At 41.7% G+C, this 57,671-nt stretch carries 47 protein-coding genes and 1 other RNA gene (2 of these 48 only partly in view); 33 read left to right on the forward strand and 15 right to left on the reverse strand.

Annotated features, from left to right (window positions below; genetic code table 11):
- On the forward strand, nt 1-523 hold the final stretch of the coding sequence (gene htpG / locus EAG18_RS11155; RefSeq protein WP_125252456.1) for a molecular chaperone HtpG. 1,391 nt of this gene lie to the left of the window's left edge; only the last 523 of its 1,914 coding nucleotides appear in the window; its start codon lies off the left edge, out of view; its stop codon occupies nt 521-523.
- A gap of 105 nt (nt 524-628) precedes the next feature.
- Here htpG and tpx read toward each other — a convergent pair whose 3' ends face one another.
- Nucleotides 629-1,210: a thiol peroxidase gene (gene tpx, locus EAG18_RS11160; RefSeq protein ID WP_125252457.1), complete on the reverse strand. Its 582-nt coding sequence runs from the start codon at nt 1,208-1,210 to the stop codon at nt 629-631.
- 202 nt (nt 1,211-1,412) lie between these two features.
- Between tpx and EAG18_RS11165 the strand changes: the two genes are divergently transcribed.
- Nucleotides 1,413-2,417, forward strand: a complete 1,005-nt coding sequence (locus EAG18_RS11165) for a response regulator (RefSeq protein WP_125252458.1) — start codon at nt 1,413-1,415, stop codon at nt 2,415-2,417.
- 2 nt (nt 2,418-2,419) lie between these two features.
- Nucleotides 2,420-3,397: a diguanylate cyclase gene (locus EAG18_RS11170; RefSeq protein WP_125252459.1), complete on the forward strand. Its 978-nt coding sequence runs from the start codon at nt 2,420-2,422 to the stop codon at nt 3,395-3,397.
- A 310-nt stretch (nt 3,398-3,707) separates the two neighbouring features.
- On the opposite strand, the gene EAG18_RS11175 is transcribed toward EAG18_RS11170, so the two are convergent.
- The 4 genes from EAG18_RS11175 to EAG18_RS11190 all read right to left on the reverse strand — a co-directional run bounded on the left by EAG18_RS11175 (nt 3,708) and on the right by EAG18_RS11190 (nt 9,228).
- Nucleotides 3,708-5,210: a SpoVR family protein gene (locus EAG18_RS11175; RefSeq protein ID WP_125252460.1), complete on the reverse strand. Its 1,503-nt coding sequence runs from the start codon at nt 5,208-5,210 to the stop codon at nt 3,708-3,710.
- A gap of 17 nt (nt 5,211-5,227) precedes the next feature.
- Nucleotides 5,228-6,511, reverse strand: a complete 1,284-nt coding sequence (locus tag EAG18_RS11180) for a YeaH/YhbH family protein (RefSeq protein ID WP_125252461.1) — start codon at nt 6,509-6,511, stop codon at nt 5,228-5,230.
- A gap of 26 nt (nt 6,512-6,537) precedes the next feature.
- Entirely contained in the window at nt 6,538-8,460 is a 1,923-nt protein-coding gene (locus EAG18_RS11185; protein WP_125252462.1) for a PrkA family serine protein kinase, read from the reverse strand.
- Nucleotides 8,461-8,646: 186 nt separating this feature from the next.
- Complete coding sequence (locus tag EAG18_RS11190; protein WP_125252463.1) at nt 8,647-9,228, reverse strand: Fe-Mn family superoxide dismutase; 582 nt, start codon at nt 9,226-9,228, stop codon at nt 8,647-8,649.
- Nucleotides 9,229-9,604: 376 nt separating this feature from the next.
- On the opposite strand from EAG18_RS11190, the gene EAG18_RS11195 reads away from it, so the two are divergent.
- The 4 genes from EAG18_RS11195 (at nt 9,605) to EAG18_RS11210 (ending at nt 17,697) form a co-directional block, all read left to right on the forward strand.
- Nucleotides 9,605-9,949 (forward strand): Grx4 family monothiol glutaredoxin, encoded by a 345-nt coding sequence (locus tag EAG18_RS11195; protein WP_125252464.1) that lies wholly within the window; start codon nt 9,605-9,607, stop codon nt 9,947-9,949.
- 547 nt (nt 9,950-10,496) lie between these two features.
- Nucleotides 10,497-14,954, forward strand: coding sequence for a glutamate synthase large subunit (gene gltB / locus EAG18_RS11200; RefSeq protein ID WP_125252465.1), 4,458 nt, complete (start codon nt 10,497-10,499; stop codon nt 14,952-14,954).
- Nucleotides 14,955-14,963: 9 nt separating this feature from the next.
- Nucleotides 14,964-16,379: an FAD-dependent oxidoreductase gene (locus EAG18_RS11205; protein WP_125252466.1), complete on the forward strand. Its 1,416-nt coding sequence runs from the start codon at nt 14,964-14,966 to the stop codon at nt 16,377-16,379.
- 568 nt (nt 16,380-16,947) lie between these two features.
- Nucleotides 16,948-17,697, forward strand: coding sequence for an MBL fold metallo-hydrolase (locus tag EAG18_RS11210; protein ID WP_125252467.1), 750 nt, complete (start codon nt 16,948-16,950; stop codon nt 17,695-17,697).
- A gap of 81 nt (nt 17,698-17,778) precedes the next feature.
- Here the strand turns inward: EAG18_RS11210 and recN are convergent, their stop codons facing one another.
- From recN to nadK, 3 genes are all read right to left on the reverse strand, one after another.
- Nucleotides 17,779-19,455 (reverse strand): DNA repair protein RecN, encoded by a 1,677-nt coding sequence (gene recN, locus EAG18_RS11215; RefSeq protein WP_125252468.1) that lies wholly within the window; start codon nt 19,453-19,455, stop codon nt 17,779-17,781.
- Between the two features lie 108 nt (nt 19,456-19,563).
- Nucleotides 19,564-20,151: a hypothetical protein gene (locus EAG18_RS11220; protein WP_125252469.1), complete on the reverse strand. Its 588-nt coding sequence runs from the start codon at nt 20,149-20,151 to the stop codon at nt 19,564-19,566.
- Nucleotides 20,152-20,212: 61 nt separating this feature from the next.
- The gene (gene nadK / locus EAG18_RS11225; RefSeq protein WP_125252470.1) at nt 20,213-21,097 is read right to left on the reverse strand and encodes an NAD(+) kinase; all 885 of its coding nucleotides are present in this window, start codon (nt 21,095-21,097) and stop codon (nt 20,213-20,215) included.
- Nucleotides 21,098-21,187: 90 nt separating this feature from the next.
- Here nadK and EAG18_RS11230 point away from each other — a divergent pair, with 90 nt between their 5' ends.
- Together EAG18_RS11230 and grpE are read left to right on the forward strand one after the other, a co-directional pair.
- A complete protein-coding gene (locus EAG18_RS11230; protein ID WP_176032324.1) occupies nt 21,188-22,123 on the forward strand; it encodes an HrcA family transcriptional regulator in 936 nt (311 codons plus the stop codon).
- A 65-nt stretch (nt 22,124-22,188) separates the two neighbouring features.
- Complete coding sequence (gene grpE / locus EAG18_RS11235) at nt 22,189-22,797, forward strand: nucleotide exchange factor GrpE (protein WP_125252472.1); 609 nt, start codon at nt 22,189-22,191, stop codon at nt 22,795-22,797.
- A gap of 326 nt (nt 22,798-23,123) precedes the next feature.
- Here grpE and EAG18_RS11240 read toward each other — a convergent pair whose 3' ends face one another.
- The 3 genes from EAG18_RS11240 to EAG18_RS11250 form a co-directional block, all read right to left on the reverse strand.
- Entirely contained in the window at nt 23,124-24,137 is a 1,014-nt protein-coding gene (locus EAG18_RS11240; protein ID WP_125252516.1) for a tetratricopeptide repeat protein, read from the reverse strand.
- A gap of 176 nt (nt 24,138-24,313) precedes the next feature.
- Nucleotides 24,314-25,084 (reverse strand): transporter substrate-binding domain-containing protein, encoded by a 771-nt coding sequence (locus EAG18_RS11245; protein ID WP_125252473.1) that lies wholly within the window; start codon nt 25,082-25,084, stop codon nt 24,314-24,316.
- A 120-nt stretch (nt 25,085-25,204) separates the two neighbouring features.
- Nucleotides 25,205-27,889 (reverse strand): CHASE domain-containing protein, encoded by a 2,685-nt coding sequence (locus tag EAG18_RS11250; RefSeq protein WP_275557275.1) that lies wholly within the window; start codon nt 27,887-27,889, stop codon nt 25,205-25,207.
- Between the two features lie 355 nt (nt 27,890-28,244).
- On the opposite strand from EAG18_RS11250, the gene EAG18_RS11255 reads away from it, so the two are divergent.
- From EAG18_RS11255 to EAG18_RS11270, 4 genes are all read left to right on the forward strand, one after another.
- Nucleotides 28,245-29,471, forward strand: a complete 1,227-nt coding sequence (locus EAG18_RS11255; protein WP_125252474.1) for a hypothetical protein — start codon at nt 28,245-28,247, stop codon at nt 29,469-29,471.
- On the forward strand, nt 29,455-31,437 hold the full coding sequence (locus EAG18_RS11260; RefSeq protein ID WP_125252475.1) for a hypothetical protein: 1,983 nt from the start codon (nt 29,455-29,457) through the stop codon (nt 31,435-31,437). Before EAG18_RS11255 ends, EAG18_RS11260 begins: the two co-directional genes overlap by 17 nt.
- Nucleotides 31,427-33,967, forward strand: coding sequence for an SNF2-related protein (locus EAG18_RS11265; protein ID WP_125252476.1), 2,541 nt, complete (start codon nt 31,427-31,429; stop codon nt 33,965-33,967). Before EAG18_RS11260 ends, EAG18_RS11265 begins: the two co-directional genes overlap by 11 nt.
- Nucleotides 33,968-34,475: 508 nt before the next feature.
- Complete coding sequence (locus tag EAG18_RS11270; RefSeq protein WP_125252477.1) at nt 34,476-36,308, forward strand: phytase; 1,833 nt, start codon at nt 34,476-34,478, stop codon at nt 36,306-36,308.
- Nucleotides 36,309-36,413: 105 nt separating this feature from the next.
- Here EAG18_RS11270 and EAG18_RS11275 read toward each other — a convergent pair whose 3' ends face one another.
- On the reverse strand, nt 36,414-36,743 hold the full coding sequence (locus EAG18_RS11275; protein WP_125252478.1) for a metalloregulator ArsR/SmtB family transcription factor: 330 nt from the start codon (nt 36,741-36,743) through the stop codon (nt 36,414-36,416).
- 161 nt (nt 36,744-36,904) lie between these two features.
- Here EAG18_RS11275 and EAG18_RS11280 point away from each other — a divergent pair, with 161 nt between their 5' ends.
- The 7 genes from EAG18_RS11280 to EAG18_RS11310 all read left to right on the forward strand — a co-directional run bounded on the left by EAG18_RS11280 (nt 36,905) and on the right by EAG18_RS11310 (nt 44,519).
- Nucleotides 36,905-37,828 carry a permease gene (locus tag EAG18_RS11280; RefSeq protein WP_125252479.1) on the forward strand — a complete coding sequence of 308 codons (924 nt, stop codon included), beginning with the start codon at nt 36,905-36,907 and terminating at the stop codon, nt 37,826-37,828.
- Nucleotides 37,829-37,849: 21 nt separating this feature from the next.
- Complete coding sequence (locus EAG18_RS11285; protein ID WP_125252480.1) at nt 37,850-39,106, forward strand: NAD(P)-binding domain-containing protein; 1,257 nt, start codon at nt 37,850-37,852, stop codon at nt 39,104-39,106.
- 337 nt (nt 39,107-39,443) lie between these two features.
- Nucleotides 39,444-40,898: a tyrosinase family protein gene (locus tag EAG18_RS11290; RefSeq protein WP_185745587.1), complete on the forward strand. Its 1,455-nt coding sequence runs from the start codon at nt 39,444-39,446 to the stop codon at nt 40,896-40,898.
- A gap of 6 nt (nt 40,899-40,904) precedes the next feature.
- The gene (locus tag EAG18_RS11295) at nt 40,905-41,654 is read left to right on the forward strand and encodes a DUF2182 domain-containing protein (RefSeq protein ID WP_125252482.1); all 750 of its coding nucleotides are present in this window, start codon (nt 40,905-40,907) and stop codon (nt 41,652-41,654) included.
- Nucleotides 41,655-42,164: 510 nt separating this feature from the next.
- Complete coding sequence (locus EAG18_RS11300) at nt 42,165-43,088, forward strand: hypothetical protein (RefSeq protein WP_125252483.1); 924 nt, start codon at nt 42,165-42,167, stop codon at nt 43,086-43,088.
- Nucleotides 43,089-43,104: 16 nt separating this feature from the next.
- Nucleotides 43,105-44,124: a hypothetical protein gene (locus EAG18_RS11305; RefSeq protein ID WP_125252484.1), complete on the forward strand. Its 1,020-nt coding sequence runs from the start codon at nt 43,105-43,107 to the stop codon at nt 44,122-44,124.
- Between the two features lie 8 nt (nt 44,125-44,132).
- On the forward strand, nt 44,133-44,519 hold the full coding sequence (locus tag EAG18_RS11310) for a hypothetical protein (protein WP_125252485.1): 387 nt from the start codon (nt 44,133-44,135) through the stop codon (nt 44,517-44,519).
- Nucleotides 44,520-44,533: 14 nt separating this feature from the next.
- Here the strand turns inward: EAG18_RS11310 and EAG18_RS11315 are convergent, their stop codons facing one another.
- Complete coding sequence (locus EAG18_RS11315; RefSeq protein ID WP_125252486.1) at nt 44,534-45,523, reverse strand: tyrosine-type recombinase/integrase; 990 nt, start codon at nt 45,521-45,523, stop codon at nt 44,534-44,536.
- A 319-nt stretch (nt 45,524-45,842) separates the two neighbouring features.
- On the opposite strand from EAG18_RS11315, the gene EAG18_RS11320 reads away from it, so the two are divergent.
- A complete protein-coding gene (locus EAG18_RS11320; protein WP_125252487.1) occupies nt 45,843-46,070 on the forward strand; it encodes a hypothetical protein in 228 nt (75 codons plus the stop codon).
- A gap of 237 nt (nt 46,071-46,307) precedes the next feature.
- Here the strand turns inward: EAG18_RS11320 and EAG18_RS11325 are convergent, their stop codons facing one another.
- Nucleotides 46,308-46,721 carry a hypothetical protein gene (locus EAG18_RS11325; protein WP_125252488.1) on the reverse strand — a complete coding sequence of 138 codons (414 nt, stop codon included), beginning with the start codon at nt 46,719-46,721 and terminating at the stop codon, nt 46,308-46,310.
- A gap of 60 nt (nt 46,722-46,781) precedes the next feature.
- On the opposite strand from EAG18_RS11325, the gene EAG18_RS11330 reads away from it, so the two are divergent.
- From EAG18_RS11330 to EAG18_RS11375, 11 genes are all read left to right on the forward strand, one after another.
- Nucleotides 46,782-47,024 carry a DNA-binding protein gene (locus EAG18_RS11330; RefSeq protein WP_125252489.1) on the forward strand — a complete coding sequence of 81 codons (243 nt, stop codon included), beginning with the start codon at nt 46,782-46,784 and terminating at the stop codon, nt 47,022-47,024.
- Nucleotides 47,025-47,032: 8 nt separating this feature from the next.
- Nucleotides 47,033-49,060: a replication endonuclease gene (locus EAG18_RS11335; protein ID WP_125252490.1), complete on the forward strand. Its 2,028-nt coding sequence runs from the start codon at nt 47,033-47,035 to the stop codon at nt 49,058-49,060.
- Nucleotides 49,061-49,158: 98 nt separating this feature from the next.
- Nucleotides 49,159-49,476 carry a hypothetical protein gene (locus EAG18_RS11340; RefSeq protein ID WP_125252491.1) on the forward strand — a complete coding sequence of 106 codons (318 nt, stop codon included), beginning with the start codon at nt 49,159-49,161 and terminating at the stop codon, nt 49,474-49,476.
- 18 nt (nt 49,477-49,494) lie between these two features.
- Nucleotides 49,495-49,614 carry a tail virion protein G7P-2 gene (locus EAG18_RS22365; protein WP_275557277.1) on the forward strand — a complete coding sequence of 40 codons (120 nt, stop codon included), beginning with the start codon at nt 49,495-49,497 and terminating at the stop codon, nt 49,612-49,614.
- Nucleotides 49,615-49,711: 97 nt separating this feature from the next.
- Complete coding sequence (locus EAG18_RS11345; RefSeq protein WP_185745589.1) at nt 49,712-49,948, forward strand: major coat protein; 237 nt, start codon at nt 49,712-49,714, stop codon at nt 49,946-49,948.
- 63 nt (nt 49,949-50,011) lie between these two features.
- The gene (locus EAG18_RS11350; RefSeq protein WP_125252493.1) at nt 50,012-51,481 is read left to right on the forward strand and encodes a hypothetical protein; all 1,470 of its coding nucleotides are present in this window, start codon (nt 50,012-50,014) and stop codon (nt 51,479-51,481) included.
- 2 nt (nt 51,482-51,483) lie between these two features.
- Nucleotides 51,484-51,855, forward strand: a complete 372-nt coding sequence (locus EAG18_RS11355) for a DUF5455 family protein (RefSeq protein WP_125252494.1) — start codon at nt 51,484-51,486, stop codon at nt 51,853-51,855.
- Nucleotide 51,856: 1 nt separating this feature from the next.
- A complete protein-coding gene (locus tag EAG18_RS11360) occupies nt 51,857-52,933 on the forward strand; it encodes a zonular occludens toxin domain-containing protein (protein WP_125252495.1) in 1,077 nt (358 codons plus the stop codon).
- A complete protein-coding gene (locus EAG18_RS11365) occupies nt 52,914-54,152 on the forward strand; it encodes a type II secretory pathway protein (RefSeq protein WP_185745590.1) in 1,239 nt (412 codons plus the stop codon). Before EAG18_RS11360 ends, EAG18_RS11365 begins: the two co-directional genes overlap by 20 nt.
- Before the next feature lie 133 nt (nt 54,153-54,285).
- Nucleotides 54,286-54,612 carry a hypothetical protein gene (locus EAG18_RS11370; protein WP_125252497.1) on the forward strand — a complete coding sequence of 109 codons (327 nt, stop codon included), beginning with the start codon at nt 54,286-54,288 and terminating at the stop codon, nt 54,610-54,612.
- A 63-nt stretch (nt 54,613-54,675) separates the two neighbouring features.
- The gene (locus EAG18_RS11375) at nt 54,676-55,485 is read left to right on the forward strand and encodes a toll/interleukin-1 receptor domain-containing protein (RefSeq protein WP_125252498.1); all 810 of its coding nucleotides are present in this window, start codon (nt 54,676-54,678) and stop codon (nt 55,483-55,485) included.
- A gap of 543 nt (nt 55,486-56,028) precedes the next feature.
- On the opposite strand, the gene ssrA is transcribed toward EAG18_RS11375, so the two are convergent.
- Nucleotides 56,029-56,385: a transfer-messenger RNA gene (ssrA, locus tag EAG18_RS11380) on the reverse strand.
- Between the two features lie 330 nt (nt 56,386-56,715).
- Between ssrA and EAG18_RS11385 the strand changes: the two genes are divergently transcribed.
- Nucleotides 56,716-57,671 carry the 5' portion of a hypothetical protein gene (locus EAG18_RS11385; protein WP_125252499.1) on the forward strand. 85 nt of this gene lie beyond the right edge of the window, so 956 of the gene's 1,041 nt are visible here — the first part of the coding sequence; its start codon is at nt 56,716-56,718; its stop codon lies off the right edge, out of view.

Here is a 57,671-nt window from a genome sequence, read left to right on the forward strand (position 1 = left end):
TGAAGTGTTGTTATTGAGCGACCGTGTTGATGAGTGGATGATGAGCCACTTGACTGAGTTTGACGAGAAGCAACTTCAATCAATTACTCGTGGTGACTTAGACCTTGGTGATATGGATGATGAAGAAACTAAGAAGGCACATGAGGAAAGTGAAAAAGAAGTTGAAGGTCTAGTTGAACGTGTGAAAACCGTACTTGGTGATAAGGTAAAAGAAGTTCGCTTCACGCATCGTCTAACAGACTCTCCAGCTTGTGTGGTAGCTGATGACAACGACATGAGCTCGCAAATGCAAAAGCTAATGGAGCAAGTGGGCCAAGCTGTTCCTGAGTCTAAGCCTGTATTTGAGCTTAACCCAGAACACCAATTAGTTAAGCACTTAAATAATGAGCAAGACGAAGACAAGTTTGGTCAGTGGGCTGAAGTACTGCTAGACCAAGCTATGTTAGCTGAACGTGGCAGCTTGAAAGACCCGGCAGGCTTCGTTAGCCGTTTGAACAAACTCATGTTAGATCTACAAAAATAGACCACTTAATTAAGCTGAATGCTAACATCTCAGCTTGATGAGGAAAAAGGCCGGACATCTTGATACAGTGTCCGGCCTTTTTAATGTTAATTATAAAGTAGCAGGCTAAAGGGCTTGCAACGCAGATACCGCATCATCATAGTTTGGCTCTTTCGCCAAGTTTTCGACTAGTTGCTTGTAAACTACTTTATGCTCTTTATCGAGTACAAAGATAGCACGGCTAAGTAACCCCATATCTTTGATGAGCAAGCCATAATTCTCACCAAATGAATGCCATACAGCATCAGATAATGTTTTTACTTTGTCGATATTTTCAGCTTTACAAAAGCGCTTTTGTGCAAAAGGGAGGTCAGCGCTGATAGTCAACATGGCGACATCAGGGAATTGACTCGCTACTTTTTCATTGAAATGTTTAGTTTGTAAACTGCATGTACCTGTATCTAGACTTGGTACGACGCTAATTAATACCGCACGATTGCTAAAGTCAGCCAATGTGACCGGAGTAAAGTCAGCATCAGCGACTTTAAAATCAGGTGCAGCTTGACCGGTTTCAACCCCACGACCAAGTAAAACAACGGCTTTACCTTGCGCTTTTACTTTGCCCATATCGACAGTATTTTCAGGTAAATCATAGGCAAAAGATGCCACACTAAACAGGCTACTCGCCAAAACTAACGCTTTGAGCATAAAGTATTCCTTTTGAAGTTAACTTAATTGATTTGAGTGTATTATACTGACAGTAAGGAACCAAGCTTAAGTGACATTTAGATTGTAAAAATGACGTTGTTTTATTAACATGTGTCGCAATTTTAAGCTTTTATCTCATAAATATAATTAAACCTTCCCTGCACATTGCCGATATGCAATGGGAAACAGAAAGAGAGCTTGTATGTCTACATTAGTCCTAATTTGTGACGATTCAAAACTTGCCCGTCGGCAGTTGGCGCGTTCGCTGCCAGATGACTGGGATATTAAAGTGGAATTTGCGGAGAACGGACTTGACTGTATCAAACAAATTAAAGCGCTTTCTCCGGAGATACTCTTCTTAGATTTAAACATGCCGCAAATGGATGGCTATGAAGTGCTGCAAGCGATCAGTGAACAAGATCTCTCCGTGCTTACCGTCGTGGTGTCTGGTGATATTCAGCCTAATGCGCATCAGCGTGTGATTGAGCTGGGGGCGATAGATTTTATCCGTAAGCCCTGTGATGCCGCCAAACTTGCTGAAATCATTGAGCACCATGGTATAAAAGACAAAGCAATCAGAGAAAGTTTGGTTCATAAGCTTGGCGAGCAGATAGACCCTGAAATTCGTGATATCTATCAAGAATTAACGAATGTCGCCATGGGTCAAGCCGGTGATTTGCTAGCGAGGTTACTCAACGTTTTTGTTGAATTACCTATTCCGAATGTCAACGTGTTAGAAGTTAACGAGCTTCATATGGCCTTACAAGCCATAGATGCTAGCGCAACGACATCTGGAGTTTGCCAAGGCTTTATTGGCGGCGGTGTTTCCGGTGAGGCGTTGCTGTTGCTAAATGACTCTAGCTTTAAGGAAATCGCTTCTTTGATGAATTACCATGGGGAGTTGAACACAAAAGTTGAGTTAGAGCTGTTGATGGACATTAGTAATATCTTGATTGGTGCCATTCTTACTGGTTTATCAAAGCAGCTTGATATGCCATTTAGTCAGGGGCATCCAGTGGTGCTCGGGCAGCATTGTGATGTTGCTGAGCTGGTAAAGGCTAACAAAGCAAGGTGGCAACGAACGTTAGCAATAGAGATAAGTTATGGCATTGAAAACCATAATATAAATTGCGATTTGATGCTATTATTCACGGAAGACTCGCTGAAAACCCTAAAATATAAAGTAGCCTACTTATTGGATGATTAACTATGCCAGCAGCCGATTTTGACATGAATGAAATCCATTGGTTAATGGATATGTTTAACACCGTAGATGTTGGCCTCGTGGTGCTCGACCGTGACTACAAGGTATGTATCTGGAATGGCTTTATGGAGAATCATTCAGGATTATTACCAAGCGCTGTAAAAGATAAAGATATATTCGACTTGTTTCCAAGTATTGATGAGCAATGGTTTCGTTCAAAAGCAGAGCCCGTTTTTGTACTTAAAAATCGCTCTTTCACCATTTGGGAGCAGCAACCTTACATATTTCGCTTTAGAAACTATAGGCCAATTACGGGTAAAGCGGACTATATGTATCAAAATGCCACCTTTATTCCACTGACAACCGTCACTGGCGATGTCGGTCATATCTGTGTGATCATTTACGACGTAACTGACGAAGCAATCAATAAACTAGAGCTAGAGTCATTAAATAAACAGTTAGAAAAGATCAGCCGCACGGATAGTCTAACTCAGTTGCATAACCGTGGGTTTTGGGAAGAAACTCTCAAGCAGGAGTTTAAAAGGCTGAAGCGCAGTCAAGGTCAAAGTGCATTGCTAATGTTCGATATTGACCACTTTAAACGCATCAATGATGAATATGGGCATAGCGGAGGGGATGAGGCTATTCGCCACATTTCCGATCTGTTGCGAAAAACCCTCAGAGAAACGGACACCGCAGGACGTTATGGCGGTGAAGAATTTGCAGTTACTTTACTCGATACTGACGTCAAAGGTGCGGTTACATTTGCAGAAAGACTGCGTTCACTAATAGAAAATTCGTCTATTTACTACGATGAGCAACAGATAAAAATTACCGTGAGCCTAGGCGTTGCAGCTTTTAAAGAAACTTTTGACAAGCATGAGCAGTGGATTGAAGCCGCTGATAGCGCACTGTACGTTTCAAAAGAAGGTGGAAGGAATAAGGTAACCGTTTATTCAGAGGAGATGGACGGCGAGTCCTAAGACGAGTCCTAACCTGAGATGCTGCCATAAAAACCAAGACTATGGCGCCTTCTTCGCTATTGGTATCGAGTCGTGAGGTGAAAAGGGAAGGGCAGTTAACACCCTTAGGCTAGAGCAAGATTAAGGCTTAAGGCGAACTTTAAAAAACAAGTAAGTTCACAACATGCTCAGGCCTTGGAGTATAAAGCCAGCTGCTTACCTATTTACCTTTGTCTTTAATAAAACCTAGTGCTCTCTTTATGGAGGTGAAATTAAGTGGTGTTATCGCCTTAAACACACCACTTAATTGAACAAATCGATAAGCCAAGTATCATTCACCTTCGGTTTCTGGACATTGTGCGATTTGCTCTACTTTACCCGTTTCATCAACTTGCTCAAGGCGAACTTTAAACCCCCATAAGCGATAAAGGTGCTTTATCACCTCTTGCTTCGACCCTGCAAGTGGGATCCCCCCCTGTGGGATGTATCTAAGAGTTAGCGATCTATCACCTCTGATATCAACATCGTAGACTTGAATATTTGGTTCATGATTACTCAAATTATACTGTGCAGAAAGTGCGCTGCGGAGCTGCTGATAGCCCATTTCATCATGGATAGCACCAACTTCTAGATGCGGTGATTTTTGCTTGTCAACGATAGTAAAAAGTTTAAAGTCACGCATCAGCTTTGGTGATAAAAATTGACTAATAAAGCTCTCATCTTTAAAGTTTTGCATCGCAAAGTGCAGAGTATCCAGCCAATTGCTTCCTGCAAACTCAGGGAACCATTGTTTATCTTCCTGAGTCGGGTTTTCACAAATACGACGAATATCTACCATCATATTAAAGCCCAATGCGTACGGATTAATACCAGAGTAAAACTTACTGTTGTAAGGGGGCTGGTAAACTACATTGGTATGGCTCTGTAAGAACTCCAACATAAAGGAATCACTCAATTTTCCCTCATCATATAGGTGGTTCAATATGGTGTAATGCCAAAATGTTGCCCAGCCTTCGTTCATAACTTGGGTTTGTCTTTGAGGATAAAAATACTGTGATACTTTACGAACAATACGTATTATTTCACGTTGCCATGACTCAAGTAGTGGGGCATTTTTCTCAATAAAGTATAAGATATTCTCTTGAGGCTCCGTTGGGAAGCGCGGACGGTCGTGTGTTTCTTGATCTTCGCCTTTTGGTATTGTGCGCCAAAGTTCATTAACCTGAGACTGTAAATAGTCTTCACGTTCTTGTTGGCGCTTCTGCTCCTCAAACATAGATATACGTTGTGGACGCTTATAGCGGTCAACGCCGTAGTTCATCAGCGCATGGCAAGAGTCAATCAGGTTTTCTACTTCGTCTATGCCGTACTTTTCTTCGCATTTAGCGACATAATTTTTTGCGAATACTAAATAGTCAATGATAGACGACGCGTCCGTCCATGTCTTGAATAAATAATTACCTTTGAAGAATGAGTTATGCCCATAACAAGCGTGTGCCATAACCAGCGCCTGCATCGGCAAAGTATTTTCTTCCATAAGGTAAGCGATACAGGGATCTGAATTGATCACAATTTCATACGCCAGCCCCATTTGACCGCGTTTGTAAGTTTGTTCTGTTTGAATAAATTTTTTGCCGTAGGACCAATGCGCATAACCAATAGGCATACCGACACTGGAGTACGCATCCATCATTTGTTCGGCCGTGATCACCTCAATTTGATTAGGGTAGGTATCTAGTCTGTAATGCTCTGCTACACGAGCAATTTCTTGATGGTAAGTATCAAGTAAATCAAAAGTCCAATCAGGACCATCGTCTATTGGCTTATAGGTCATCGCACAACCTCCCAAAATTATGCAGCGCTTTGCTTATCTTTGTTCTTTTTGAACAGCTCTCTGAAGATAGGGTAAATATCCTCTACGCTTCGAATGTGTTGCATAGCAAAATTATCAAAGGCATTAGCTACTCCTTGATACTCTCGCCATAGGCTTTGATGCGCCCGGGTTGTTATTTCAATGTAAGCATAATACCGTACAGTTTTGAGCAGTTTACTTGAAAGTATTTGAGTACATTGCGGTGAATCGTCTGCCCAATTGTCGCCATCTGAAGCTTGTGCTGCGTATATATTCCAGTCGCCCTGCGCGTAGCGTTCTTGAATAATCTCATCCATTAGCTTCAGCGCGCTTGAGACGATAGTGCCCCCCGTTTCTTGCGAATAGAAAAATTCTTGCTCGTCCACCTCTTTGGCTTGCGTATGGTGGCGGATATATACCACCTCTATATCTTTATATGTTCGGGTTAAAAACTGATATAGCAAAATATAAAAACGCTTTGCCATATCTTTGGTCGCTTGATCCATAGAACCAGATACGTCCATCAAGCAGAACATAACCGCTTTGCTGGTGGGGTGGGGGCGTCGCTCGTAATTACGAAAACGCAGATCGTAATTGTCGATGAAAGGCACCGCAGCAATTTGTGCTTTCAATATTTCAATACGTTGCTCGATATCAATTATTTTTTGTTGCGGAGGTACCGGCTCAGCTAACAAATTGGCTAATTCCTCTTCTAACTCTTTTAATTCGCGCCTTTTGCTTGATGTCATGGCTATGCGTCGTGCCATAGAGCCTTTTAGACTTCGTACAATGTCTAAGTTGCTTGGCATACCATCGTTACAAAAGCCCGCCCGATGTGTTTTCATTTGCATCAGTTTATCCAACTGACTCTGTTGCAGGTTAGGCAGCTCTAAATCTTCAAACAATAAATCTAAATATTCATCTTTAGAAATAGAGAAAACAAAATCGTCTTGGCCTTCCCCTTGGTCACTTGCCTCGCCCTCACCACCACCTCCTCCCTGACCGGAAGGTGGGCGCTGAATTTTGTCACCTGTAGAAAATTGATCATTACCAGGGTGAATAAGCTCTCTATCTCCCCCCTTACCTTGATGGAAAGTAGGTTCGCTAATGTCTCTTTGTGGAATAGAAATGCTTTCGCCACTTGAGACATCAGTCACACTTCGTTTGTTAATCGCCTCTGATACCGCCTTTTTTATCTGCTTTTTGTAGCGGCGGATAAAACGCTGGCGGTTCAGAGTGCTCTTATTTTTGCCGTTAAGACGGCGATCAATAAAATGCGCCATATAACACCCTCTTTAATGCTTACAAGTTACTGAGACTTTCTTACTCTTAAATACCATTCAGAGAGTAAGCGAACTTGTTTTTGGGTATAGCCTTTGTCAACCATGCGATTGACGAAATCCTCATGCTTCTTCTGGTCTTCAGCCGAGGTTTTTGCATTAAATGAAATAACAGGAAGTAAGTCCTCTGTATTAGAAAACATCTTTTTCTCAATAACGGTTCTTAGCTTTTCATAGCTAGTCCATACCGGATTATCGCCATTATGGTGGGCTCTGGCTCTCAAGACAAAATTGACGATTTCATTTCGAAAATCTTTTGGATTTGAAATACCCGCGGGTTTTTCGATCTTCTCAAGTTCTGCATTTAATGCTGCGCGGTCAAACAACTGGCCAGTGTCTGGATCTCGGTACTCCTGATCTTGGATCCAAAAGTCTGCATAGGTTACATAACGGTCAAATATATTTTGTCCATACTCAGAGTACGATTCTAGGTATGCTGTTTGTAATTCCTTGCCAATAAACTCAACATATTGAGGAATAAGGTAACCTTTCAAGTGGCTCAAGTAACGCTCCTGAACTTCTGCGTTAAATTGCTCTCGCTCTATTTGCTGTTCTAATACGTAAAATAGATGAACTGGGTTCGCCGCAACTTCACTGTGGTCAAAGTTGAAGACGCGTGAAAGTATTTTAAAGGCAAATCGAGTGGAGAGACCGTTCATCCCCTCATCTACTCCCGCATAGTCACGATACTCTTGATAAGACTTAGCTTTGGGATCTGTATCTTTTAAACTCTCTCCATCATACACTCGCATTTTGGAATAAATACTTGAGTTTTCAGGCTCTTTAATCCGCGACAGTGCTGAAAATTTAGCTAAAGTTTCTAGCGTGCCTGGGGCACATGGAGCTTGCCGCAATTCGCTATTTTCTATGAGCTTCTCGTAGATTTTTACCTCTTCTGATACGCGTAGGCAATAAGGCACTTTAACGATATAAACGCGGTCTAAAAACGCTTCGTTATTTTTGTTGTTTTTGAAGGTTTGCCATTCAGATTCGTTAGAATGCGCAAGGATCAGCCCGCTAAAGGGAAGTGCAGAAATACCCTCCGTGCCGTTATAGTTTCCTTCCTGAGTTGCAGTTAATAACGGGTGTAGCACTTTGATGGGGGCTTTAAACATCTCAACAAACTCCATTAACCCCTGGTTTGCAAGGCAGAGTGCACCTGAATATGCGTAGGCATCAGGATCATTTTGAGCAAAGTGTTCAAGTTTACGAATGTCTACTTTACCCACTAGCGCTGAGATGTCTTGGTTGTTTTCATCGCCAGGCTCTGTTTTGGCGATGGCTATTTGGTCAAGTATAGATGGATACCGCTTTACAACAGTGAATTTAGTAATATCACCGTTGTACTCATGTAAGCGTTTGGTAGCCCATGGCGACATAATAGTTTTAATATAGCGGGTAGGGATTCCGTACTCTTTTTCTAACAAGTCAGCGTCTTCTTGAGGACTGAACAGGCAAAGTGGGTGGTCGTTAACTGGTGAGCCTTTTAGCGAATACACCGGTACTTTTTGCATTAAATATTTTAGTTTCTCGGCGATAGAAGACTTACCCCCACCAACAGGACCGAGTAAATAGAGCACCTGCTTACACTCTTCAAGCCCTTGGGCTGCATGTTTGAGGTAAGAGACTATCTGTTCAATAGCGTCTTCCATGCCATAAAACTCGTTAAATGCAGGGTATCTTGCTATTACTCTATTGGAAAACAGTCTACTTAGTCTCGCATCTTTAGATGTGTCAATCATCTCCGGTTCGCCAATCGCCATTAATAGTCGCTCTGGGGCGCTGGCATAGGCTGATTTATCATTTTTACAAATTTCAAGAAATTCCGCGATAGTGTACTCTTCTTCTTGCGCGGCTTCATATCTGGCCTGATAATGTTCAAATATTGTCATAACGACCTCCAGTAAGCTACCTTGTATGGATTGCGGATCATAGATTAGGAAAGGTTACTTAAAGCTTAGTCGTGATATGAATAATACCCAAAAAAAACTAGATTTTTTATGTATTAATGTTGAATTACAGGCGCAAAAAAGGGTGCTTAAGCACCCTCATTATTGCATCAATGATGATAGTTGATGTTAAGCTAGGTTGCTGTTTGCAAAGTCCCAGTTAACAAGTGCCCAGAAACCCTTTAGGTATTCAGGACGGACGTTACGGTAGTCGATATAGTAAGCGTGTTCCCAAAGATCAACAGTGATAATTGGTGTAACACCTTCTTCAGTCAGCGGCGTAGCTGCGTTTGAAGTATTTACGATATCTAAAGAGCCGTCAGCAAGTTGAACTAACCAAGTCCAGCTTGAGCCAAAGTTATTTACCGCTTTGTCATTAAAAGCTTCTTGGAACGCAGCAAATGAGCCCCATTTTGCGTTGATTAGCTCCGCAACTTTACCTGTTGGTTCGCCACCTGCATTTGGTGCTAAGCTGTGCCAGTAGAACGTATGGTTCCAGATTTGAGCAGCATTGTTGAAAACACCACCTTCAGAGCTACAAACGATCTCTTCCAGTGATTTACCTTCGAAGTCAGTACCTTCAATTAAACCATTTAGCTTTACAACATAAGTGTTGTGGTGTTTGCCGTGGTGGAATTCTAACGTCTCTTGAGAGATGTGCGGCTCAAGTGCGTTTAGTGCATAAGGTAGTGACGGTAGTTCAAATGCCATATTAATCTCCATTTTTTTGGTTGATTTGCCAACAACTCATACGAAAGCAAGCTAACATTAGCCCACTTTTCTATACCATTGGCTTTTATAGTGATACTATAATTCCTGACTATTTTACTCAAGTTTTGGCAAACAGCAATGCGTGCCAGTGACTTAATGACTTATAATACACATTCTTTGTGAACCGATGCCGAATAGCAGCCTTCACATGGGCAATAAATAAGCTCAGTTTAGGCGCTATACCGTTGCTTCTAACCTATAGTGTGGCTGGCGTAGTGGTTTACTAATGTGTGTTGTAATAGTGAGTAGCAAGCTAAAGTGCCGATATTAGCGTGCTGTACATAAATATCGGAAAAACGTCATTTTGAGGTAACTAATGGAAACTATTGATAAGATTAAACAACAGATCGAAGAAAACCCAATTATTCTTTATATGAAAGGGTCTCCTAAACTCCCTAACTGTGGTTTTTCTTCGCAAGCATCTCAGGCTTTGATGGCGTGCGGTGAGCAGTTTGCTTATGTAGATATACTACTAAACCCTGATATTCGTGCAGAGCTACCGCATTATGCAAACTGGCCTACCTTTCCACAACTTTGGGTTGAAGGTGAGCTGATTGGTGGTTGTGACATCATTATTGAGATGTTCCAAAAAGGTGAGCTTCAACCACTAATCTCAGAAACAGCTGCTAAATATAAAAAAGATGATGCAGCGGCTGAATAATGTCATACCTGGCAGAGCATAAGCTCTGCCGCCCTAACTTTTCTGGTTAACTTCCTCCCTCTTTGTACTTTTACTCGTTTATTAATCGCCTGCTCCCTTCACTAGACAATTACTCGTTTCAATTTCGATCCAACTTTTGTTTATTTGGTTGACGTGTACGTCAACTAAAACAGGTTTGCCGCTGCATATTTATATAGCCATTCTCACGTAGTGCTTGTTAGCCAGTCTTTGGTTTATAGTAATTGTGTGAATATTTATTCATTTTTTAATCCTGGTTACGTTTACGTAAACGTTTGCTTGTATGGATCTTGTGGCCATTTCACACTTGTTGATACCGGTGTCATTTTGCAAATTTATGTTCAATATTTTCAAAATGATAAATTTTGATTGATTTGGGTAACTTGTATTACCAATGAGAAATATTCAACTTAATGAATATGTATTCATTTTTGTGTTGACTCTACTTTCAATCAAGGCTAATTTTGAGTATCTGCCAGCATTTCGTCGTACCGTCATGAGCTGGCCGTTGTAGCAAGGGGAGGAGTCTATGCTATATGACTCAAAATTAGAAAAAGATAACTGTGGGTTTGGTTTGATTGCGCATGTGAGCGGACAGCCGAGCCATAAACTGATCCGAACAGCCATAACTGGTTTAGACCGTATGCAGCACCGTGGTGGTATTTCTGCCGATGGCAAAACAGGTGATGGGTGTGGATTATTGTTGCAAAAACCAGATAGCTTCTTTCGAGCTATTGCTGCCGAAAATGAGTGGCACATAGGTAAAAACTATGCGGTTGGCATGATATTTTTAAATCAAGATCAAGCGCTAGCAGCAGCGGCAGAAAAAGTCATTTGTGAAGAATTAGAAAAAGAAACATTGACGGTGATTGGTTGGCGTGAAGTACCAACTGATCCATCCATGCTTGGCCCTATTGCCAAAGCACAATTACCTGAGTTTAAGCAAGTTTTTATCGGTGCGCCAGAAGGCTGGCGTCCTAAAGATTTAGAGCGCCGCCTTTATATTGCGAGGCGTCGGATTGAAAAAACGTTGGAGCAGGACGAGCAATTTTATATTTGCAGTTTGTCTGGTTTGGTGACTATCTATAAAGGCTTGATGATGCCAGTGGATTTACCTAACTTCTATTCTGATCTTGCTGACATCCGTATGACGAGCGCTATTTGCGTATTTCACCAACGCTTCTCAACCAATACTCAGCCTCGATGGCCTTTGGCTCAACCATTTCGCTATTTAGCACACAATGGTGAGATCAATACAATTCAAGGCAATCGTCAGTGGGCGCGTGCTCGGGCCTACAAGTTTGCTTCACCGCTATTACCTGATTTACAAACGGCAGCGCCGTTTGTCAATGAGACTGGATCTGATTCCTCTAGCTTAGACAACATGTTAGAGCTGTTTTTAGCGGGTGGGATGGATCTATTTCGAGCAATGCGTATGCTTGTGCCTCCCGCATGGCAGAAAAACCGCGCTATGGATGAAGATCTTCGCGCATTCTATGATTTTAATTCTATGCACATGGAGCCATGGGATGGCCCCGCTGGGATAGTGATGTCAGATGGTCGTTTTGCTGCTTGCAACCTCGACCGTAATGGCCTAAGACCCGCGCGCTATGTGATCACGCAAGATGGGTTTATTACCCTCGCATCTGAAGTGGGCATTTGGGATTATGCACCTGACGAAGTCATTGAAAAAGGCCGTGTAGGACCAGGTGAGTTATTGGTGGTCGATACTTTACATGGCAAGATTTGGCAGTCCGATGAAATCGATCAAGATCTGAAATCCAGACACCCCTATAAGACTTGGCTTGAGCAGAATGTAAAACGGTTAACGCCATTTGAAGCGTTAGATGAGCAAGCATCAGGTAAACGCGATCTAGATGATGAGACCTTGGTAACGTACCAAAAGCAGTTCGGTTACACAAATGAAGAGCTAGATCAAGTTATTCGTGTGATGGGTGAAAATGGCCAAGAAGCAACAGGCTCAATGGGAGATGATACACCTTTTGCTGTTTTGTCTGAGGGGCACCGCTCAATCTTCGATTACTTTAGACAAAAATTTGCGCAAGTTACAAACCCGCCTATAGATCCGCTGCGTGAAAATCATGTTATGTCTTTGGCTACCTGTATTGGCCGAGAGCAAAACGTTTTTAACGAGACTACAGGTCACGCTAAACGCTTACAATTTGCTTCTCCAGTGTTAACGTATTCTGACATGCAGCAATTGCTGCATGCAGATGATGACCATTATTGCGCTTGCAAAATTTCATTAATATATAATGCAGAAGAGTCCTTGCGCGCAGCTATTGAACGAGTTTGTATGGAAGCAACAGAAAAAGCACGTAGTGGTTGCGTTATGTTGGTCTTAACCGACCGAGACATAGCAGCCGGAAAACATATTATACCAGCTGCTATGGCTGTGGGGGCAATACAACAACGTTTGGTCAATGAAAACCTACGTTGTGATGCAAATATCATTGTTGAAACCGGCAGTGTTCGAGATCCCCACCAATTTGCGGTATTACTGGGCTTTGGCGCCACCGCAATTTATCCCTATTTAGCATATGAAACACTGGTTGACATGTGTGACAAGAAGGTCATTCAAAAATCATATCGGGAAGTTACACTGTCATATCGTGGTGCTATAAATAAAGGTTTATACAAAATCATGTCGAAAATGGGGATCAGTACAATTGCATCCTACCGTTGCTCGATGTTATTTGAAGCCGTAGGTTTGTCTGATGAAGTGGTAGAGTTGTGCTTCAACGGCGTTGCAAACCGTATTAAAGGTGCATGCTTTGATGATTTTGCATTAGAACAACAACAGCTAAACAAACTCGCGTTTAGTAAACGCAAGTTATTATCACACGGTGGTTTATTAAAGTACGTACATGGTGGTGAGTACCATGCTTACAATCCAGATGTTGTACAAACATTACAAACAGCGGTGCGTTCGGGAAATTATCAAGACTATATAAAATATGCAGAGCTTGTAAATAATCGCCCCGTCACCAATTTACGAGATATGTTAAAGCTCAAAACGGAACAGCACTCAATTGATATTGAGGAAGTGGAGCCTGCAACAGAGCTTTATAAGCGTTTTGACTCCGCAGCAATGAGTATCGGTGCATTATCACCTGAAGCGCACGAAGCGCTGGCTATTGCTATGAATCGTCTTGGTGGCTGCTCAAATTCTGGTGAGGGGGGCGAAGACAAGCTCCGTTTTGGCACTGAAAAGAATTCCCGCATCAAGCAAGTTGCGTCTGGGCGGTTTGGTGTGACGCCGCATTATTTGCGCTCTGCTGATGTTATTCAAATTAAAGTGGCTCAAGGCGCAAAACCGGGGGAGGGAGGTCAGCTACCAGGTGAAAAGGTGACGCCTTACATCGCGAAACTTCGCTATTCAGTCCCAGGTGTTACTTTGATTTCGCCGCCACCACATCACGATATTTACTCTATTGAAGACTTAGCACAGCTGATTTTTGACCTAAAACAGGTTAATCCAGAGGCGATGATCTCGGTCAAGCTGGTTTCAGAACCAGGTGTCGGCACCATTGCGACTGGTGTTGCCAAGGCATATGCCGACCTTATTACTATAGCGGGCTATGATGGCGGCACAGGGGCAAGTCCACTGACGTCAGTAAAGTATGCAGGTAGTCCTTGGGAACTGGGACTTGCAGAGACTCAACAAGCATTGGTTGAAAATGGTTTACGTCACCGGATCAGACTGCAAACCGACGGTGGTCTAAAAACAGGGTTAGATATTATCAAGGCCGCTATTCTTGGTGCAGAAAGCTTTGGTTTTGGGACAGGTCCTATGGTTGCACTCGGCTGTAAATATCTCAGGATCTGTCATCTTAATAATTGTGCAACGGGTGTTGCAACACAGGATGATACGTTACGTCAAAAACATTATCACGGCCTACCTGAAATGGCGATGAACTACTTTAAGTTTATTGCACAAGAAGCGCGCGAAATTATGGCATCGCTTGGTGTTACTAAATTAACAGACTTAATAGGAAGGACAGATTTACTTGATGTGATTGAAGGGAATACAGCGAAGCAGAAAAAGTTAGATTTAACTCCGTTATTAGCGAAGCCAAATAATCCATCAAATGAAGCTTTATATTGCACACATACTAACCCGTCACACTACAGCGGTGCATTAAACGAAAGCTTGCTTGAGAAGGCGAAATCAGCAATAGATGATATGACTGGTACCTCTTTGGTTAGCCGGATCTCCAATACAGATAGAGCAATTGGTGCGATGCTATCAGGCTATATAGCCAGTAAACATGGTAATCAAGGTATGGCCGCTGATCCGGTAGCTATTGAGCTACATGGTACTGCGGGACAATCTTTTGGAGTTTGGAATGCGGGTGGTCTTGAAATGACGCTGGTGGGAGATGCAAATGACTACGTAGGCAAAGGTATGGCTGGTGGTAAGTTGGTTATTCGCCCGCCGGTTGGCTCTAGTTTTGCTTCACATCAAGCCGCAATTATCGGTAATACCTGTTTGTATGGTGCAACAGGCGGTAAGTTATTTGCAGCAGGTCGCGCTGGAGAGCGCTTTGCGGTGAGAAATTCAGGTGTACAAGCCGTCGTCGAAGGCCTTGGTGATAATGGTTGTGAATACATGACGGGAGGCGTGGTGTGTGTGCTTGGTCAAGTTGGCGTTAACTTTGGCGCAGGTATGACCGGTGGTTTTGCCTACGTACTTGACGAAGAGAGTGATTTTGATAAGCGCATCAACCCTGAGTTGGTCGAGCTGGTCGACCTCAAAGCGCTGGCATCGCACCAAGAGCATCTACGCGGTTTAATTGCAGAGCATTTAGATTTAACCAGTTCAACCCGAGCTGAGCAGATCTTAGCTAATTTTGAGTTGTATTTACCAATGTTTAAACTGGTAAAGCCAAAGTCGAGCGATCTAAATAGTTTACTTGGCCACCGAGCGCGTAGTAGCGCTGAGCTACGAATTCAGGCGCAGTAGGAGAGAGCAATGAGCGAGAACGTTTACCAATTTATCGATGTACAACGTGTAGATCCGCGAAAAAAGCCTATTTCTACACGTAAGCAATCTTTTGTTGAGATCTATGAGCCGTTTTCAGAGCAACAAGTACATTCACAATCAGACCGTTGTTTAGATTGCGGAAACCCTTACTGCGAGTGGAAATGTCCGGTACATAATTACATTCCACAATGGCTTAAACTAATCCGTACAGGCCGGATTATTGAAGCTGCAGAGTTATCTCATCGCACCAACAGTTTGCCCGAGGTATGTGGTCGAGTTTGTCCACAAGATAGACTTTGTGAAGGGTCATGTACACTTAATGAAGAGTTTGGGGCTGTCACTATCGGTAATATTGAAAAGTACATTACTGATACAGCGTTTGCACAAGGCTGGAAACCAGACTTATCCTACGTCACTTGGACAGACAAAAAAGTAGCTATTATTGGGGCAGGGCCTGCAGGGCTCGGTTGTGCTGATATTTTGGTTCGCAATGGTGTCAAAGCCGTAGTTTATGACCGTAACCCTGAAATTGGGGGGTTGTTAACCTTTGGGATCCCGTCATTTAAATTAGAAAAGTCGGTTATGGAAAACCGCCGTGAGATTTTCACTGAAATGGGCGTAGAGTTTAAACTCAACACTGAAGTTGGTCGAGATATCTCAATGGACGAGCTATTGTCACAGTACGATGCGGTATTTTTAGGAGTCGGGACATACCAAAGCATGAAGGGCAATCTGGAAAATGAAGATGCCGATGGTGTTTATGAAGCGCTTCCTTTTTTGATTGGCAATACCAATCGCGTCATGGGCTATGACGAAACACAGCATAGCTATGTAAATATGGCAGGTAAACGTGTTGTTGTGTTAGGTGGCGGTGACACGGCAATGGACTGTGTGAGAACTTCAGTTAGGCAAAACGCACAATCTGTCATTTGCGCATATCGCCGTGATGAAGAGAATATGCCAGGGTCTGTACGTGAGGTGAAAAACGCCAAAGAAGAAGGGGTGAAGTTTAAATTTAACCTGCAACCTGTGGGTATTGAAGTTGACGATACAGGTAAAGTAAGTGGTGTAAAAATGGTCAATACGCAGCTGGGTGAACCCGATGCCAATGGCCGACGACGTGCCGAAATTGTAGCGGGCTCAGAGCACATACTGGAAGCTGATGCCGTGATCATGGCATTTGGTTTTAAACCTCATGACCTTGATTGGTTAGCGCAATATGATGTGGCAATAAATCACTGGGGTGGTATTGTGGCACCGGAAAAAGGTGCATTTACTCATCAAACAAGTAACCCAAAGATTTTTGCTGGTGGTGATGCTGTTCGAGGTTCTGATTTAGTAGTTACTGCTATTTTTGAAGGTAGAAACGCCGCTGAAGGTATTTTGGATTACTTGGAAGTATAAGACCTATTTTGTCTTGGCGCAGCCTCAACCTGAAGGCGTAAATTGGCGGCTAACTCGGTTAAAAGCTCTCTTAGAACAACTAAGTAGCATAATTCTTACCCAGTTAGTTCCAAGCGCTCTCACCCAGAACACTTAATTCAGTAAATAGATATAGCTGACGAAATAACTTTTGTCGTTCATAAACCCCACTTACAGTCATTGTAACTGGGGTTTTTATTTACGTTTTTTAATTAGGCTATTACTCGAAAGCTCAGTAATTTAAGAGATGAATATCAGTGAATTAATACCAAGTACCTTAATTAATCAATCTATTTTTAGGCCAGAAAATCTTATCGATAGCACTGTTGCCTAGTCCTGCTATCTTCGAGGTACCAACATCCATGGAGACAAGACAAAACCTTTGCTCTTTAGTTATTAAAATAAGAAGTTTCCAACACAGCTAGCGTCAGGCTTATTCCCTTAAAACTGAGCAAGTATTAAGCCTAATTTGGTATTATAGTATGGTTTTTTTATAATGCTCACACTATACTCCGTACAAAAAAGAATAGAAAGGAATGAAAAATAACAAATGCAAAAATTCAGAATAACTAAAAACTTGTATCTCTATCAATTTCCACCATTTGAAGGGGATCATGTTGGCTATAATATTTATGCTTTTATTGAAGACAACACGGCTATGCTCCTTGATACCGGATTTGAAGCACATGGAAAAGCTGTTCATGAAGATCTAAACAGCCAAGGTATTAATATTACGCAGGTATTATTCTCTCATTTCCACCCGGATCATATCTCTGGTCTGCCAGCGCTTGCAATGCCAAAACTATATGGAAATCACCATTATAAAAATACACTAAATAAATATATAGATAAAACTAAGCATCATTATTTTGAGGGGCTCAACGAGCTTAATGAAAATTCGGTTTTGCATTTCGGTGAGTTCGATTTTAAATTTGAGTTTATTTCTGGGCATGTGGAGTGTGGTTTGTATACCATCATCAATGATAAATACATCCACGTAGCTGATGATATTATGACGTCAAATAAATCTGAAGCACTTTTGCCAGCTGTTCATATTAGTGGCGCACAAGCACATTTTGACTCTCTTGAAAAATTAAAAAGCTACGCTGAGCTAACGTTACTACTCTCCCATGGAAATCCAATTTCTGGAGCGGAGCAAGTTTTAACCGAAATATCGCAAAGACAAAGTTATCTAAAGGCATTGGCTCAAAGTGAATCACCACTTAGCCTAGAAAACGCTGTAGCCAAATGCACAACTCAGTTTTTACATACAGAGTGGCATAACTACGTATATCGTTAGTCATGCCACACAATGCAAAGTTACCGCTGCACTTATTCTCCAGTTATCTTTATGATAAATCGTTCAAGTCAAAAGTGGCATTCACGCACTTTGTACTTGTAATAGTTCCTTTGCACTCGCTCTTGTTGTATCACTTATTCTATCGCCACCGATTAATCTGGCGATCTCATCGATACGTTCGTTATGTGCCATCGGCGTCATTTTGGTAAAGGTTTCACCATTTTCAACTCGCTTTGCGACAAAAAATTGGTTGTGACCACTGCACGCTACTTGTGGTAAGTGCGTGACGCAGATCACTTGTGTAGACTGGCCAAGTTGGCGCAGTAATTTACCTACTGTTGCCGCTGTCGGCCCAGAGATACCGACGTCCACCTCATCGAAAATCAAAGTAGGGGTGGTGACGCGTGTTGCGATAATAACTTGTATGGCTAGGCTGATCCGCGATAGCTCTCCACCTGAGGCGACTTTCCCCATAGGCTGTAAAGGCTGTCCAGGGTTTGTAGAGACATAAAATTCAATGTGATCATACCCAAGTGGACTCGGCTTTCCACCTAGGTTAGGTGTTAACTGGATCTCAAATTGGCCATCGCCCATTGCAAGTTCTTCCATACTCGCAGAGATACGCTCGTTAAGAGATGCACTGGCCTGCTGGCGACTTTGGCTTAATCCATGAGCAGCTTGGTTGTAGGCGTTAATCGCTTCAGCAATTTCTTCTTCTAGCGCATCGAGTCTTGCGGAGTCAGAGGTAATAGACTCAAGTTCATGTTGCAGTGCTTGGTGATGTTGATAGAGCAACTCAGGCTGAACTTGATGTTTTCTTGCCAAATCTAAGGCTTGTGAAAGTCTATCTTCTAGCTCCTGTAGTCGCATCGGATCTTGCTCGACTGAGTCGGAATAACTGCGGATCTCTCTACTGGCTTCTTCTACTTGAACTGCTGCTTCATCAAGCACTTGCGCAATATTTTCAAGGGTTTTATCAAAGCTGGTAAGTTCAGAAAATACTTGAGCGCTTTGCTGTAGTTGCGATAACACAGTCTGCTCGTCATTTTCATATAGACGAGATAATTCGCGATGGCACTGCTCTAAAATTGTTTGGCTATGACTTAGGCGTGAATGTTCACTCTCAATATCTTCATATTCACCTTCTTGTAAAGCAAACTCATCAAGCTCAGCGACTTGATATTCAAGAAGTTGTTTTTTTGCTGCTTGTGCCTGTTGTGACTTTTGAAGATCGACATATTCTTTTTGTAGCTTGTGATAGTGACTATATTGTCCCTTAACTGCTTGCAAGAGCGTGGTGTGATTAGCATAAGCATCTAGTAACTGTAACTGATATTCAGGCTTCAATAACAACTGATGAGCATGCTGCCCATGAATAGCAATTAGGTGCTGCCCAAGCTCTTTTTGTTGACCAACCGTGACAGGTGAGCCGTTGATATAGCTTTTACTGCGCCCATTTTTACTGATCACTCGACGAAGAATACATTCATTTTCTTCGTTTTCTAGCATATGTTCTGTAAGAAAACGCTTAGCTGCTGGGAGCTGAGACACATCAAACTGAGCTGATATATCGGCTTTTTCACTGCCAGGACGGATTGCTGCAGGATCAGCTCGCTCGCCAAGACAAAGAGAAAGCGCATCAATAGCGATAGATTTACCAGCGCCTGTTTCACCAGTTATTGCGGTCATACCGCAATGCCAGTCGATATTTAGCGCACTAACAATAGCAAAATTTTGAATATTCAGAGCCAAAAGCATACTGTACACCTTAACAAATCATCACTGTTAATTTATACAGTATTTTGGTGTTTAGCAACTTATATCATAAAATTTCTTTCAGATATTAAGCAACACTATTAAGTGTATTCAGCTGAGTGCGCGTTCTTTCATAGCCGGAGCTGATTGTTTTTGTTGCGTCGGTGGTTCTGGCGCTTCCACTGCTGGGTTCTGGATGTTTTCGGCTTCATCATCTTGCAAAGTAGTGGGGGTGTCTGGTGTTTGAATACGTGCAATGAGTGCAGGTAAAATCTCACGATAAAAATCGCGATTATAGGCGATCCCTGCGTTTGGCAACTCTGCAACAAAATATTGTAGCTGTTCGGCAAGTAAATCTATATTGCCGTTTTGTCTGCACTTATTTAACTCGTTCGTGACTGAGTAAATGAATAGTTCACTGACTTTTTCGAGTTGAGCGAGGTTTTCCTCAGAGTGCGGTTGCACAACAAAAAAATTACCGACAATTGCATTGATCTGTGGGGCATATTTGGGCCGCAAGATCTTCGCTTCTACAAACTCTGCTACTTTCTGTTTAAAGTGGTTACTTATTACTTTAAGACGGTCATTAAAGGCCTTTTTTTCAGCTTCACGGGCTTTTCTTCTATTGTTTTCAATCACTAAATACACGGAGAGTATAGTGATAAGCAGCGCTAATGTGAAAAATACAACGTAAGCCATTTTATTATTTTTTACCTAATTTAGAAAATTAACCAAGGTTATTTTGCGTAACTTTATGTACTTAGTAAAGCCTACTGCCCCAATTTAATTTCTGCCTAAGAACATTGTAGTAGGAGTAACACTTAGGATGGATAAGTCTAAGCTTTTTCTCTGCTTTTTTTATAACCACTTCATCTCCGGGCAAGACTGCAAGTACTACATGGCTATCACAACTTACCTGTAAGCTATCGGTATTTTCCAAGCTCAACTTTAATTTAACTTCTTTGTCAGCATCAACAACAAGTGGCCGGCTAGACAGTGTATGTGGAAACATGGGAACCAATGACATGGCATTAAGCTCGGGTGTTAAAATAGGCCCGCCACCGGATAATGAGTAAGCCGTCGACCCAGTTGGTGTGGATACTATCAGACCATCGGAACGTTGAGAAAACACAAAATCATCGTCGATGAAGGCTTCAAACTCAATCATGTGCGCGACTTTGTCAGCATGAAGCACCGCCTCATTCATTGCTAAATTTGCACTTTTGAGTTGGTCATGCCTGTATACGGAAACTTCTAATAAAAACCTGGACTCTTCAATAAATTGACCACTTAGTACCGCCTCTAACTGCGCTTCAAACCCTTCGGGGTTGAGATCAGTTAAAAAACCGAGGTTTCCTCTATTCACCCCTATCACAGCAACATCAAAGCGAGCAAGTACCCTTGCTGCACCTAACATATTACCGTCGCCACCTACAACAATTGCCAAATCGCAGCGTTTTCCTAATTCAACTAATTCGACAACACACGTTTCATCTAGGGTTTTAATCTGATCAGCGACACGATCTTCAACGAGTACTTCATATCCTAATGCTTGCAAAAAAGTATAAAGTCGTTGTAAGGTCGTTCCCGCACCCTCATGGTTGGGTTTGCCAATTAAGCCGATAGTGTTAAACGTGGTCGTCATTCAGTCATTTGTCCTTGATATTTTTATAGCAAGATTATCTTAAAAGCGTAGTGCTTGAAACTGACAATTGACACCCATATTAAAATATTTATGAAACTGAATCCTAGAGATGAACAAATTCTGTGCGCGGTTATGCGTCATTACTGTAATGGTGATGGCCAACCTGTTGCATCAAGCAAAATTGCACAGCAAGATGGGCTTTCTATTTGCTCTGCTACTGTACGCAATTCGATGGCACGCCTTGAAAATAAGGGCTTATTATATTCACCGCATACTTCAGCTGGACGCGTACCGACGGATCAAGGGGTAAAATTTTGGTTACAAGAGTTTTTCCCACTGACTGACGTGGCTGTACATTGGCAACCTGACCAGTCAGCGATTGTTTCGTTTGCCCATTTACTAAGCCAAAACTTTCAGGTCTGTTGCTGTGTTGGTTTACCACAAGTTAGCAGCAAGCAGATGTTTCGTGTAGAAGTACTCGATTTTGATCGCAAAAATTGGTTGGTGCTGTTAATAGACAGGGCTGGGCAGTCTCACAATATTTGTATTGATAAACCCGTTGATGACTCCGACGCGCTGCGTTATCAGTTTGCGGCGTGGATGAATACCGTGTTTAGCCAACAGAACTTGGTTGAAGGACTGCATCGGATGCGGGCGATGGCACATAGTGCGCCACCAAGCTGTCATCATATTTTGGCACAGTGGACAAAGCAATTGAGTCAGCAACTGGGCTCTGACAACGCAATTGTTGTAGGCGAGCGTTATTTATATAACCGCCTAGAACTGGATAAAGAAATTAACATTGGCGTTGGTTTTTTAGAGCAGGTTGAAGATCGCTTAGCATTTAAAGATGGCGTATCGGTATTATTGGGGGAGGAGCTGAGTATGCTTGATTTAGGTCGGGTAGTTGTACTAAGTGTGCCCTATTTTTCTAAAGGACAATATCAAAGTCGTTTCTGCGCGATTTGTCCCGCAGACTCGAAGATTGAGGCAATCTTAACTGAATTCAAAAAATTGCCTCAGTAAAGGGTTGAAACTCTCATTTCAATCCCCATAATTACGGCAGTTGTAAAGAATCGGAGAATAATCACATGTCTGAGCAGACAAAAGCCACAGAGCAAGAGCTTGATCAAGAACAAACGCAAGTGGAAGCAGAAACGGTTGAAGCACAAGAGCAACAATCAGAACAAGCTGAAAATGTGAGTGAGTTGAGCCCAGAAGAAGAAATTGCTGGCTTGTATGCGCAGCTAGAAACGGCTAAGCAGACCATTGACTCGCAAAAAGACAGCGTAGTTCGCGCCGCAGCAGAGCTAGAAAATGTACGCCGTCGTGCAGCTCAAGATGTTGAAAAAGCGCATAAGTTCGCACTTGAAAAATTCTCAAATGAACTGCTACCCGTCATTGATAACCTAGAGCGTGCGATAGAATTTTCTGATAAAGAAAATGACACGCTTAAGCCTGTGTTGGAAGGTATCGATATGACGATTAAATCTTTTGCTGATGCGTTGGCAAAGTTTGGCGTTGAGGCTGTAAACCCTCAAGGTGAAGCGTTCAACCCCGAATTACATCAAGCTATGTCTATTCAGCCAAGTAACGACGTTTCGCCAAATACTGTGCTAGCCGTGATGCAAAAAGGCTACACTCTAAATGGCCGTTTATTGCGTCCTGCTATGGTGATGGTATCTAAAGCGGCTGAGTAAACCTCGGATCCGCTTACAATACCAAAGTCGGCTTAATACTTGAGGATAAAAGTGAGCGACTTATAAGAGGCTACCAAAATGGGTGGCCTTTTTTATGTTCAGTGACTGAGGGTAAGAACGTGCGGATACCAATTTGACTTAATACTTGATCAATTTGAAGGAGTAAATCTGACGCTAACAGCGTTAAAAATTTCTTATTTAGAACAACTAAATAGCGAAATTTTTGCCTGGTTATCGACAAGATTTTCTCGCCTCAAAATAGACCACTTAATTAAGAAAATTGGTATTAGCGCTAAATGTAGCCGATTATGCTATTTGATGTCGTGCTACCATTGGCAGCGTTTTACCTTTGCAAACCATGAACTCGAAAAAGATTTTTCTGTTATCGGTTGGGGAGCGATGATATCAACACTTAGCTCCTTCGCTAAATAACGATGTACCAGTATTTTTACCTTATCACTCTCTAATTGTGTATAAGCGACTTGCAGTTCATCTCTTGTTGCTTGACTGATAATTTCTCCTTCTAATTGACGATAGCGTGCTTCTAGCCATTGTAACCACGCTTGTTTTGCCACATTTGGAAAAGCATTAGTTAGTGTTGAAGTTGGCCCTTGTAGTCGTTCGTAATTGACAATATGTTTTTGAATTAGAATGACAAACATAAGATTGATCCCTGCGGATATTTGTCCAGCTCGTTTATCAATAGCCTGATAGCCAAGTAGCGCACTGCGAAAATACTGCTCAGCCTCTGGTACTTTTCCCTGATCTAACGCCAAACTCCCTAAATTGCTCTCCAACATTGCAAGGATAGGAGTTTGTTTCAGTTCAATGGCAAGCTGACGTGCTTTGTGATAAATGTTACGGGCTTTTTGATAACGATTTTGGTTGCGTGCAAGTAGTGCGATACTGTTCATCAAAGATAATCTTTGGCGATCGTTTTTTGCATACTTATACGCGCACTCTAAACTCATTTCAGCGTCCTGCAAGTATTCTTGGTGTCGTAACCAAATCCCCAGAGCACTCAGCACAGTAGGAAGGTTTGCTTTGAATGTCACTGTATGTGAATGAGCGAAAACAGCGTTGATTGAATCATAAAGGCGGTCTTGCTGATTAGTTGGAACTGATGCACGAGCATTTAGTAAATGCCATTGAATATAAAGGTCAACAGGAGCGGTTGACAAGCCTTCTAGGCTATCCAAAATGACTAGAGAGTGAGCTGGATTAACGGTTAAATAGTCCTTAGCTTCATCTAGTTTTTGTGCAAACTGCGTCGAGTCATCAGCTAGAGCTGCTTTTATCATACAAATCAGCCAAAGAATGAAAACAATCGAGCGTCGCAAATCCGCCTCGCAGTACCGTAGTCGATATAATAAATGTAGTCGCTTGCAGTAACATGTGGCAAGCCGAGTTTGGCTATTTGCTGATGTTACGTAGTAGAATGGGGTGTAAATATTGAGCGAAAGCGATTTCTCAATCGTCATGGCTTCGCTCAATATCTCTGGTTGTTCAATTGATATTATAAAGTGCCGCTTTTCGTATCGAACATAAATAAAGCATGTAGCTCAGTTTGCTTCGCATTAATGAGTTGATTGATCGTACTTAACTCATCTGAGGTGATGGTTTTTTTACTAAGCATATAACGCACTGGTGTGCTAAAGGCATCAACATTTGCATAGACAATACCCGTATAACCAGAAGATCTGATCAAATGATTACCAGCCAACTTATCTTCAATTGCATAATCGACTCTACCAATCCGCAGTAAGTCAAAGCGCCGGGTCGCATTTGGGAGGCGGATAACCTGCTCGTTGTTGTGGTTTTGAGTCAACGTTGTAAAGGTATCACCGTAGTAGCTGCCATTATTGATGGCAAAGGTATTGTCTGTAAGTAGAAGCGACTCGATATGCATATCGGTTCTTGGGTTTTCTTTTAGTTGGAATAACGCCATGATCTCTTGACGATATGCTGTAGTAAAGTGGGCATATTTTACTCGATCTGGGGTTTGAGTTGCGGCAACGAGTAAGTCGATATTACCAGCTTTGATCTCTGCAAACATTCTCGCTGATGAAGGATAAATTATGTATTTAAGGCAATACGCTGGGCGAGTAAAAATGTTGTTTAATGCTGATATCTCAAGACCAGATAAGGTATTGTCTTGGTGCTCAATATAGGGTGGCCAATAAATTTCATTTAAACCAACACGTAACGTCTTACTACAGGTTGCAATGACTTCAAATGCGCTGCAAAAAAGTAACAAACTAAGTAGGATATAACTTGTATATGGCATTAGCGAAGAGCCCTGAAAAGCCACTTTTTAATATAAAAATGAGTTTATCAGTAAAGTAAAACGGGAACACTAATTTTATAATAATTCATCATTTCTAAATTCTTATTTAATACTAAGGTGTTATTTTTGATAATTGAGTACAGTGTCTATCACACTAATGAGTTCACTTTGTTCTATTGGTTTGGCGACATATCCGTCAAAACCAACCCGCTCATAGAGTGCTTTGTCCTCTGCAAATGCGTTAGCCGTTAGAGCGATAATGGGAATTTGAGGGTGATGTTGTTTTAAGTATTTACAGGCATCAACACCATCCATCTCTGGCATTTGAATATCCATTAAAATGAGATCGGGGGAGTGTTTAGTAGCCAGCTCAATCGCTTCTTTTCCGTTATTTGCAAGGGTGATGTCACCATTGGATTTGTTGATCATTGAACGGACAACCATTTGATTGATTGGATTATCTTCTGCAAGGAGAATGGCAACTCCACTAAGATCTGGTGCCGAGTCTTCAGTATGCGTAGAGGAAGTTGCTATTTGCGTAGATCTTTGTAACGGCAGCTCGACAGTAAACACGCTACCATGGCCAAGTTTACTTTCTACGCTAATTTTACCCGCCATGAGTTCTACTAGTGAGCGAGTAATTGATAGGCCTAAGCCTGTTCCTCCAAACTTTCTGGTTGTTGATTTATCGGCTTGTTCAAACCGGGAAAATAGCTTTTGTATGGTTGTGTCGCTCATGCCTATCCCAGTATCTACCACTTTGATAAGCAAACCTGTCTCATTTTCTAGTGTTGTTACTTGTATCTTAATGTGACCAGACTCGGTAAATTTAATCGAGTTAGACAGTAAATTGAGTAATATTTGCCTCGTCCTTACCTCATCTCCCAACCAATGCTTGTGCTCAAGCATCATGTCTACCTTAAAATCTAACCCCTTATTTTTAGCTAGTACTAAAAAATCAGAGTGCAAATGCTCTATCAACACACCAATATCAAAAACCCGTTGCTCTAGCTCGATCCGGCCAGCTTCTATTTTTGAAAAGTCTAATATATCGTTAATAATTGTGTTAAGTGCCTTAATAGAATAAGTGGCTTTTTCCACAAGATCAGATGCAGTGTTACTAAGCGGCTCTGATTTTAATAATTGTAGGGTGCCATACAGGCCATTCATTGGTGTTCGTATCTCATGACTCATATTTGCTAAAAACATTGCTTTGGCCTTTGCTGCTTGCTCTGCAGCTTCTTTTGCCTGAGATAGCTCCCGTTCGTGTTTAAGCTGCTCTGTAAGATCGTTTGCGATCCCTAAAAAGCCATCGATTTGACCTTGTTCATCTCTTAAAGCAGTAACGTTTAACTTTATTTGGACATGTTGATTTTGTTTGGTGACGTATGTCCAACGGCTAGTGTCTACCTCACCTTGTTTTGCTTTTGCAATAAAGACTTCAAAATCAGGCTGGATCGGCTGTTTCAGTTCATCGGTAAGGGCATGTGCTTTTGCTATTACTTCACTTTTTAGGTGGCAGCTATCTGGGTAGTATTTACCAATTAGCTCAGCTTTTTTATAGCCAAGTAAGCGCTCTGCAGCAGGGTTAAACTGGGTTATATTTCCGCTTTTGTCGGTTGCGATTATGGCGTACCCAGAGCCTTCAACAATGCTTGTATGAAGTTGACTATATTTGACTATTTCTTTGGTGCGGGCTTTTACTTCTTGTTCTAAAGATGAGTTCAACTTTGCAAGTGACAGCGCTTTCTCGGCCTCTACCGCTAGTTTCTCTTTTTCTGCAAGGCGCTGCTGAAGATAGCTCAACAGTAAAATGTAGGTGATAACGGCGAGTAAAAATGAAACCAGTAAAGAGACTTGGAGTATCAAGTTAGGAGAAGTTAGGTTTAGTGATTTTATAAACATTGGGGTAGGAGAGGTAGTTACCTCCCACACTCTACCAAATAGATATAGCTGCTTGGTTGACATATGTTTTGCTGTCACAGCCCCTTTGGGCATAGAGCTGTAAAAGGGGATAGCTGTTACGTTGGTTACATCAGATATTTGAACAGATACATCTTGTCTGAACGACAACAAGGTAGACAGAATTTCATCGACGAGGAGTGGAGAGTATGTCCAACCAACGAGGTTATCAAGATGAATAGTTGTCTCGTGAATATCTACAGGTGTGTTGTAAACGGGGGCGAGGATCAAAAAGCCATACTTAATTTTGTTGTCAGCTTGCACAAGCGTAATAGGAGCGGTAAGTCTCGGCGAATTGGTCGTTGCTGCCTCCAAAGCTGCTGCTCTACGATTCTCCTCAGAGCCGATATCTAGCCCCACGGCTTGTTTATTATTTATCTCAGGTTCAATATATTGAATAACAAAATTACTGTCGGAGTGTGGGGTTAAGTATTTTATCGCAAAGTTATGATCACTACGCTCAGTTTGAGCGCGAGCAACAAAGGTATCGAGCTGTGCCGTAGGAATATATTTTATAAACCCCAGTCCGCGAGCACCGGGATATTCAACCTCAAAGTTAAAAGACTGAATATATTGCTGCATAGCTTGATAATTAAACGGCTGTGGATTTGCGTAGATGGCAGAGCGAAGACCTAGAACCCCATACCAATATAAAGTAACCCGCTCTCGGACTCCCTCGGTAATATGTGCCAAACGGGAAGACAACGCTGATGAAACCTTCTCCGCATGATGCTGTTTTTCTTGCTCAAATAAAACTAGTCCATAAGCCATTCCAACGATAAGTACAACCAGTGCGGCAATGAGCGGCAGAAGTCGAATTTGATAAATACTCGGCAGTGGCACATTAGTTTCCTTGCACGGTTTGTCTACGTCTTATGGTAGTCGAGGTCAGATTGAATAGATAGGAAAAATAGTTTTTATACCGGCTAATAATTTGTGTGCTTAAAGCTGTCGCTGCTCAAAACTGTGTGTGAGAGGTTAGCGACAAGCACGCAAGCTTATCTAGTATTGGGTAAAAACATCTGGCAAGCTTAGTATTATATATTTCAGTTAGTTAACTAACATTCTACATCGAGTTCAGATTAAATAGTTTGTTAAACATAAGTATAGCTTGGGCAATATTTAACAATGCTTGATTGCGAACAGATTGCTTTTGATAGTAATGCGAGCACAGATATAAGTTTATGATAAGGATTTTATGATGCAGTGGGGAGTCATGCCACCAGAGCAAATAGGTTCACAAAAGCGAACCCGCACCCTGGGGCTTAACTCAGTTACCCGCCAGTTTAATGAGCTGGCAGTCCCCGGCCTTGGCGGTGTAAAATATGTCAAACCTGTTTTTCTTGCGTGTTTGGGGATACAAGTTGCTCAACAAGTGCGTGATTTGGGCAAGCATGTCAATAACCTTCAGGTTACGAATGCCATCGAGGCGCTTGCTTGTTACTTAGGTTACAAAGAAAATAATTGGCAACCAAATCAGCGTTTAAGGGGGATCACAAAGTTACGAGCGCCAAAAAATACGACCTATGACACATTTAGCGCCGCGCACTTTTATGTGACTCAACCAATGAGAATGAGTACGGTACAAGCTTTACCAGCTCTTGGTTTAGTCAACTCCAAAGGCGAACGTTTTAATAACTTTCGACTCAGTGAGCAAGGAGCTGATCTGGTTAGCGCAGGTTGTGCGATCACGAAAATTAACGTAACAAATTTTCTTACTCAATGGGTGCTTGGACGAAAACAACTCCCTCATCATCCTTATCAGTTAACTCGGGTACTCGCGCCTCACATTAAGCTTAATACAATGGCTTTGGCCATTTTTCGCCAAGCGCTATTGTCGGGTAATGAAACCGCCGTGTTAAGAAGAAAAGCGATACTGGAGTGGGTCAAGTACGCAGAGTGTAAAGCTTGGAAAAGCTGGCAACGGCCGCATTGTATTGATGCCTCTCATTTCAACGACTTAAAAAGTGGCGCATACTTTTTCGCGCTTAGAGACAAGGCACTGGATTTACTGAATGTGATTGAAGTTCATATCCTGGGTCTGCAGTCTAAAAAGCTAAAATTGTCGGTTAAGCTACCTAACGGCATTCAGGACGCCACTACATTGTTGAGACAAGCTGCCACCGCATTTTTGGCGTTATCCTATGATCCCACATGCAACAAAGAAGCGACAATGTTTGCAAAGTCATGTGCTCAGCAAAGTGATATAGCAGTGATCCAATTTTTAGTTGAAAAAGATGAAGTTGTGCTGCGTTACATAGAGCAATGTATCTTACCTGCGGCAGCCTTTGGCGACCCAGATCCTGTCCATTCGGAGCCAGACAATAAAACACAGCGCTTTGCTCCAAATATCTCATACAGAGTACCGAATATGTATCAGCTCAATAGAGACTTTGAAGGTAAGGAGGATGACACGGATGAGTAAGGAGCAGGCCAAAGCACTTAGTGATCAGTTTATCTCGCCAGCAGGCTATGCAGGGATGTTTGGTCTTATTGTTGGTTACTCTGCCGATGTGCATTTTTTAAACACGGCAATTGAAAAATTCACGCTGCAAACAACAATGCAAAGAGCGTATCAAGGAGCGATGAGATTAGCGCTTGTTTTAGACCCAAAACATGCACAGCTATCACCAACAGCATGTCCTGGCCTTATTCACCTTCCGTTTCGCAGTGAAGGGAAAAGAAACTTTAACTTACTCCACAGCAAAGTGGCGCTGCTGGGGTTTAAATCACTCGTATCTGATGACCATCTTTTTAGGTTAGTCGTATCGACAGGTAACTGGACACGACAGACACTTGAAGACAGTCTAGATTTTGTGTGGTCGATAGATGTGGACTTACGTAGTGACGATAAACAAGGTATCGCTGATATTGTCGCGGCCTATCACTTATTGAGCGACATATTAACTTATGTAGATACACGTATTTTTAATCCCGCCGCAGGAAATATCCACGGCATAGTTGGTGGGCGAGATTATCACAACTTTCATCGTATACTGACAGGAATAAAGCGCACTCAAGGCATAAAAGCTAGGTTTTTCGACAACCGAAAGCAAGCGCTGTGCGCGCAGCTCGCACCACTTATTAAACATCACAGCGGTGATAAAAAACGCAATCTTTTACTATTAGGATCTGGCTTTTACGAAAACTCGGAGCACCGCGGCTCGCCTAAAGTACTTAGCCATATTCATAACACTCTTTTGGAACAAGGGTTACTCAGTCTAGGCGCACAAAAACACATTGTTGTTAATCCAGACTCTTGTCAAGCAGTAGCGCATAGCTTTGGTAGTTTAATAAAAGACAAATGGCAAGTGTACCGAGCTTATGATCCGCTTTCAAAACAAGGCAAGCAAAGCCGAAGCCTACACGGAAAATTTATTTTTTCTGCGTATAAGCAGCGTAACCGGGATAGCTGTGGACAGGCATGGGTGTACTTAGGATCTGGCAATCTCACTAAGCCCGGCTTTACCCAAAAAGCATCTTATCGCGGGGGGAACTTAGAGGCTGGCATCGTATTCAGTCCTAAGGGGTTAACTTGGCATGGCGAAGATAATCCAGACAGTGCGATTAGCAACAAGTTTCCGGTGTGCTTAGAAAAAGAATACCAGGTTACTGATCTTAACAGCCTACAATCAGGCAGCGAGTTTACGGAGCAGCAATCACAACATATTGCGTTACCCATTGCGTACTTTGTAATTACACGCACAGCTCAGCAGTATTGTGTGCTAAAACCAAATGCCCCTTTTACGTCCAAATGTAAGTTCGATAAGCGCCACCGTGGCCAATATCGTGTTAAAAATACTGAACGCATAAATTGGTATGGAGAGACACCTCGACAACTCACGGTTAGTTATCATCAAGATGGCATGACTTTGAGTGCAGATATACCGGTGATCGATGAGTTTGGTCGTATTGCCGCAACTGTGCTGCCACAGTTAGAACTTGATGATGCGTGGCAAGCGTTTAGCGCCTTTCCAAATGCGCTGAGTGTTGCTGATGACAGTATAGACCAAAAGGGGCAAGGCGGCGGTACTGCCAGTGCTTCTAGCTCGACGTCTTCGGAAGATAAAAGCTATCTGATTAACGCAATGATGGGATTAATTGAGCTAATCGCCGAAAAGCAAACACAAGTGTTAGAGCAAGATTGGCCACAGTGGTGTGCTCGACTTGAGCAAACGCTATTGCAGCTAAAGCAAAATGAGGCATTTGCTTATTTTAAGGAGCTTGCGGTCAATCCTTTGTCGCCACTTTGGCATTCACCGTTTCGACCTCAGTTTGCTGAAACAGTAGAAAATGAGCACGGTAAACGTTACGAGAAAACGCTTAGTCGAATTGAGAAAAAGCTCGAGCTAACGCAATTACATAGAATAGGAACAGGTGATGCAATTTGATGGTTGGCAACAGGTAGCGGATCTATTGCTTGATTCAGTCGATGACAATAACCACCTAGATGAAGGGCAAAAAATCAGTGTAAGAGCGATGATTACACGCTTGCAGAAGTCCGGTGTGATCATCGCAGACGAAGTAGGCATGGGCAAAACCCGAATAGCAGTGGAGATAATTAATGCAGTTAAGCGAGCAGGCGGGCGCGTTTTGGTCATTATCCCGTCTAATCTGGGGTTTCAATGGCAAACTGAATTGGCTGCGCGAGACCCATGGTTAAAATCCAAGCCTGTACTGACCAGTTTATGGCGCTTCTTAGATGCCTACAGTGATACCGAGCACGCTTCTGCGTGGTCAAATGAGCAAATAGTCTTGCTCTCTCAGCGCTTTGCAAGTTGGCGAGTGAGTGAAAATTCAAACTCTGCGCGTTTTGCTTTGCTACCTCAGGTTTTTGCGCAGTATTGTAAAAGCACCAGTAAGCGCTTCCCAAAAGGGTATAAAAATTGGTCAAGTAGGCATGCTGGCACAGCTGAAAACTGTGCTAAAGAAATTGTTCAACGCGTTGATAGCCACCCTGTATTGACCGAAATAGTCAAAGAATTTGATTGGCGTCGCGCTATGTTAGATAGCAACTTTTTTTCTGATGAGCAAAATAAAACCTTACTAAAAAAAGCGGTGGGCTTAGGGCTTGGTGAGTTTGACCTTATCGTGATTGATGAAGCGCATAAAAGCCGGGGAGATGAAAGTAGTCTAAATGCTATCTTAGAGCATATTGTGTTACAAACCCCCACTGCACGTCGTATTGCCATGACCGCCACTCCAGTGGAGCTTGATGTGGGGCAGTGGGGCGACATACTAAATCGGATCTGTGTGCCACAATCTCAACGAGATGACATTTTGAAAGTGGCATACCAATATGCGAAAACCATAACGCAACTTAGAAAAACATGGCGTGCAGACCGGAAAATTGTGCAACAGTATCAGGCTATATCTAAGCGCTTTGAACAAGCACTTTCGCCTTATTTACTAAGAAGAGACAAACGTCAAGATAAGTATATTCGTGATTTTTGTGAAATATCTGGGCTATCAATCAATGCTTACCGGCGATATACGCCGATATTGATAGAAGTTTCAGAACTATCGCTGCGGTGGAAGCAAATTGTGTGTGCCGTTGAGGGATTCTCAGCGGCTGCTCATAAGCTACCAGATGGAAAATCAAAAAGAGCGAGGTTAACGCTTGCCAGTGGTCATGGTATTGCAGAAATCATAGACAGTGCAATGAAAGCGCCTAGGTACACCAAAAACCAAGATACCGACGTCGCCACTTATAAAAAGCAGCAAAGGGCAAACTGGTGGCAATCTGTCATTACACAATCCTACCAATCGGGCGAAGCGTCACTGTATAGTCACCCTGCCATTATCAGGGTGGTGAATGAAATAGAGCAAGATTTGCGACAAGGGCAAAAAGTATTAGTATTTGGCAAAATGACCAGACCGATGCGAGCGCTAACCAATTTATTGAACGCCAGAGCCATGCTCAAGTCACTAAAAAAGAAAACGTACTGGCCACAAAGTAAGATATGGGCTGGTGGAAAAAACCACGAAGAGTCAGAAGAATTTGCTGTGAAAATGGCATGCAAGCAGCTAAATATCAGTTGGACACTGACTGAAATAAACCAAAAACTACGCAAACAATACAAAGCCAATGACAAACGGTTAAGTCGGGAAAAAAACACCCTCATTAAGAAGATTGCAAAATCCAAAAAGGTCTTTGACTCAAGGACTCTAGCCTTATTTGAAAAATTTCAAGCGTCGCAGCAAGCCGAGTCAAAGAGTAAAAACATAACGCCTTTTATGCACGCTATTTTTGAACTGGCGGATAAAGCCTCGTCGATCCCTTCATCGGTAGAGTTGGCTAAAAGTTTTATGAGTTTAATGGATGCGGTAAGTGCAAAAGCGGCATGTAGTGAAAGCGATAATCGTAATATACGAGTTTCTGACGAACAGTGGCGTTTGATTGAGGAGCGGGTGAGTAAAGAGTTTGGACACGTGAGAGGTGCGATGGCTAGGTTTATGTATGGTGATACCGATCCGCATAGTCGTAAAGTGATGCAGCTCGGGTTTAATCGCGAGCACAGCTACCCCAGAGTCATGGTTGCTCAATCGACCGTTGGTCGAGAAGGGCTTAATCTCCATAGAGCTTGTCGAGTGGTGTATTTACTACATCCAGAGTGGAATCCGGGGGTGGTAGAGCAGCAAATTGGACGAGTTGACAGGATTGGTTCGCGGTGGCAAAAAGAATTTAAGGCGCATCAAGCAAATCAAGCCAGTAACGGTGAGCTTCCCTTTATTGAAATAAAACCTGTGATTTTTAAAGGCACCTATGACGAATACAATTGGCAGGTACTGCATGCTCGCTGGGATGAGCTGCGCTCACAGCTGCATGGTATCATCTTACCAGGCTCCGAGCGCAGTAATGGTGATGAAGCGCTATATGACAAATTGTGTGCCGTTGCACCGGACTTTTCGCCTAAGTAAACTGAACGTGGGATAATAACTTGTTCTCTTGACGCTGTTATACCTTTCAACAGCGTTAAGTTTTTTTGCAATATTAGCTGATTAACTCAAATCTTATCCCGAGCCAAGCTAAGTAGCGGTGGGGAGTGTGCCTTCTAGGGTCGGATCAGCGCACATCAATAACGCTAAAACTGACTGCTAGAAAGGCATTAATTATCCGAAGCCCAAGTTATTTACTGCATAGTTGCGTACTTACGCTTACGTAATGCGATTGGTGTCTTAAGTGAGTGCCAAAGCTGGCAGCGAGAAAGGTCACAGTTAGTCGACATCTATATTTTTAAGCCCCAATCTTATCTTAATACTTAAGGTAAAAGGTCAAATTAGCTCAAATTTGCCATGTAAATGCGATAATCTGAGCAAATATAGCCAAGCTTACATGCTTGCGTTGTTTGTTGAAATATCTTTGTCATAAAGGGTAGCTACTGTCTGCGCCAAGTTAACAAACCTGAGCAATAAATGAGAGTGCAGTATGAAATGTTTATCTTTCCCCTTATCTTGGTTTCTATGTGGTTTATTTACCTATGGGTGTACAACAAATGCTTATGCGTCTGATGAGCCATGGCTAACGCATGCAGAGTTTATTTACCCTGTTAATACCTTGGGTGTAGATGAACGGCCATACTTAGCTGTCAGTAGCACACAAGGAGTGGCACTACTTGATACACAAGGCAAGGTGCTTTCGAGCATTGATATAAAGTCGGAGCACTTAGACTTTCGATGGCTCCCTGAGTCTTCACAAGTGGGAATATTATCAACGCTTGATATTAACTCGGGTAAAGTTCAGTTGATAAAAGTAGATGTCGCCGAGGGAGAGCTTAGAGCTATGGCTGAGTTTTCGGCAAAAAACACTGCTATCGATGCTTTATGTGTTGGTAGTTCGTCTGAGCATGTTGAACTTTATACTGTGGATGTAGATGGCAGTGTGCAGCAATTGGCCATCAATACCAAAAATATCGAGCACTGGTATTTGCACCCTGTAAGAGATTTTACCGTGGGGCCTAATATAAAATCTTGTACCGTGGACGATACCGCTCAAACTCTATATATCGCAGAAGAAAACATTGGTATTTGGCGTTATTCCGCCAACCCCGAGCATGAGGTAAATCGTACATTGTTACAACTACCCACTGACCTTGAAGTTGAATATGTAGATGCTACCTCATTTGGCGATGTTGCAGTGGTATCACCGGACTCCAATCATATCTGGTTACTTGACTCTACAAATACTACCTTCAACCCAATTGCGCTTACACATCATGTGGCACCTAAAACACTTCAATTACAACGTGAGGGTACATCGTTAGTTGCGCATCTATTCGATGAAAAATCAGGGCACAGTCGTAACATCGAATTGAGCGATATTCCAACCAAGCAAGGTGGTATAACACAAGGTGAAGCGCAGCAAAGCTTTACACCTTATGGTCAAACACAGCCGGTGCAATCATATGGTGATGCGGCAGATGATCCTGCTATTTGGGTAAATAGTAAAGTACCATCACAAAGCCTCGTTTATGGCACAGACAAAAAGTCCGGGTTAAATGTTTATGACCTAGAGGGAAAACTACTCAAATCTCTGCCAGTTGGACGGGTGAATAATGTGGATATTCGCTACAACATTAACGTAAATGGTGAAACAGTAGATATTGCTGCGGCCAGCAACCGTACCTCTCAAAGCATTAGCCTATTTAAAATAGACAGACGAACCGGCTTACCCTCACTGCTTGGCGACTTAAAAACCGATCTGGCAGATCCTTATGGCTTATGTATGGGTAAATACGGCAAAGATTTGGCGGTATGGGTAAACGATACGGATGGGCGCTTTCAAAAATACAATATTGAATTTAACAATAATATGGCCACCGCAACAATGACTATGCAGTGGACGGTGCCAAGTCAGCCTGAAGGCTGTGTTAGTGATGATGAGAACTTGCGACTATTTTACGGTGAAGAGTCAACGGGAGTATGGTTGAAAAACTTGGACGAGAAATCGGCTGATACATTGATAGCAACCACTTCAAGCGACGTACATGCTGATATTGAAGGCATGAGCTTATTTACGGTGAACGATCAACACTACCTTATTGTTGGCGTTTTTGCTGTAGGAGCGAACTGGACAAAAATGATAGATGGTGCCTCAGAAACTGATGGACTTGATGTAACAAGTCACCACCTTGGCCAAGCGCTGCCCGATGGACTCTTGGTTGTCCAAGATGGGCATAATGTAATGCCCAAAGCAGCGCAAAATTTTAAGCTAGTTAGTGGTACTTTATTGAGAAACTGGATACTCGAAAAGATAAACTAAACCGCTCGCCATAAATGCGGTGAGCGGTTAACTTACTTCAAGTGATAAAACCACTGCTTTGGATCATAAGCTGCTTGCTAGCAGCTTTAATACCTGACTAGGATATTAAACTTGGTCAATGCTGTCAGTCAGCGTGTTTGAACAAGTCTGATCATTAATACAGCATTCCGATGTCAAATACTCTATGACAGCCTCTAAAGCGCCGCACTCCAAAGAACAAAGTAGCACTCTACCTTCACGTTTTTGCTTTATCAGACCTGCTGACACTAAAGAAGATATGTGATGTGTGAGTGTTGAAGCTGGTATGTTTACTTTGGCTTGAATATCACCAACAGGGATACCGCTATAGCCCACTTTTGTTATCTCTTTGTATATCGTCAAGCGTACAGGATGCCCTAATTCTTTTAGTATTTTTGCTACATGCTCTAGTTCCATTTATACCTCTGAATTGCCCTCATTACCCGTATGGAGAGTATACATTTTTCATGGGTTCAGACCAAAGTAAAAACAGATATTTCGAATTTCTTCGAAATAAATATTGAACGAATCTTTATTTCGAATATACTGGTAATGTCAAATTGTTTTAGGAGCATTTTATGTCTACAGAATTTATCAGTATGGCAAACGAAACATTAAATATGTTTATGTTTTTAGCCATTGAGTTAACCATCCTTTACATCGTCATTAGTTATGCAATAGGTGTACTACAAGAGTACGTGCCAAAAGAGAAAGTTCAGACGTTGTTAGCTTCTCAGAATGGCCGTGGATATGTGATTGCAGCGGTGCTAGGAGCGATAACTCCGTTTTGCTCTTGCTCAACAATCCCGTTTTTAAAAGGGTTGTTAAAAGCGCGAGCAGGATTTGGCCCAACTATCGTATTTTTGTTGTCTAGTCCGCTGTTAAACCCGCTAATTATTGGCATTCTTGCTGTTACTTTCAGTATTCAACTCGCTGTTTTTTATTTTGTCATCGCCATGGTGGTATCAATAAGTGCGGGAGTGTTATTGGAAAAGCTAGGTTTTGAAAAGTATGTGCGACCAGAAGCGTATGCCGAACAAGAGAAATCATGCACCCCTTCAAATAAAAGCAGTGAAAAGCCATCAACTGAACCAAACCGTTGGATAAAAATCTGGCGCTCAACCTGGAAAGATTTTAAGAAAACCCTGCCGTATTTATTAGTGGGTGTATCTATTGGATCCATTATTTATGGTTTTGTACCTACAGAACTGATTGTTAAGTATGCAGGAGAAAATAAGTGGTATGCCATTCCAATAGCCGCAGTGATAGGTATCCCTTTATACATCAGGGCGTCTGCCATTATTCCTTTAAGTGCTGGGTTGGTTAAAAAAGGGATGGCAATGGGGTCAGTGATGGCACTGATCATAGGTAGTGCGGGCGCAAGTTTGACAGAAGTGATTTTGTTGCGGTCGATATTTGAAAAGCAAATGATAGCAGCATTTTTGACCGTGGTACTCGGCATGGCAATGGCCGCGGGTTATTTGTATTCAGTAGTATTTTAGTTGGTTATTGAGGAGCTTATTATGAATACAGTATTTGATGTAGTTATCATCGGTGCAGGCCCTGTTGGTATTGCGGCTGCTGCTCATGCTAAAAATAATGGATTAGTACCATTGGTTTTAGAAAAAGGAGTAACAGTTGGTAATGCAATTAAAGAGTGGGGACACGTGCGCTTATTTACTAAATGGTCGTATTTAATTGATAAAGAGGTTGAAAAAATACTAAATCATCAGGGGTGGAAAATGCCTAATCTTGATGAGGCCCCCACGGGCAAAGAGTTGGTAGACCAGTATTTAGCTCCAGCGGCAAACGCGGTCGAGTTATCTAAGTATATTAGATATAACGCAGAAGTGATTGCGATAGCAAAAGAGGGTCACAGTAAACACACAACTCAAGACCGTAATGAAAAGAACTTTGTTATTCATTATCGAGACGCAGAGCAAGATGTGCATATCATTCATTCTAAAGCCGTTATTGATGCGTCCGGGACTTGGTCTTCACCAAATCCGATAGGGCGAGACGGTCTACCTGTACCGGGCGAAACCAAGAATAGCGATGCTATTGCTTATGGCATTCCTGATGTACTAGACAAAGCGCGTGATGATTATCAGGGGAAAACAACTTTATTGATAGGTGGTGGACATTCAGCAATAAATGTAGGGTTAAACCTTATTGAATTGCAAAACAGTGCTCCTGATACCAAAATATATTGGGGCTTAAGAGGGAAAAACCTCGATAAACTGCTAGGTAGTGGTATTAACGATAAAGTGCCAGCCCGTCTTAAGCTTGGCCGTGCAGCGCAAAGTGCCATTGACAGCGGTAAGTTAACTCTTTTATCTGACCTGAATGTAAAGCAAATTAGTCGCGAAGCTAAAGGCTTGAAGGTATCACTGACATCCAACGGTTGTGGTTCTCATATTTATGTCGACAAGATAATCGTTGCTACAGGCTTTAAACCAGATTTACACATGCTTAGAGAGATAAGGCTAAACCTTGACGAAGTCGTGGAAGCACCGCGAGGTATTGCAAGTATGGTCGACCCTAACGCCCATAATTGTGGTTCAGTACCTGGTCATGGTGCCAAAGAATTGGTACATATTGATAACAATTTTTATATCGTTGGTATGAAATCTTATGGCCGTGCTCCATCATTTTTGATGCTACATGGATATGAGCAGGTACGCTCGATCACTGCTAAATTGGCGGGAGATGAAATGTCAGCCAATGAAATACGTTTAACGTTTCCAGACAGTGTTACCAATAAGCAAAGTTGTTGTTGATGTCAGAAAGTTTTCTATTAGCAGCGGTTTGTCCTGTTAGGCCGTAAAAAAGAAGTGGCACTGATCCTGATGTGAGCAAATAATTTTGAGGTTATAGGAGCACACTTCAAAAGTCAGCGCCACTCGTTCTCATATCCTTAATTTAGTTTGGCACAGTCTGTGTAATGTCCTGTAATCGCGTCGCTCCATTTCTCTGCTATACCTAGATTTGGTTAGCCTCTATCGCTTTATTTTCTCGATGTTCATGTGGTTTCACATATCGTGAAAGAGATAGAAGCAGAGGTATGAACGAGCGAAGTACACATAGTTTTCCTATTACTTTATGGAGCGAACGACAATGCGCGTAAGGAAAAATGTTAATAACATCAGTGATGGTACGCTACTTTGGTATTCAAGAGCTGTAGAGGCGATGAAGCAAAAAGACATCAAAGATCCGACGAGTTGGTGGTACCAAGGTGCTGTCCATGGGTTTGGTCTAGATAACAGTCCTAATCTAGCTCCTGGTAAGACGTGGAGTGAGCTTAGTGTGTGGCAACAAGCAACAGACTTTCCACCACCAGAAGACTTAGTTGACAGTATTTACTGGCAGCAATGTCAGCATGGAACATGGTACTTTTTACCTTGGCACAGAATGTATTTACAGTTTTTCGAGCAAATAGTCGCCAAAACAGTCGTTGAACTTGGAGGCCCAGAAGACTGGACGCTCCCTTACTGGAACTATTGCGACGCTAACAATCCTGCACTCAATGAAAATGAACAGCTACAAGCATTGAAGTTGCCTGCAGAGTTTGGTGCAGAGCAACCGAACTCAGATTTTCCTGGGTTGTGGATGATGGAAAGGGCACATTACAAAGTGTCGTCGAAAGCCGATGCTAGCTGTGAAGCTGCTATGCAACTGAAAAACTTTACCACGCCTATTCCTTCGCAAAGCTTTGGTGGTGTAAGAACAGGGTTTAGTCACGACTCAGGTACTTTTGGCAAGCTAGAAAATAATCCACACAACTTGATCCATGTGGATATCGGTGGTGCAATGGGGGATCCTAATACGGCAGCGCTCGATCCTATATTTTGGCTGCATCATGCAAATATAGACCGCTTATGGCAGAGCTGGATTGACCAAGGGCGTGAAAATACCAGTGATCCTAGTTGGCTCAATCAGGCATTTGAGTTTCACGATGCCAATGGTAAGCCTGTGACTGTTCAAGTGAAGCAAGTACTGTCAACGGAAGCGCTAGGGTACACATACAGTGAAAATTATCCAGACGTAAAAGCGCGTCAAGAAAAAGATAGCAAGCTATTCGCAATGACTCCTTTAGCAGGAAATGAAATGTTCGATACCATTGCCGCAACAACAAAATCCTTTTCACTTGGCTCTCAAGCGACGCCAGCACAGCTTGAGTTCTTACCCGAAAAGCAGCAAGTTGCCAAGGTTTCAGCGCTTGCGAAATCGAGTAGCCAAAGACCGAATCAGGTTATCATTGCACTCGATAACGTAACGGGCTCTGGCGTTGTTGCGCCACTAAGTATTTTTGTGAAAACATCTGCTGCTCCTGAGCGTGTGTTAGTTGGCAAAGTTGGCCTATTTGGTTTGACTCAAGCATCAACCCCAAGTGTTAGGCATGCAGGTACAGGTATTAACGTTGAGCTTGATGCAACGGAGGCATTTAACCAGTTACGCTCACAACCAGATTGGAGTTTCGAAAAAGTAGAAATTGAGATCGAGCCAAATAGGGAGCTTGGTGAGGCGAGAGTGACGGTGGGACGGGTAAGTGTGAAGGCTGAGGTTGTATAACCGCCCATGCTAACGTCGACATTAAAGCGGATTAGTTACCTAAAGGTAGCTAATCCTCACTGGCTCATTATACTTTTTGCTGCGCTATTATGGGTTTACTATCTGGCACAACAAGTAGGTTTTAGTGGCGAAGCTCACCTTCATCACGCACACCACAACATGCACCAGAGTCCTGAAACTGTATTTTTTAAGCCTTTACTAGATTGGATGATAATGGTGTATGCCATGATGCTCCCGATGACCAGTGGCACCATTCGTGCCATCGTAAATCGAATACCTGTAGCTAGACAATCGCGCAGTTTACTCATTTTTGTATTGGGCTACTCATTAATTTGGCTCGTTTTTGGCTTAATATTATTCTCGGCTTCAAAATGGGTGGAAACATTATCGTCTCTGGTTACCCAAGCTAATTTGTCGATTGGAGCCTTGGCATATTTTGCCGCTGGGGTTGTTTCTAATGCAGACTTTCGGATCCGACTACTTTCAGCATGCGGCAGCATTTGGGCTCCTCGTATTGTTGGATATAAAGCTGATTTAGATATTGCAAAGATTGGCATTATTGAGGGGATTAAATGTGTACAAACCTGCGCACATATTATGGTTGCTATGTACATTGCAGGACACAATTTAATGCAGATGGCGGTACTTACAGTCGCATTATTTTATGAAAAAAGCCGTTACAGAAATAAAGAAAACCTGTTGAGAAATACGTGCTTCTTACTAGCAATTTGGGAGCTGGCTATATTCTATCAATAAGGGTTAAGTAGCTATTTTATATGATAAAACAATAAACTGTGCTGATTGTATTAAGCACAGTTTACAAATCAAATCACTGCAATAAGCAATAAGCAATAAGCAATAAGCAATAAGCAATAAGCAATAAGTTCAGGGCGCTACTTTTACCGTCCAATCTGTACACTTAAATTCAGCTCAGAAATAAAGTACACGATAATTTGGTACTGTCTGTCAGTGTCACACTGGGGACATTTCAGCCCAGCTCTACCCCATATTGAACCAATTCCCAAACCATAAATAAACAAAAACCCCATCAAAAACAGTGTTTTGATGGGGTTTCAGTGTCGCTATTTGGTGGAGCTGGGGGGATTTGAACCCCCGTCCGGAAAGCGTCGATTTTTTCATAGCCTCTTTAAAAACAAAGACTTGCTAGTTAATCAAAGACTTGTAATCTTATGTATGCTAGCTGTACCTTGTGTAAACTAGCGAATGTGGGCACAATGTGGACAATGTTATGCGAGGGATTATTTCGTGAAAAAAATCTTAGTGATCACCAGTCATTACGATAAAACAGTTGATTACCTGCTAGAAAAATACCCTGAAACTAACTTTTTTAGGTTCAATGTCGATGAGTTTTCAAACTATCAAGTATCGGTTTCAGGCTCAAGATTTAATATATCAAGGGATGGAGTCACTATATCTAGTGAATCATGTCGCTCTATATATTACAGAAAGCCAAGCCTAGAGGATTTGAAAGAGGTAATATCTGGCGAATATTTCAGTTATGTTTATAGTGAAGTTTTTGCACTGGTTGATGGCATTGCTGACGCATTCGACGGTTTTTGTATGACGAAGCCAAAGTGTTTTAGATTTGCCTCAAATAAGATTGTTCAGGCGTCTTTGGCTGAGAAGGTTGGATTTAATATACCTGCCCACTCTATAACTAATTCAGAGTCTTCTGTTGATTCGATAAAGGAAGGTGTGAAAATAGTTAAGCCTATATCTGTCGGTAAAATAAAAAGAGATGAAAGTTTCGAGTTTGTCCAGACAAATATAGTTGATGATAGTGTAGGGAAAGAAAAGTTAAAATATTGCCCTTCATACTTTCAGTCATTTATAAGTAAGGATTATGAATGTCGATTAACAATTGTTGGTGATACACACTTCGGCGTAAAGATTGACTCTGTAGATAGAGTTGATTGGAGGAGGCCCGGTAATAAAGTGTCATATATGGTTGTTGATGTTCCAAATCACATATTGGAGAAATGTTTTTACTTAATGCAGCTTTTAGATATTGAATTCGGATGTTTTGACTTTCTAATTAAAGACTCAGAATGGTATTTTTTGGAGGTTAATGTTAATGGTCAATGGGCTTGGTTGGAGCTGGAATTGGGAATAAATATTTCAGGTAAGATAATTGAAAAGTTAGAGTGTAAAAATAGTGTCCTTTGTTAGTTCTTTGGTTTTGGCTTTGACTAATTTTTTAGTGAGAGTTTTGAATTTCTCTTTTCTAATTCATGTTTCTGATGATAATAACTTTGGGACGATTAGTAGAGGGGTTGATAGTTTTTCTAAGTTAAAAGAATTTAGATTGTCATTCCTTCAGTTTCACCTAGGATCGAAACAACTATATTTCATTACCTATTCGAGGCGGAACTCCTTTAAATTTTTTGAAAATATTAGCCTTGAAAAAACATCAGAAAAGGATTTGAAAAAAATCAAATGTGATGTTGTTTCTAAATTCGAAAATGTGCTTTCCGATGATAATAGTGCAAAAGCCTTGTCTGATTTTTTTAAAGAAAAGTTGTCTCAGGAGAATACGAGAATATCATATGCAATGCAAAAGCTCACAAGTTATCGTTCATTTTTGCTTTTTCTGATAGTCGTTGTTGCACCGTTTTTTAGTTATTTCGTGGGGGTTTTTGGGCTTTATTTTTCTTTGTTTTATTATTTTTTATACTACTTGTATTGCTATTATATGTATATTGTTATTAGCTCTGCAATCGGTATTAAGTCAAGTGTAAGGTCGACTTCTGATGATTATGAATTCGCAATAGGATCGTGCAATAGAGGTTTAGTTGAACTTTTTTTGTTTGATGCTATTTCCACACGTAAAGATGCGGATTACAAGGTTTCTCTATTAAGTGGTGCTGAACGCTACTTGAAGGTAACTTTCGCCATGTTCATAGGGCTGTTTGCTTCATTTACACTTTCAAATATTGACTTTGAACGGAAGCCTAAAAGCGATGAAAGAGGCAGCTTTCAAGTGTATAGAGAAGGAGGTCAAATAGATCTTCAGGAGCTTTCAAACTTCACTGAGGCACTTAGTGTTCATAGAGGAACCGTTTATGTATTATACTGTGAACACAGCCCTTCGGAAGAAAAAAAGAGAATCTTGTTTTCTGTGTTAGGCAAAGATGATATTAGCGTTGTATTTACTAAGGCCAAAACCACAAGCTTGTGCAAAGGTGAAGTATTAGTTCATTTTTAGGAGAGATTATGAAACCATACATATTGAATTACAGCAAGTTAACACAAGAGGAATTCAAATCTACCTCGCATTCTACATTTCAGACTAATACTTCCGAGGATTCAGATGACGCATTTATACAACTAACCTCTACAAGCATTACAGAATCATCTGGGGACTGTGATGAAACATTTTGCAACTTAAGTACGCTGGAAACGTTTGTGGTTGAAGATAGCGACGATAATATGCTTAGTTTGGCTACTGTTATCACTAAAACACTTGAGGATAGCGACGAGGGAATGCTCAGTTTAAATGCTGCTGTCAGCAAAACTAATAAAGCCTATAATAGAGAATGCCTCAGTACTAACATGACTCGGGTCAATGAGGATGGTGACGAGCAATTTATCTTTAGTTAAATACTAATATGCAATTATAAGTTAGGTCCGAATCGTATAGCATCCTCCAAATGACTCGGTGCGAAGTGTGCGTAAACCATTGTTTGCTCTATCTTCGCATGACCTAGTATCTGTTGTAATACCAATATATTCCCACCGTTCATCATAAAGTGACTGGCAAAGGTATGGCGAAGTACGTGGCTACATTGACCCGATGGCAAAACGATGTCGGTGTTATTTATTGCACGCTCGAAAGCCTTTCGGCAATCTGCAAAGAGTGGCCCTGATTTTTTGGGGATTTCATCGTACAGAGCTTGCGATATAGGGACTGTACGGTTCTTTTTGCCTTTAGTTTTCATGAACATAATTTTGTATTTCCCACCGGATTGAATAACTTGCGAGCCTTTTAATGTGTGCGCTTCACTTATTCTACATCCGGTAGCCAGGCATATTTTTGCCACGATATAAACGTGCGGATTAGACGAACGTTTAAGCTCGTTTAATACGGTTTGTATTTCTTCTTCGGTTAAAAAGGCTAACTCTGTCTGCTGCAATCTGAAAGGCTTTACATCGGCTAAAGGGTTTGGGTAATTAATTTCACCTACTTCAATGAGTTTATTAAATACGCCCTTTAAAAGTGCTAAGTCATTATTGGCTGTTTTACCTGAAATAGCCTTTTCACCTGTCATTCGGTTACCACGCCAATCAACATACGTTTTTGAGCTGAATGATTGAGCAATTGGGTTACCGAATGCTTCGCACATCATCTCTAATTTATTGAGTGCTTTTTGCGGGTCGGTATAAGTTTGTCCGTGAATTTTGTACCACGTTGCGACGATATCTGATAGCTTTCTTAGATCCGTTTTTTCTTGCTTCCAAGGTTTGTCCTCAGCTTGAGCGACCATGTGGTTTAAATATCTTTGTGCCTCACCTCGGGTAGGAAACACTTTTCGAATCCGGCGGCCATTAGCCCCCCAAGGACGAATATCAACTTTATATCCCGATTTTACTTTTACAATGGGCATTTATTCTTGGCTTAACTGGAGTGGTACTATTAAACAAAAGGCCACTTTGGAAGAGTGGCCTCACAAATTTCTTAAACGAAATTCATTTGTAGATGCGCTTACAGAATAGCCATTCCATCAAAAAAAGACAAGCTTGATTTATGAGCAATTGTAAATTAGATTAGACGTGTTGGCATCTCTGCTCATAGCGTTTCGCTACTCCAACATTTAGAGCATTTTACTCATATTAATTAAATGTGAGCTTTTCAGCCCAGGTTCGCCTGAGGCTTTCAATTTCCTAATACACACTTTTACATTAAACGAATTTTTGGAGTTGAAGATGCTTTATTTCTTTGGTGCGATGTTGTTTCTCACAGTGGTCACTATTTTCTATATTGAGAGTGATGAAAATAAATCGTTAGACGAGCTTGCTCATGATCTATTAGAGGACTTTGAGTCAATAGGTGAAATGTCTATTGATGAAAAGGTAGTGGCGTACGACGCATGGAAAGTTAGAGTCTCAAGGTATCGTGAGCGCAAATTAGGTGGAGAGTCGTATTCAAAATGATCTTATCAAGTTTTATCTGCCCTAACTGTAATAAGCTATTAGTCGGAGAGGGACTAAATTCAGTTTCTTCCCCAGCAACAATATATAGTCACATCCACAGGTTAGAGCTACATTTAGAGACCGAATTAATACTTTGCAGCAATGCTGAATGCAATGAGTTAATTATTATAAGCCAGCTTTCAAGTGGAGATGAGTTTTTTAAAAGCTGGCAGTGGCGTTCAAGTGTTGAAGGCAAATCTACTCGTCTGAAAAAGTGATTTTTGATTCAAGTCGTTTCAATACTAAGGTTGAAGCGACTTTTATTTGCTCAGCACTTAAATCTGATACCACCTCCAGCATTTGGGCTTCAAAAAGCCCTTCTTGAATCTCGATCAAAACCTCTTTCTTTTTCAAACTAGATTTATTCTTTTCGAACAAAAACCAGTCCATTGAAACTTCAAAGTCAATACAAGCTTGAGCACATTCACTATATGGAATAGCGTTGTTCTTTTTTGCTTGAGCTGCCCAACTCGTATTCTTATTAAACCTTCTTGATAGCTCAGTTAGGTTTTTGCACTCGTAAAGAACTCTAAGTTTTTCAAGTACTTCTTCTGCACTGCTAACTTTCATGTGGTAGTAACTCCAAAATCCATAGATTATTTCTATTGACATAGAAATAATCTATGGATTAATCTGATTTGCAATAACACTGTCTCTATATGGAAATATAACATGAGTCACAGCTTAGTTTTATCACTCACGTCACCTATTTTGACGTACGACGAATACGCCAGACTGCAAGGTCAAAAAGTAAAAGACGTAGTTAACGCTGTTGCAAATGGGCGTTTACCCACATACACCCCGCCGTGCGCACCTCACGAGAACCCTGCTCGTGTCAAAAAATATATCAATATGGTTGCATTATATGCTGAGGCAGCCAAAGCCGCGAATTTAGAATTTCAAGTTCAAGGGTAGGGCTATCCATGCTTAACGAACGCCAATTGACGACTTTTGAAAAAACATTCCCTGCACAATCAGCGGTAAATGCCGTTGCTCTAAGCACACCCGATACTAGTGCCAAAGCTATTGTTGCTCGCGCTAAGCTTCCGAACAAACAGCGTTTATTAGAAGATAAACTCGATAGTCATCAATTGCGTTCAGAGATTCTACATACCCATAGCAACTTAGCGGTCATGCTTGCTAACGGCTATTTAGTTACCGAAAAATTCTTTGGTTACGCTGAAGCGCGTCAACGCTTATTAGAAGCGGATAGGGTGCTTACTTTGGGTGGTATTAACCTCAGTGTTTCTGATGATGAGCTTTGCGAAATCGCAGAAGACAAAGCCCGTTTATTCGAATTGCGTTTGAAGTGCAGTGAACCCACTTACAAGCTCTATAAAAAGCTATGCGCTGAATTTCGAGTGTATTGCATTGAACCGCCAACGTTTGATGATGATTACTTTACGTTATCACCTGCTAATCGCTCAAAGCTTTTCCCATCTTATCGCCAAGGTGTAATGAATCAATTGAAAGGTGCGCTAAATCGCATGGCCTGTCCACTTTGGTGGCGTCGTCGTTTACGTACCAAACAAGCATTGGTTATCGAGCAATTAGCCCGTGATATGCGTACCGTACATAAAAAGTCATCGCCTTATGTCAGTGAATTTACCATTCGCAGCAAGCGTGAACGCAACGCCAAATCAGACGCGATAATGAATGATTTGTATGTTGTGCCAAATGACGCCAACCCCTTTGATGAATTTGAATCATTGAAAGACGTTGCTGCTAAAAGTTCTACCTCTGGTAAACAGCTGGCCGCTGAACTTATGGTTCGCATTCGTGGCTTTGAAGAGTGTTCACAGACACTCGGCCACCGTGGAGAGTTTTATACCATCACCGCGCCTAGTCGTTTTCATTCAGTACACGCAAGCGGTATTCCTAATCGCAAATATAACGGCTCAACCCCGAACGATGCACAAGCTTATTTCAATGACCTATGGAAACGTGCAAGGGCATTGTTCGCTAAGGCTGATATTCGCCCTTATGGTTTCCGTGTGGTAGAGCCTCATCATGACGGCTGTCCACACTGGCACATGCTGCTGTTTATGGAAAAAGGCCAAGCGATTAAGGCTAGAAAAATCCTTAAAGCCTTGGCACTTGAAGACACACCAAGTGAAGTCCGTACATCATCAACCCGTTTTAAGGCAATCAGCATTGACCCCAAAAAGGGCAGTGCTGCGGGGTATATCGCCAAATACATCACCAAAGCTGTTAACGGTGAACACATTAATCAAGTGACTTGCTCTGAAGCGGGGAAAATCTCAATCGCTCCCGCCGATGCAGCCGAACGCGCATCCACATGGGCGAGTACTTTTAATATCAGACGTTTTCAGCAAATCGGTGGTCCGAGCGTTACCACATGGCGCGAACTTAGACGCCTTGGCAAGGGTGAAAGCGGCAAATGTGAGGTTGCAAACTCTATGAACACAAACTTAGACACTGTTTCCCGTTACGCCCTTGAGAAAGTAAGAGCTGCGGCCGACGCTTCCGATTGGGCGGCTTTTTGTCTTGCGATGGGGGGTGTACAGGTTAAACGTAAAGACCAAGCCGTGCGCATTCACTACCAAATCCCTGACATCGTTGACCAAATCACTGGAGAAATCAGCCGCAGTGAATCTAATAGCCCGTACTTCGCCACCAAATATGGCGATATGCCAGCTAAACGCATTTTAGGCGTTGCGTGGGATTCGGTTGTGGTCATAACTCGTCGCGGTACGAATCAAATACTAACCGAAAAGGACATTCAATCGCAGCGCAAGATAATGCTCGGTGTATCTGAATCTATCCAGAACTGGGTAGACGATGGCCGCTTTGAACAACCAAGTGTAGAAGAAATGCAGTTCCTAGAATCCTGCGCAATCGAAGACTATCAGAACATGTGTTTGTTTATGGATTACGAGGCACTTTCTGTAGTCGGTAGCGACGAAGTCGCCTTGGACTTGTGTCATTAACTGTAACCCTAAGGAATTCACATGCAACACAGCAGATTAAACGACCTACTACGGTCACAACATCAACTTATTGAAGACTATTCAAAGGAGTAATAACCATGGCCAGTATTGAAGGTGCAATCACAGACTTACAACGTGTTAACCGTACGGACGACAAAGGCGCACCGTTGCCTGAAACCGCTGAATTTAAATTTCACACTAAAAGCCCTGCAAGCATTTGGACGGTAAAGGTCACGAATGACCAAATGGCAAACGGTACATTTTCGCAGCTAGAAAAACTCCAATCAGACCCGAATGGGTGGGGCTTAAAACCTGTACTACTCAACCTTGAATATTACGAGGGCGCAAACGTAGCACGCCAAATGGAATGGAAAGGCTTCCGGCTGAACTCCGTTGCGACGCAGCAAGCGAAATAACAAATACAGGATAGCCGAATGTCTAGTAATGAAATTCAGCTTCTTATCGAATTAGGTCGACAGCTTTATGACCTTATTTTTGGCCTTGGTTTGGTGCTTTCTTTCAGCCTTGGCTTAATTTCAGGAGGGCAACGATGATTACGTTAACTTCCTATTTTCTCGGTGCTTTTGTCCGTGGTTGGGGCATTGGCGCTGGCTGGCTTTTTTTCAAACGATTATCAGAGGAAACTATATCGTGAAAAACATCCTTATATCTAAGTTATCAAAAGCAGGACTTTTAGTAACTTCGACATTAGCTAGTGCATCTGCGTTCGCTACTACGTCTTTACCAAGTGGTATTTCAGAAGCGTTTGCGAAATTCACAACGCAAATTAGTGAGTTAGAGACTTTAGCTTGGCCAATTCTGATTTCTGTCACATCTGCATTTGTGATTATTAAGCTATTCAAACGCTTCGTTTCGAAGGCTACATAACAAAGAAAACTCATGTTTGAGCAAAGGACAGTTCGCTGTCCTTTTTTGATCTAAGGAATGAATATGAGATTGTTAGTTTGTTTGTTATTGGTGTCATCGCCATCGTTTGCCGAGAACTGCCAGCCAACAACAAATCTTTTGCCAGTTGTAACAGAGGACGCGCCAAGTGGACTCACATTTGTTCAATCTTACTCTGAAATGGCTGAAGGTCGCTTTCTGATAGGTAACGATGTATTAGATCCTATTAAATATCGTGGCCAGCATTGGTTAGACCCCAACGGTGGAACTTGTCCTGATACATCGAATGGCGTCAGGTTGAATACGCTTATCCAAGTACCTTACATTGACCCAGCTGATGACGCACAAAGATATAAAACCGTGTGTTTATACATGGACTTTTTTGATAAGTATTGTCCTGATGGTTACACAATTGATTTCATGAATAAAGATTGCGTTTTGTCTGATGCAAACCAGTGTAACAATCAGTGCTCCGATGGCTTTCCACCTGACTTATTAGGTTATCCTGGTTGTGACCGTCCGCCAATTCAACAATGTAATGATGGTTCTTACCGTTTGGCCGATGAGATTTGCCCCATTGAGGTTCCAGACCCTGATCCAAATCCAGACCCCGACCCGAATCCAGGCCCAAACCCAAACCCTGACCCAAACCCAAACCCTGATATCGATTTATCTGGACTCATTCAGAAAATTGAGGACTTTAAGCAACAAGAAAAGTTATCCAGTGAAGTGGTCATTGATAAGCTTACTGACTTGGGTGGTGATGTTAGGCAATCCGGTGATGATGTACGTGATGGGATTAATAATGAGCTAAGAAATCAGACGCAAGCGCTTAATGCTTCCATAGGCCAGTTAAATGAGGATAACAAGTTACGTTCTGATTTGTTACGGGACTCAGTATTTCAACTCAATACTGCGGTCAGAGATTTACAGGCAGGTAATGCTCTCGAATTTGATTTAACCAGAAAGTCAATCCAGCAGCAGACAGATACACTAGGGACAAAGATAGATACAACAAACTCTAAATTAGATACTACTAATCAGTTGCTCAATAGCATTAAACAAAACACTGAGCCTAAACCTAGCGAAAATTGCGAACCAAGCATCGAGAATAATTACTGTGAAACGCCTCACGGTATCACGACAGAGGGCGTGAAGGGCATACTCGATACGATTGGGGGTTACTTTGATGATGAAATATCTGGCTATCAAACAAATTTTGAAACCAAGGTTAATGAGTTTTCACAAACAAGCCCATTAGGCAGTGAAATGGATGAATCAGCCATTGAATCTCTACTCTCGTATTTTACGAATGTTATCCCTCAGGCGTCAGAGTGTCGCCCTTTAATGCTCTTTGACTACAAGGGTAAACGTTATGAAATCTCATGTAATTTCTCAACCAAATTCAAAGAGCTGTTCGGTTGGATTTTAGGGATCTACACCATTATCAATTTAATCAACATACTCATGACTGGCATTGTCCCAAGAGGTACGCCAGCTAAGCAAGGAGTCTAGTTATGCCTGTCTTTCTGTTACCCATCATTACGGGCGCTGCGAACATGATGCGCTTGCCTGCGTTGATTACCTTTCTTGCTGGAATATTTGGTCAAATCATCGCATTTTTTGCTAAGTACATGACAACCAAAGTCGCAATGCAGTTGACCATTATTACCGCTGTATCTGCTCTGACTCTAGGTGTCTTCGCTGTCATCAAAACGCTAATTATGGCGGTTTCTGTCGTTGCTCCTGAAGGGCTAGTTCACGGTGCGTCATTAGTTATTCCTGATAATGCAGCTATCTGCTTATCTTCCATAGTCTCAGCGCACACTGTTCGTTATGTGTGGATTTGGAAAGTGTATTTTATTGAATCATTTGCTCAGGGACGTTGATATGACAGTTCACTTTATTACTGGAAAACTTGGCTCTGGTAAGACTTTAAATTCAGTTGACCGCATTAGGGAGCGACTGAGAAAAGGACTTCCAGTTGCAACCAATTTAGATATAAATCTAGTGGCAATGCTAGGTCGGGATAAGAAAAATACTCTACTTTACCGAATACCAGACAAACCCACCATTGACGATCTTATGAAAATAGGGGAGGCCAACTTATCCTATGATGAATCTAAAAATGGATTGATTGTTCTTGATGAATGCGCCACTTGGTTCAACTCTAGAACATGGAATGACAAAACTCGTCAGGTCATTATTGATTGGTTTTTACACTCTAGAAAAGTAGGCTGGGATATTGACTTCCTAATTCAGAATATTTCGTTGGTTGATAAGCAAGCACGTGATGGCCTTGCCGAACACGTAGTGTACTGTAGAAGAACAGATCGCTTAAACATACCTCTTATTGGGACTTTTTATTGGATGCTAACTGGTAGCAAACTACCGCTGCCGCGTATTCATCTTGGCATAGTTAAATACGGAGTGATGAATAATTCTGTAACTGTTGGTAAATGGGTAACTTTTGGCAGCAGTCTCTATCCTTGTTACGACACAAAGCAGATATTTAGGAGTGATTATCCTCACAGCACATACTCCGTGCTTCCCCCTTACTACACCCATGGCCGATACCAAGTGCCATACACCTTGAGAAATATCATGAGAATTACCAAAATATACCTTAAGAAATGGTCTCGTCTTAAGCTCGTTTTACTTGGTGCTTTAATCCCGAGTGCCTACCTATATGCTTCTTATGAACCAAATACCAATTCAACTGAGCTGATTACAGCTAACCAAATCAAAGAGGCCAAAGAGAAAATTTTAGCCGCTAAAATTTCTTTCAGTGATTTTAAGGTCATTTCGTATTCCTCTTTGCCCAACTTTGAGCACTTTACTATTGCTTCATCTGATACCTCGCTGACATCAAACCAGCTTATCGCGATGGGTTACAAAGTAACAGTTACAAACGCTTGTCAAATCTCACTCGAAAAGGATGGCCATAATGAAACGGTTTTTTGTTAGTTTGTTTGTATGCCTTTTTGTTTCAAGCGCTCTTTTTGCCAGTGAACAAAACAAACCCATTCAACTCAGAAATGCGCCTATTTCCGAACTAACACAATGGCTTTCTCTTGTTACTGGGAAGTCAATTGTTGTGAGCTCGTCAGCATCTGGGACGCTATTAACAGCGGATATTCCTTCCGTTTCGACCGTTGATTTGATGGTGTTGCTTGACCATATCGCTAAGTCTAACAACTTAGTCATGCTTGATTACGGCGATGTTGTGCGTATCGAGAACAATACCAATCAGTTAATCACGGTAGGCGCGTTAGAATCCGTTGTTTATAAGTTTTCAAACATTCAAGCCACAAAAGTTTTACCGCTTTTTCAGCAAGCGATAAAGACCCCTGACACGGATAAGAAGTTCATGGAAAAGTTTGATGACATAAAGTTTCAAACACCAAGCGCGAGCATGCTGCCTAATTCAAACTCGATACTTGCAATCACATCGCCAGAAGTGCATGAACAACTCTCTGGACTTCGAGGGGCGCTCGACTCACCAATAAGACAAGTTCTAATTGAAGCAATCATTATCGAAACTGATGCGGGTGATGGTTCTTCTTTTGGCGTAGACCTCTCGACTGCATTAAAACAAACGGGCTTTACATTTACGTCAAATACGCTCGGTTCGCTAAGTTCTGGTCTTGGTGCAAACTATATGTATTCGAGTGGCGGGGACATTAGAGCTTTAATCTCGGCCACAGCCAAAGTGAAGAATACAAAAATACTTTCTACACCCACTTTACTCGTTATGGATAGAGAGCAGGGCGCAATATCGGTTGGTCAGAACGTACCGTTTCTAATTGCAAAAGAAGTCACCGACGCAGGTAAAAGTATTACTCGTATCGAGCGTAAAAATGTTGGTGTCTCCTTATCTGTTATCCCTCATATATTGGAAGATGGCACAGCAATTTTAAAAATCAATCAAGAGTCTTCAAGCGTTACTGACTCAACCACTGCGAGCGATATTGTTACCAATCAACGTTCGATACAAACAACGGTTTCAGTAAAAAACGGGCAAACGATCGTACTTGGTGGCTTAGTTAGTGAGGAAAACAGAAAAAGTGAAGACGGTGTACCTGTGCTCAAAGATGTTCCGGTGTTAGGCTATCTATTCAAAACGGAATCAAATAATGTCGTTCAACGTGAGCTGACAGTTATGTTAAAGGTTCTGGTTTTTTAGTCGTTTATAACTGATGTATGACCAAACTTTTATATATACTGGGCGCACAGTGGAAGGTTAAAAAGCTTATCGATTAAGCTATCTTACAGGGACGTACGTTATTTTCTATGTGTGAAAGGGGGAATCTTAAGTCATGGACTGGGAAGTTGTGAGTGGAATAACAGGTATAGTCAGTGCCGTTTGCGCAATCGTTAGTATATTATTCTTCAATCGTTATCCAAAAATTGATAAAAGTTCAAAAGAGAAGCTAGGAGTAATATCAAAATTCCAGTTGATGGCATTTTTGTTGGTTTGTTCTGGTTGGACTTTATCTTGTATCAGTTTCCTCTACCTAGGTGAACCATATGGTTCATTTGTATCAGACGGTGACTATAAAAGTTTCTTTGGATTTGTCATTGCATTACCTTCTGGCATAATTTTGTTACATGGCCTGAATCTATTGAAAGCGAAAAAACTATAAGTCAATGCCTTTTAAGGCTGTTTAAATTAAGAGCATTTCTACATATCATAACAAGGAGAAAGTATGGTACATGACTATATGTATGTGTTTGAGTGTGATTATGGTGATCGTGTCAAAGAAAGAGCCTTCATAAAAGATATCTTAAGAAATTTCGATAAAAATTACGCGACCATGGTGGGTATTGTAGTAAATAACAATCCCTATTGTTTATCGTTTCACGTGGCAGTTAACCTTCAAGATAATCCAGTTAAATTTGAGTCATGGCTTAGAAGCAACTATCCAGATAAGATTAAGCGTCATAATATTTTTCTTAGTGATACACTTTCATACAACATCGTGACTTTTATAGATGAAGCTACGGTTGATCTTTTTTTAACTAAAGAGGGCGGTGGCGCACCTTTCTTATGGCCAGAACAAGAGTATTTTGAAGAAAAGAACCCGCAGTATGTGTGTATGAAAAAAAATGAATCAAGAGTTTTTATAAGCCACTCTTCAAAAGACAAAGAGCTTATTGTAAATCCACTGAACTCCTATCTCCAAGCTAATGAAATCGCAACTTGGCTTGACAGCTATGAGATTGATTATGGTGATAATATCTATTTAAAAGTCAATGAAGGGATAGAAAATTCAGATGTAGGGTTATTTGTGTTGACTGATAACTTTTTTGACAGTGCAAGTGGCTGGCCTCTGTCCGAGTTTTCAACATTTTTTATGGAGTTAATGAAATCAAATAAGAAAGTTCTAATGATAAATGCGGGTGTATCACCCGACAAAATGCATGCAATGATGAAATCATATAAATACTTAACTTGGGAAAATAGCTCCGCTTTGCCGGAGATTGCTAATGCAGTTAAAAGAGTTCTGAATAATTAACAGTATTGGGCCGAAGTAGCTCTGTGTTTTGGAACTGCCAAGTAAATTTAAACTCTATTAGGCGAGCTTGAGTAGGGCTGATAAATGCCTTGAAGCCCTACCTGCGAAGTGGGTGGGGTGTCAAGGCATTTATCAATGTAAATCAGAATGTCCTTCCGGGCTAATTAATTCAATTCTTATACTGAAATAGAGTACAAGAGTTGTTAAAGCCCACTAATTTATAGCAACCAAAAGCATATTTGCTTAGCAACGAATCTATTTGTTGATGTCAAAATTGATACAATTGGTATTAGGGAAGGTTCGGGATTATTAAGGGGCGTGCCCCTTGATGGTTAACGCAAGCACACTCCGTTTTTACCTGTTCACAAAACTTTCCATGCGCGCAGAAAAAATATTTTTGAACTATGGCAATGTACCGCCCTGATGAACAAATTGCGGACTTTCAAAAAACAAATGTGGTCACGATGTGGACACTTTGCTTCAGACGTAAAAAAACCAGTTAAAGAAAATCTCTCTAACTGGTTGATTTATAACGCTAAAATTTGGTGGAGCTGGGGGGATTTGAACCCCCGTCCGGAAAGCGTCGACCTTCGGTCCTACATGTTTAGTATCGTCTATTGGTTAACCTTTAAATCTCGGACGAACACGATAAGTAAAGGCGAGGCCGCTTAGTTTTAGCCCTTCAACCCCGGCCAGGGTTTCCGTAGCGATCTTGTGTAGGGTGACACTCCAGAACCAGATCCACAAGAATATCATGGAGGAGTGCTAGCGGGCTATTATGCCGCTAGAGCGTAGTTATCGTCGTTTGCGATTACTTTAAATGCGGCTTTTTTACGAGGCCAACCGCACCTCGACATGCACCTCAGGCTTCTTGAATCCCGTCGAATCCTAATCAGCCCCTGAATAAATTCAGTACGTGTTAGTAATTAACTACTTATGCACTAACTATGCTTTGCATTATACATAGGATTAATGTCTTTACAATGGCTTATCACGCTATTAAGAGGTGATTTAACGCAGTATACAGTTTATTTGATTAATTACTCACCGTTTTGAAGGGGAGAAACTTTGTGGATAGTCGCATGAGGTATTGAGCAACGGTGCCTGCTAAGTCGTAAAAAGCCTAAGCCGTGCTTTTACATACTGACTTTTAACATTACTAATTGCTCAGTAAGTGTGCTTAAATAACAGCAACCTACGATCAAAGCCAAGATATTATAAAAACTAAAAATGAACAGCTTATATCTCTGCATTAGCCTAGGCGATAGGCCTTTGGACTTTACATCAATTGCTGGGCGCATCATGACTGCTTCAGAGTCTGACTTTCCAAGCTATGTAACAATGGGGTTTAGACAGACGCTCTATAACGTGTTTTCGTCTATTTGCTTGCCAATATTTGATGTCGAGCAACCAATTCAATTTCTTGAACAAACCGCTACGCTTCATAATATACAGTTGTTTAAAACCAAAACGGACTTTATGTCGAGTAAAGAAAACAGTTTTGTGTGTATCAACTTGAGTGTTAACAATCATACAATTGAAAAACTGAAGTCTAGCGCAAAAGGAGACAGGCTTGGAAAAAGCGTTATCAAGGCACTCGCGCCGCTTGATTGCGGGGATGTGTTGCAGCACTGTGCAGCGCAACAAAGTGACAGCTTTATTGGTATAAATTGGTATTTAGAGCGTGTTGAACACCTTGAAGAGGTGCCGCTTAAAACCTGTAAAACCACGCTGGTTGCATTTTATATGACAGCGTGGCTGATGTTACAGCGGATCAACCGAGTGCAAACATCAATGGAGCTTCGACCAAAAAGAACCGGAGAAAAGCACCATTTTACCAAGTCAATATTAGATACCCGGATCAAGCTGCTAAACATTGAGCGATTTATTTTTACCAAAAATAGAACCAAAAATGCAGTTGTAAAAGCATTCTGTGATGACTTAGTAAGTGATGAAGAGTTTTTACTAAAAGAAAAACTAGACGATGCCAAACAGTTGCACCAATCATTTGAGCAACACTTAGAAAACTACACCAGCCTTGAACAAGTTATCAATTCTGAGAAGACTAACGGTTTATTGCTACTGTTGAGTGCCGGTTCAATATCCTTGACCTTGTTTTCGGCGTCGTTTGTTAGCGTGCAAGAAAACACCCTGATCTTTAACTTATCTAAATTGCTCTCATTACC

It is taken from the genome of Pseudoalteromonas sp. J010 (assembly GCF_003934235.1).
In the GTDB taxonomy this organism is placed as follows: Bacteria; Pseudomonadota; Gammaproteobacteria; order Enterobacterales; family Alteromonadaceae; genus Pseudoalteromonas; species Pseudoalteromonas peptidolytica.

Bases quoted from the DNA above. Each gene is read 5' to 3' on its own strand.
- EAG18_RS11190 (WP_125252463.1), bottom strand. From the start codon at position 9,228: ATGGCATTTGAACTACCGTCACTACCTTATGCACTAAACGCACTTGAG.
- EAG18_RS11360 (WP_125252495.1), top strand. From the start codon at position 51,857: ATGACAGTTCACTTTATTACTGGAAAACTTGGCTCTGGTAAGACTTTA.
- EAG18_RS11280 (WP_125252479.1), top strand. From the start codon at position 36,905: ATGTCTACAGAATTTATCAGTATGGCAAACGAAACATTAAATATGTTT.
- recN (WP_125252468.1), bottom strand. From the start codon at position 19,455: ATGCTTTTGGCTCTGAATATTCAAAATTTTGCTATTGTTAGTGCGCTA.
- EAG18_RS11315 (WP_125252486.1), bottom strand. From the start codon at position 45,523: ATGCCCATTGTAAAAGTAAAATCGGGATATAAAGTTGATATTCGTCCT.
- EAG18_RS11195 (WP_125252464.1), top strand. From the start codon at position 9,605: ATGGAAACTATTGATAAGATTAAACAACAGATCGAAGAAAACCCAATT.
- EAG18_RS11340 (WP_125252491.1), top strand. From the start codon at position 49,159: ATGGCCAGTATTGAAGGTGCAATCACAGACTTACAACGTGTTAACCGT.
- tpx (WP_125252457.1), bottom strand. From the start codon at position 1,210: ATGCTCAAAGCGTTAGTTTTGGCGAGTAGCCTGTTTAGTGTGGCATCT.
- EAG18_RS11205 (WP_125252466.1), top strand. From the start codon at position 14,964: ATGAGCGAGAACGTTTACCAATTTATCGATGTACAACGTGTAGATCCG.
- EAG18_RS11355 (WP_125252494.1), top strand. From the start codon at position 51,484: ATGCCTGTCTTTCTGTTACCCATCATTACGGGCGCTGCGAACATGATG.
- EAG18_RS11325 (WP_125252488.1), bottom strand. From the start codon at position 46,721: ATGTCAATAGAAATAATCTATGGATTTTGGAGTTACTACCACATGAAA.
- EAG18_RS11335 (WP_125252490.1), top strand. From the start codon at position 47,033: ATGCTTAACGAACGCCAATTGACGACTTTTGAAAAAACATTCCCTGCA.
- EAG18_RS11185 (WP_125252462.1), bottom strand. From the start codon at position 8,460: ATGACAATATTTGAACATTATCAGGCCAGATATGAAGCCGCGCAAGAA.
- EAG18_RS11350 (WP_125252493.1), top strand. From the start codon at position 50,012: ATGAGATTGTTAGTTTGTTTGTTATTGGTGTCATCGCCATCGTTTGCC.
- EAG18_RS11175 (WP_125252460.1), bottom strand. From the start codon at position 5,210: ATGACCTATAAGCCAATAGACGATGGTCCTGATTGGACTTTTGATTTA.
- EAG18_RS11230 (WP_176032324.1), top strand. From the start codon at position 21,188: ATGAAACTGAATCCTAGAGATGAACAAATTCTGTGCGCGGTTATGCGT.
- EAG18_RS11260 (WP_125252475.1), top strand. From the start codon at position 29,455: ATGACACGGATGAGTAAGGAGCAGGCCAAAGCACTTAGTGATCAGTTT.
- EAG18_RS11255 (WP_125252474.1), top strand. From the start codon at position 28,245: ATGATGCAGTGGGGAGTCATGCCACCAGAGCAAATAGGTTCACAAAAG.
- EAG18_RS11295 (WP_125252482.1), top strand. From the start codon at position 40,905: ATGCTAACGTCGACATTAAAGCGGATTAGTTACCTAAAGGTAGCTAAT.
- grpE (WP_125252472.1), top strand. From the start codon at position 22,189: ATGTCTGAGCAGACAAAAGCCACAGAGCAAGAGCTTGATCAAGAACAA.
- EAG18_RS11270 (WP_125252477.1), top strand. From the start codon at position 34,476: ATGAAATGTTTATCTTTCCCCTTATCTTGGTTTCTATGTGGTTTATTT.
- nadK (WP_125252470.1), bottom strand. From the start codon at position 21,097: ATGACGACCACGTTTAACACTATCGGCTTAATTGGCAAACCCAACCAT.
- EAG18_RS11370 (WP_125252497.1), top strand. From the start codon at position 54,286: ATGGACTGGGAAGTTGTGAGTGGAATAACAGGTATAGTCAGTGCCGTT.
- EAG18_RS11220 (WP_125252469.1), bottom strand. From the start codon at position 20,151: ATGGCTTACGTTGTATTTTTCACATTAGCGCTGCTTATCACTATACTC.
- EAG18_RS22365 (WP_275557277.1), top strand. From the start codon at position 49,495: ATGTCTAGTAATGAAATTCAGCTTCTTATCGAATTAGGTCGACAGCTT.
- EAG18_RS11310 (WP_125252485.1), top strand. From the start codon at position 44,133: ATGAAACCATACATATTGAATTACAGCAAGTTAACACAAGAGGAATTC.
- EAG18_RS11170 (WP_125252459.1), top strand. From the start codon at position 2,420: ATGCCAGCAGCCGATTTTGACATGAATGAAATCCATTGGTTAATGGAT.
- EAG18_RS11245 (WP_125252473.1), bottom strand. From the start codon at position 25,084: ATGCCATATACAAGTTATATCCTACTTAGTTTGTTACTTTTTTGCAGC.
- EAG18_RS11180 (WP_125252461.1), bottom strand. From the start codon at position 6,511: ATGGCGCATTTTATTGATCGCCGTCTTAACGGCAAAAATAAGAGCACT.
- EAG18_RS11275 (WP_125252478.1), bottom strand. From the start codon at position 36,743: ATGGAACTAGAGCATGTAGCAAAAATACTAAAAGAATTAGGGCATCCT.
- EAG18_RS11165 (WP_125252458.1), top strand. From the start codon at position 1,413: ATGTCTACATTAGTCCTAATTTGTGACGATTCAAAACTTGCCCGTCGG.
- gltB (WP_125252465.1), top strand. From the start codon at position 10,497: ATGCTATATGACTCAAAATTAGAAAAAGATAACTGTGGGTTTGGTTTG.
- EAG18_RS11265 (WP_125252476.1), top strand. From the start codon at position 31,427: ATGCAATTTGATGGTTGGCAACAGGTAGCGGATCTATTGCTTGATTCA.
- EAG18_RS11330 (WP_125252489.1), top strand. From the start codon at position 46,782: ATGAGTCACAGCTTAGTTTTATCACTCACGTCACCTATTTTGACGTAC.
- EAG18_RS11375 (WP_125252498.1), top strand. From the start codon at position 54,676: ATGGTACATGACTATATGTATGTGTTTGAGTGTGATTATGGTGATCGT.
- EAG18_RS11290 (WP_185745587.1), top strand. From the start codon at position 39,444: ATGCGCGTAAGGAAAAATGTTAATAACATCAGTGATGGTACGCTACTT.
- EAG18_RS11320 (WP_125252487.1), top strand. From the start codon at position 45,843: ATGCTTTATTTCTTTGGTGCGATGTTGTTTCTCACAGTGGTCACTATT.
- EAG18_RS11285 (WP_125252480.1), top strand. From the start codon at position 37,850: ATGAATACAGTATTTGATGTAGTTATCATCGGTGCAGGCCCTGTTGGT.
- EAG18_RS11210 (WP_125252467.1), top strand. From the start codon at position 16,948: ATGCAAAAATTCAGAATAACTAAAAACTTGTATCTCTATCAATTTCCA.
- EAG18_RS11365 (WP_185745590.1), top strand. From the start codon at position 52,914: ATGAAACGGTTTTTTGTTAGTTTGTTTGTATGCCTTTTTGTTTCAAGC.